Origin of the sequence: Paenibacillus andongensis, from assembly GCF_025369935.1 — a bacterium.
In the GTDB taxonomy this organism is placed as follows: domain Bacteria; phylum Bacillota; class Bacilli; order Paenibacillales; family NBRC-103111; genus Paenibacillus_E; species Paenibacillus_E andongensis.
The window spans coordinates 4,896,341-4,954,011 of the sequence record NZ_CP104467.1 but is presented as its reverse complement, the minus strand read 5'-3'; the positions used below and the strand labels follow the sequence as shown (position 1 = coordinate 4,954,011).

The 57,671-nt window shown below is 46.0% G+C and carries 43 protein-coding genes (2 of these 43 running past the window's edge); 40 read left to right on the top strand and 3 right to left on the bottom strand.

The features are described from left to right. The 6 genes in view from NYR53_RS22575 to NYR53_RS22550 are tightly spaced (at most 25 nt apart) and all read left to right on the top strand, a layout consistent with a single transcriptional unit that may run on beyond the window. A protein-coding gene (locus tag NYR53_RS22575; RefSeq protein ID WP_261301400.1) for an ABC transporter permease crosses the window boundary here: on the top strand, positions 1-329 show its final stretch. 517 nt of this gene lie to the left of the window's left edge; only the last 329 of its 846 coding nucleotides appear in the window; its start codon lies off the left edge, out of view; the stop codon is at positions 327-329. Further along, positions 326-790 carry a hypothetical protein gene (locus NYR53_RS22570; RefSeq protein WP_261301399.1) on the top strand — a complete coding sequence of 155 codons (465 nt, stop codon included), beginning with the start codon at positions 326-328 and terminating at the stop codon, positions 788-790. Before NYR53_RS22575 ends, NYR53_RS22570 begins: the two co-directional genes overlap by 4 nt. Positions 791-794: 4 nt before the next feature. Then, positions 795-1,787: a CehA/McbA family metallohydrolase gene (locus NYR53_RS22565; protein ID WP_261301398.1), complete on the top strand. Its 993-nt coding sequence runs from the start codon at positions 795-797 to the stop codon at positions 1,785-1,787. Positions 1,788-1,804: 17 nt separating this feature from the next. After that, positions 1,805-2,566 (top strand): glycerophosphodiester phosphodiesterase, encoded by a 762-nt coding sequence (locus NYR53_RS22560; RefSeq protein ID WP_261301397.1) that lies wholly within the window; start codon positions 1,805-1,807, stop codon positions 2,564-2,566. Then, complete coding sequence (locus tag NYR53_RS22555; RefSeq protein ID WP_261301396.1) at positions 2,566-3,477, top strand: hypothetical protein; 912 nt, start codon at positions 2,566-2,568, stop codon at positions 3,475-3,477. The genes NYR53_RS22560 and NYR53_RS22555 overlap by 1 nt, the downstream gene beginning before the upstream one ends. A 25-nt stretch (positions 3,478-3,502) precedes the next feature. Then, positions 3,503-4,603 carry an NAD(P)H-dependent flavin oxidoreductase gene (locus NYR53_RS22550; RefSeq protein WP_261301395.1) on the top strand — a complete coding sequence of 367 codons (1,101 nt, stop codon included), beginning with the start codon at positions 3,503-3,505 and terminating at the stop codon, positions 4,601-4,603. A gap of 207 nt (positions 4,604-4,810) precedes the next feature. Here the strand turns inward: NYR53_RS22550 and NYR53_RS22545 are convergent, their stop codons facing one another. After that, the gene (locus NYR53_RS22545; protein WP_437180063.1) at positions 4,811-7,171 is read right to left on the bottom strand and encodes an immune inhibitor A domain-containing protein; all 2,361 of its coding nucleotides are present in this window, start codon (positions 7,169-7,171) and stop codon (positions 4,811-4,813) included. A 309-nt stretch (positions 7,172-7,480) separates the two neighbouring features. On the opposite strand from NYR53_RS22545, the gene nagA reads away from it, so the two are divergent. From nagA to NYR53_RS22485, 12 genes are all read left to right on the top strand, one after another. Further along, complete coding sequence (nagA, locus tag NYR53_RS22540) at positions 7,481-8,629, top strand: N-acetylglucosamine-6-phosphate deacetylase (RefSeq protein WP_261301394.1); 1,149 nt, start codon at positions 7,481-7,483, stop codon at positions 8,627-8,629. 650 nt (positions 8,630-9,279) lie between these two features. Continuing rightward, positions 9,280-10,638 (top strand): ABC transporter substrate-binding protein, encoded by a 1,359-nt coding sequence (locus NYR53_RS22535; RefSeq protein WP_261301393.1) that lies wholly within the window; start codon positions 9,280-9,282, stop codon positions 10,636-10,638. Between the two features lie 109 nt (positions 10,639-10,747). Then, positions 10,748-11,701, top strand: a complete 954-nt coding sequence (locus NYR53_RS22530) for a carbohydrate ABC transporter permease (RefSeq protein ID WP_261301392.1) — start codon at positions 10,748-10,750, stop codon at positions 11,699-11,701. After that, positions 11,698-12,579 (top strand): carbohydrate ABC transporter permease, encoded by an 882-nt coding sequence (locus NYR53_RS22525; RefSeq protein ID WP_261301391.1) that lies wholly within the window; start codon positions 11,698-11,700, stop codon positions 12,577-12,579. Before NYR53_RS22530 ends, NYR53_RS22525 begins: the two co-directional genes overlap by 4 nt. Positions 12,580-12,592: 13 nt before the next feature. Continuing rightward, positions 12,593-15,313, top strand: a complete 2,721-nt coding sequence (locus tag NYR53_RS22520) for an alpha-mannosidase (protein WP_261301390.1) — start codon at positions 12,593-12,595, stop codon at positions 15,311-15,313. A gap of 20 nt (positions 15,314-15,333) precedes the next feature. Further along, positions 15,334-16,251: a class II fructose-bisphosphate aldolase gene (locus NYR53_RS22515; RefSeq protein WP_261301389.1), complete on the top strand. Its 918-nt coding sequence runs from the start codon at positions 15,334-15,336 to the stop codon at positions 16,249-16,251. A 37-nt stretch (positions 16,252-16,288) separates the two neighbouring features. After that, positions 16,289-19,780, top strand: a complete 3,492-nt coding sequence (locus NYR53_RS22510) for a glycoside hydrolase family 38 N-terminal domain-containing protein (RefSeq protein WP_261301388.1) — start codon at positions 16,289-16,291, stop codon at positions 19,778-19,780. A 12-nt stretch (positions 19,781-19,792) separates the two neighbouring features. Further along, positions 19,793-20,002, top strand: coding sequence for a hypothetical protein (locus NYR53_RS22505; protein ID WP_261301387.1), 210 nt, complete (start codon positions 19,793-19,795; stop codon positions 20,000-20,002). Then, positions 19,995-20,720: an MBL fold metallo-hydrolase gene (locus NYR53_RS22500; protein ID WP_261301386.1), complete on the top strand. Its 726-nt coding sequence runs from the start codon at positions 19,995-19,997 to the stop codon at positions 20,718-20,720. The genes NYR53_RS22505 and NYR53_RS22500 overlap by 8 nt, the downstream gene beginning before the upstream one ends. A 34-nt stretch (positions 20,721-20,754) precedes the next feature. After that, positions 20,755-23,190, top strand: a complete 2,436-nt coding sequence (locus tag NYR53_RS22495; protein WP_261301385.1) for an alpha-mannosidase — start codon at positions 20,755-20,757, stop codon at positions 23,188-23,190. A 13-nt stretch (positions 23,191-23,203) separates the two neighbouring features. Next, entirely contained in the window at positions 23,204-25,798 is a 2,595-nt protein-coding gene (locus NYR53_RS22490; RefSeq protein ID WP_261301384.1) for a glycoside hydrolase family 2 protein, read from the top strand. Positions 25,799-25,981: 183 nt separating this feature from the next. Continuing rightward, positions 25,982-26,788 carry a DeoR/GlpR family DNA-binding transcription regulator gene (locus NYR53_RS22485; RefSeq protein WP_261301383.1) on the top strand — a complete coding sequence of 269 codons (807 nt, stop codon included), beginning with the start codon at positions 25,982-25,984 and terminating at the stop codon, positions 26,786-26,788. Between the two features lie 720 nt (positions 26,789-27,508). Here the strand turns inward: NYR53_RS22485 and NYR53_RS22480 are convergent. After that, positions 27,509-28,429, bottom strand: coding sequence for an IS3 family transposase (locus NYR53_RS22480; protein WP_261306485.1), 921 nt, complete (start codon positions 28,427-28,429; stop codon positions 27,509-27,511). 11 nt (positions 28,430-28,440) lie between these two features. Beyond that, positions 28,441-28,761: a helix-turn-helix domain-containing protein gene (locus NYR53_RS22475; RefSeq protein WP_261300830.1), complete on the bottom strand. Its 321-nt coding sequence runs from the start codon at positions 28,759-28,761 to the stop codon at positions 28,441-28,443. A 400-nt stretch (positions 28,762-29,161) separates the two neighbouring features. Here NYR53_RS22475 and NYR53_RS22470 point away from each other — a divergent pair, with 400 nt between their 5' ends. The 22 genes from NYR53_RS22470 to NYR53_RS22365 all read left to right on the top strand — a co-directional run. Further along, positions 29,162-30,160: a LacI family DNA-binding transcriptional regulator gene (locus NYR53_RS22470; RefSeq protein WP_261301382.1), complete on the top strand. Its 999-nt coding sequence runs from the start codon at positions 29,162-29,164 to the stop codon at positions 30,158-30,160. Positions 30,161-30,176: 16 nt separating this feature from the next. Further along, positions 30,177-31,049, top strand: a complete 873-nt coding sequence (locus NYR53_RS22465) for a carbohydrate ABC transporter permease (protein WP_261301381.1) — start codon at positions 30,177-30,179, stop codon at positions 31,047-31,049. A gap of 13 nt (positions 31,050-31,062) precedes the next feature. Continuing rightward, positions 31,063-31,905 (top strand): carbohydrate ABC transporter permease, encoded by an 843-nt coding sequence (locus NYR53_RS22460; protein WP_261301380.1) that lies wholly within the window; start codon positions 31,063-31,065, stop codon positions 31,903-31,905. 103 nt (positions 31,906-32,008) lie between these two features. Next, positions 32,009-33,313: an ABC transporter substrate-binding protein gene (locus NYR53_RS22455; protein WP_261301379.1), complete on the top strand. Its 1,305-nt coding sequence runs from the start codon at positions 32,009-32,011 to the stop codon at positions 33,311-33,313. Between the two features lie 66 nt (positions 33,314-33,379). Continuing rightward, positions 33,380-34,645: an amidohydrolase family protein gene (locus NYR53_RS22450; protein ID WP_261301378.1), complete on the top strand. Its 1,266-nt coding sequence runs from the start codon at positions 33,380-33,382 to the stop codon at positions 34,643-34,645. A gap of 2 nt (positions 34,646-34,647) precedes the next feature. Then, positions 34,648-36,687: a hypothetical protein gene (locus tag NYR53_RS22445; RefSeq protein WP_261301377.1), complete on the top strand. Its 2,040-nt coding sequence runs from the start codon at positions 34,648-34,650 to the stop codon at positions 36,685-36,687. 107 nt (positions 36,688-36,794) lie between these two features. After that, complete coding sequence (locus NYR53_RS22440; RefSeq protein ID WP_261301376.1) at positions 36,795-37,454, top strand: aspartate/glutamate racemase family protein; 660 nt, start codon at positions 36,795-36,797, stop codon at positions 37,452-37,454. Positions 37,455-37,503: 49 nt separating this feature from the next. Then, entirely contained in the window at positions 37,504-38,424 is a 921-nt protein-coding gene (locus NYR53_RS22435; RefSeq protein WP_261301375.1) for a class II fructose-bisphosphate aldolase, read from the top strand. Positions 38,425-38,441: 17 nt separating this feature from the next. Next, on the top strand, positions 38,442-40,874 hold the full coding sequence (locus NYR53_RS22430) for an alpha-mannosidase (RefSeq protein WP_261301374.1): 2,433 nt from the start codon (positions 38,442-38,444) through the stop codon (positions 40,872-40,874). Then, a complete protein-coding gene (locus NYR53_RS22425) occupies positions 40,875-41,537 on the top strand; it encodes a class II aldolase/adducin family protein (RefSeq protein WP_261301373.1) in 663 nt (220 codons plus the stop codon). It abuts the gene before it with no gap. Beyond that, the gene (locus NYR53_RS22420; protein ID WP_261301372.1) at positions 41,534-42,826 is read left to right on the top strand and encodes a four-carbon acid sugar kinase family protein; all 1,293 of its coding nucleotides are present in this window, start codon (positions 41,534-41,536) and stop codon (positions 42,824-42,826) included. The genes NYR53_RS22425 and NYR53_RS22420 overlap by 4 nt, the downstream gene beginning before the upstream one ends. A gap of 24 nt (positions 42,827-42,850) precedes the next feature. Beyond that, positions 42,851-43,483 carry a D-sedoheptulose-7-phosphate isomerase gene (locus NYR53_RS22415; protein WP_261301371.1) on the top strand — a complete coding sequence of 211 codons (633 nt, stop codon included), beginning with the start codon at positions 42,851-42,853 and terminating at the stop codon, positions 43,481-43,483. Further along, entirely contained in the window at positions 43,480-44,451 is a 972-nt protein-coding gene (locus tag NYR53_RS22410; RefSeq protein ID WP_261301370.1) for an ROK family protein, read from the top strand. Before NYR53_RS22415 ends, NYR53_RS22410 begins: the two co-directional genes overlap by 4 nt. 21 nt (positions 44,452-44,472) lie before the next feature. After that, complete coding sequence (locus NYR53_RS22405; protein WP_261301369.1) at positions 44,473-46,620, top strand: Sip1-related alpha-galactosidase; 2,148 nt, start codon at positions 44,473-44,475, stop codon at positions 46,618-46,620. A gap of 134 nt (positions 46,621-46,754) precedes the next feature. Beyond that, positions 46,755-48,254, top strand: coding sequence for an FGGY-family carbohydrate kinase (locus NYR53_RS22400; protein WP_261301368.1), 1,500 nt, complete (start codon positions 46,755-46,757; stop codon positions 48,252-48,254). A 96-nt stretch (positions 48,255-48,350) separates the two neighbouring features. Continuing rightward, positions 48,351-48,956: a hypothetical protein gene (locus NYR53_RS22395; protein WP_261301367.1), complete on the top strand. Its 606-nt coding sequence runs from the start codon at positions 48,351-48,353 to the stop codon at positions 48,954-48,956. A gap of 442 nt (positions 48,957-49,398) precedes the next feature. Beyond that, a complete protein-coding gene (locus NYR53_RS22390; protein ID WP_261301366.1) occupies positions 49,399-50,991 on the top strand; it encodes a type 2 periplasmic-binding domain-containing protein in 1,593 nt (530 codons plus the stop codon). An 86-nt stretch (positions 50,992-51,077) separates the two neighbouring features. Then, positions 51,078-52,037 (top strand): ABC transporter permease, encoded by a 960-nt coding sequence (locus NYR53_RS22385; protein ID WP_261301365.1) that lies wholly within the window; start codon positions 51,078-51,080, stop codon positions 52,035-52,037. Between the two features lie 30 nt (positions 52,038-52,067). Then, positions 52,068-52,955 carry a carbohydrate ABC transporter permease gene (locus NYR53_RS22380; protein ID WP_261301364.1) on the top strand — a complete coding sequence of 296 codons (888 nt, stop codon included), beginning with the start codon at positions 52,068-52,070 and terminating at the stop codon, positions 52,953-52,955. Between the two features lie 133 nt (positions 52,956-53,088). Further along, positions 53,089-54,816: a sensor histidine kinase gene (locus tag NYR53_RS22375; RefSeq protein ID WP_261301363.1), complete on the top strand. Its 1,728-nt coding sequence runs from the start codon at positions 53,089-53,091 to the stop codon at positions 54,814-54,816. Between the two features lie 23 nt (positions 54,817-54,839). Continuing rightward, the gene (locus tag NYR53_RS22370) at positions 54,840-56,447 is read left to right on the top strand and encodes a response regulator (protein ID WP_261301362.1); all 1,608 of its coding nucleotides are present in this window, start codon (positions 54,840-54,842) and stop codon (positions 56,445-56,447) included. A gap of 302 nt (positions 56,448-56,749) precedes the next feature. Beyond that, on the top strand, positions 56,750-57,671 hold the beginning of the coding sequence (locus NYR53_RS22365) for a glycoside hydrolase family 2 TIM barrel-domain containing protein (protein WP_261301361.1). Its footprint extends 1,934 nt past the window's final position; only the first 922 of its 2,856 coding nucleotides appear in the window; its start codon is at positions 56,750-56,752; its stop codon lies beyond the right edge, outside the window.

The window sequence follows — 57,671 nt, the reverse complement described above, 5'->3', positions numbered from 1 at the left end:
TTCCTAATTCGGTCATTGAAAGCGCGAAAGATGTTGGGGCACGTAGATTGCAAATCTTCGTCCGTTTCATTTTGCCGCTTACGTATAAGACTTTGCTCGTAGCCATTACCTTTGTATTCATGGGTGTGATCGGTTCATTTACGGCACCATTTCTGATTGGACCTAACGCTCCACAAATGCTAGGGGTATCCATGGAACAAGTTTTCGGTGTTTTCCAAGAAAAACAACTAGCTGCGGCTATCGCTTTCTTTACGTTCCTACTTTGTTCAGTAATGGGATATTTTTATATCCGCAGTATGATTACGGAAGAGAGCGCGAGGTCACGATGAATCAACTTATTCTGGATGTACAAGGAATTGTACATCCCAATGCCTCCAAAACCCATATTTCGTATCGGTTTCACTTAGGAACACAGGGGGGCAAGCTAAGGATCCATTTTGCTTACGAACCCAAAAATCTAGAAGATAGGGAACAATCGAAAACGATGATTTTCGAGAGTATAGACAAGTATACGGAGCCCAATCAGCAGGAGCGAATACAGGCCAAATGGGAATCCTTCCTTCCGCTGAAAAACTTAATAACCGTATCGGTCGACGACCCTGAACGGCACCGCGGTGCGGGGCATCGGCACGATCCTGAGCAGTTATTAGTTATAAGTAGGCTGGAAGCTTCCCCAGGCTTTGTCAGTGGTAAAATGCTAGCAGGCATGTGGCACGTGACATTAAGCTTGCATGCAATTGTTACAGAAAGCTGCCGTTACACTTTGCAAATTCATCAAGAGGAGGAATAGCGGCATGCCCTGGATTGCTTGCGAATTACACAGTCATACATTTCACAGCGACGGAAGACAAACGCTCATGGAGCTAGCAAGTGGCGCAAAGGCGCTTGGTTTCGAGTGTATTGCGTTGACCGACCACAATACCATGACGGGTTTACATGATAAAGATGTCGTGGAGCAAGAAACCTGTGTTTCGATCATTTCCGGGATGGAATGGACAACCTTTTATGGGCACATGGTTACGATTGGACTGACCCATTTTGTTGATTGGCGCCCGGCGGGCCCAGACGATATCCATAAAGGGATCGCCGATGTTCATAGGAGCGGGGGGATTGTCGGTATGGCACATCCTTATCGCATAGGAAGTCCCATTTGTACGGGCTGCTTCTGGGAATTCAACATCGAGGATTGGAACGATATGGACTATATCGAGGTTTGGTCTGGCACGTTCCCTTCGATTAAAACAGACAATGACCGCGCCTACCGATTGTGGACCGACAAGCTGAATGAAGGCTACCGGATTGCGGCCACATCAGGGCGAGATTGGCACGCACAAGAGCAAACGGATGAACCTGTATCGGTGACGTATCTCGATATCGATGACGGGGAAGGGACTGTTGCTAACCGAGCTGTGCGTGCACTTGCGGCTGGCAAAGCTTTGGTAACCATGGGACCCTTGGTAATGCTAGAAATTCGGACAGATACTGCGGCATACGGTGTCGGGGACGTTGTCCCCCGGCAGGATCAAGGCCAAAGTTATAAGGTCCATGTAAACATAGATTTTCATGTACGGAAAGAGAATTGGGATTTTCAGGAACCCCATTATACGCTAAACTTGATAGGGAATACCGGTGTTCTAAGCGAGCAATTCGTTGCGATAGATCAGCCGAATCACGAGATTGAAATTCCTGGCGATGAACTTCTATGGATTCGAGCTGAGCTAAAAGGTAACGTTCGCGGAGTTCGCACTTTGATCGCCTTTACGAATGCTATATATGTGGATCGATGAAAGGGAGTGTTGGTAGCATGGGTTTTCGATTTCCACTCATAACTGCTCACTGCGGCAGCATGAACACGATTGATCATACGCTCGATTCTGTGCAAACGGGGCTTAGGCTCGGTGCAGACGTAGTTGAGGAAGACGTAAGAGTGACGAAGGACGGCATCCCGGTTTTGGCTCATGATGATGAATGGGTTACCGTTGATGGTTTGAAAATTTCCGTTTCGCAAATGACCTTTGAAGAATTAAAAGAGCTTCAGTTCGTGGTCACTCATGGTGAACAACGTGAAACGATTCGAATTTGCAGACTGGAAGACATGCTGCCGCTTATCCAAGCTTCGGGTAAAGTCGTGAATTTGGATTTGAAAGTGGATGAAAGTATCGAACCTGTCGCTGCCTTGGTAAAGCAATATGGGATGTTAGAGCAAGCTTTTCTATCCGGCTGTGGAATGGATCGTGCGATGCTAGCAGAGCGATTACACCCAGAAATGCGCAAACTGCTGAATACCGACCACGACCTTTTTAAAACACTTCCCTATCGAGATGCTATGGTACAAACCTGCGAGGATGCACTTGCAGCCAACTGTTTCGGCATCAACATCCATTACAGCGTCGTGAGCCAAGAGTTAATGGACTATACCGCATCTCTAGGGCTGCCGGTTTATGTATGGACTGTGAATGAAGAAGATTTAATGATGCAGGTTGCCGATCTTGGCGTAGCCTCCATAACCACGCGAAATGTTACAGCTTTGGTGCAATTGAAGCAAAAGATGCGGGGTGAGCGTTAGTGATTGAAATCTACGCCCATGAATTCAAGCTTGCAAGTGAGACACTTGCGGCCAAAATGCTGAGCGGCGATGTAAAAGCAGGAAGCGCCTATTTCCAGGCCGTCCTTCCTTTATTAGAGCTGCTCCAGCAGGTTTGCCCTGAGCAATCCGAATTCTCTGCCTGGCGGGCGGAATATTTCCATCTCGATGGAAATTTACGGCGCGCGGGCGAACAATATAAGCGAACGCTGGAGTTGGCTCCGCCGCAGCCGCTGGAAGAGCGCGAAATTCGCTTCATTCGCAAGTTTTGCCCGATGTTGCTTACAACGCCGCTCGAGTGTTTTCCTTTAAAAGATGTGGCGGCAGTTCATCATCCGACACTTCCGCTTATTGGCTACCATTTGTTTTGGGAAGACGATTACGATTTCCCGGACGATTACGAGCCATGCGATCATGAAGAAATTTGGGTGGAATACGATCCGCACACGGAAGCCGTTACGAATGTGCTGACCTTTTTTCACAGCAGTGTCATCGAATCACAGGCCGCCGTATTAGAGGCGCAAGAAAATAACGGACGTCCCATTGTGCGGATAGAGTGGGGGAAACATGGTTCTCTTCTCAACGGTTGGGAGGACTTAGTGATCCCGATGAAGGAAGTCACGGCCATGGAGTGGCTGCAGGAGACTTTTGCGCAGTTGAAAGTTGGCGGGCGAGTCCCCGATCATCCCTTGAAGCGGTATTGGCCTAAAGGATTCGAAGGTGACTTTGAAGCCTTTACGAACTTCTCGGTTCCGGTCGATCCGCTGCAATTTCTCGATCAAAAGCCTCTGATTTTCAAATCTCTATGGGTTAATGCTATTATATATACAGAGGGGTTGCTATACAATTTCCATCCGAAAATGGAGTGGCCGCAACGCTTTCTGCGTATTTAAAGATGATCTCTATATGGGGGATACGATGAGAATTCAACTTGACACAGAGCTTTGTCAACTTTTTAATATTCGTTATCCAATCTTCCTTGCTGGCATGGCGGGAGGTCTTGGAACAGTTGAATTGGTGGCAGCTGTCTCTAACGCAGGCGGACTTGGGACACTGGGGGCCGCCTATATGACGCCTAGTGCAATCCACAAGGCTATTCGGGAGATCCGTGAGTTAACTGATGCGCCATTTGGAGTGAATTTATTTTCAATTGAAATGACGGACAAGAATGAAAGACTGAAGGAAGTTCAGCAAGAGCTTAACCAGGTAAGAGACCAGCTTGGAATCGTACAAGCAACTGAGGAGTTCGTTGCTACTCAGGACTATTTTGAGGAACAGTTTGCGGTCGTGTTGGAAGAAAAAGTACCCGTCATTAGCACGGCATTCGGTGTTCTTCCTGAACCTCTAATGCGACAAGCTAAATCGGCCGGCATGCGAATTGTCACCATGGTAACTACGGTTAATGAAGCAATCTTGGCTGAGCAGTCTGGATGTGATGCCATCGTTGCACAAGGAAGCGAAGCGGGCGGACACAGGGGAACATTCGACATTTCGAATCATCCTATGGGGGCAAACATCGGCACATTTGCGCTAGTACCGCAAATCGTTGATCGTGTTCAGATTCCAGTCGTTGCCGCTGGCGGCATAATGGACGGTCGGGGACTTGTCGCCGCCCTCGTACTTGGAGCGCAAGGTGTACAGATGGGGACACGTTTTCTGACTTCGATCGAATCCGGCGCTCATGTCTCCTACCAGGAGGCACTATTGAATAGCACCGAAGAGAGTACAGTCATTACCAAGGTGTTCTCAGGTCGACCAGCTAGAGGGGTATCCAACCAATTCATCAGGCAATGGGATGCGAGCGGCGTAGAGCCATTACCTTTTCCTACGCAAAATACCGCTACACGGGATATTAGGAATGCTGCCGCTAGTCAAAGCAATGCTGACTATATGTCCTTGTGGGCAGGACAAGGTACAAGAATGCTTACGTCCGGACAAAAGGCGGAGCATATTATTGCGGAAACGATTCAACAAGCAATGTCCATATTGTCGATTGAAAGTGAAGGGAATACCAAATAAAATGGGGCTCTCCCAAGAGGTCAAAGTGCATAGAAAAACTAAAAAATGAGGCGGCAAGGTTAATCTTGCCGCCTCATTTATTTATTATTTCTGTCCATTGCTAGGGTAAGTCACCCATTCTCTATTTGGAGGAACGTCGATTCGTTATTTTGGGAAATCTGCGCTTGAAATCGAATGAGAGGAACGAGAGGACAAACATTATTGAGCTTACTTATGAATCCAAACTAAACCAGCAGAATTATCTTTAGCTTCACCGACAACTCGGAACTTCAATCCAAAGTTCGGCACAATACGACCGGCGTCTGGAATTAATGAGTTCATATAGCTATTGGAGTCTGAGAATTCCTCTACACCTTGCATGGATTTATAATTGTACTCGCCTCTGGTTGGGTTATTGATATACCACGAAGGCGTTTTGTCCAGGGAGAAGGCCGCATCTGCAACTTGATAGCGAGTCGTCTGAGCGACGGAATCCTGTCCATCTTTCTTGAATATTAAAGCGTCAGAATGAGAATCGACTACGCCAAGGAATCCTTGTCCTGGATGGATACCGACCCAGTTGTCTAGATAACTGTCATCTGCATACCAAACGACAAGTCCGGTATTATATTTGACACCACGGCTGTAGGCAAGAGCTTTATCGGCTCCAGCGTAGTTTCTCCATTCCAGATAGTAATAGTGCTTCTTATATTCCAAACCGTTCGATACAACAAAGCCGTCCAAGTTAAATTTAGGAGCACCTTCGGCATCGTCTGAGAATACGACTTGACCATTGACGGTTAATTTCGCATTATCCATGGCAAAACCATTCAATGCAAGTCCACCATCCGTGACGTAGTCAAAGTGGAGGGTAACCTTTTTGCCGGCAAAATGGCTTAAATCATAGGACTTGTCTACCCAGGCTCCATTCGTTGTTTCCGCGCGTGCGTCGCCGTTCGTATCATTGTCACCAATGATATCGAGAGTAACTTGTTCATTATAGGTTGATGCTGTAACTGTTAAGTAGTCATACTCAAACTCGACATCATATAAGGTTTTAAAGTCAAATGTAGCCGTTTGTGCTTGGGTTAAATCAAACTCAGGCGTTGAGAGTGTGGTATGAAGGTTATCCCCTTTTGTACTGTAATAATAGTGTGCACCGAATGCGGGTTGAATACCTGGAACGGCTTTATCCGGTAAATTGACTTTAACAATACCTGGGTTTTTCGACTTCGTTACACTTTGATCAATGATGGCAGCCGAACCTAAATTCGTTATGTCGGTTGAATCTATTTCACTTACATTTGCCCAGTTGCCGCCCATTGTTTTCTGGAAAAACTCTTTATTTTGAGGTGAAAAGGAGCTAGGTGTTGTACCGGCAATTTTACCGTTCCAACTACCGCCGCTCATGATGGACCAAGAAGCAACGGGCTCACCTTGTCCGGTATATTGGGTATCGTATTCATCTGGCAGACCTAAGTCATGACCGAATTCGTGAGCAAAAACACCAACGGCACCATCTTCAGGCTGAATGGTATAGTCATAAGCAGCCATACGGCCACCCCAATAGTCGACCCCAGCAGTCGTGCCTGCAATCGGATACACACCATTTAAAGTCCAGCGGTGAGACCAAATGGCATTATCGCCTAATTGTCCGCCGCCAGCTTCTTGCCCTGTTCCTGCATGAATAATCATCAGGTGGTCAATGATCCCGTCGGGTTCGTTTTGGTTGCCATCCCCATCTATATCGTATTGGTCAAATTTGTCATAATCAGCCAGATTAATGCCGGATGCTGCTGCCGCATTCAGAGCATCTTTCACTAGATCACGAGGCCCCTTAGGGCTTAAGTTATCATGACCGCCAGCCGGGTTATCATCTCCGTATTGAGCAGCTTGTCCAGGAACGGTTAACCAATCGGATACGTATCCGTTTACGGTATAACTGCCACCGGATTGCTCTTCATAATACTGTTTAAAGGTTTGGATTTTGGAGCCATCGAATAAGGTGAAATCCGTATTTCCAAACATCAGCTTCTGATAATGATCTCGATTGAAATCGTTTGCAAACATATAACCAGGTTCTTGTTTGACATTGTTATGTTTAAAATCCGAGAATTCAGTCAAAAGAACGAGTACTTTATCTTCACGAACAGGGCCGTTGTATGAATCTTGTTTGGCTGATGGAACGGGAAGGCCATTTGGATTTCCTTTTTTAAAATTTTCCTGGCCTTTGTTCAGTTGGGATAACAGCTTGGTTTTCTGCTTTGCTATAAAATCCTTAGACTTTTTGTCTATTTCATCATGTTGCGTGTCTTCTTTTGATTTAACACTTTTATTGTTTTTAGTGGATACGTATGATTTGACGGCTTTGGCTATTTGTTCAGGCGTAGCACTTTTGCTTAACAGCCCTCTGTCCATTAACCCTTTTGCCAAACGTTCATCGTCTACAATATTAAAATCTACCGGCGGTGCTTCAAGTGCCTCTGAGTAGTTGGATTCTGCTGCGAAGGCAGATGATGTTGTGAAAAGTCCTGCTGTTAAACTCGTTGCTAGTAAAAATCTAGTCATTTTCAAGGTGCTTTTTTTCAAAATGAAACCTCCCGCAAATTAGAGTATGAAACCAATCTATTAATTTAACCAATGGTATATTAAAATTAAATAATAGTTTGACTATTCTAGTAAGTGCTTTTAGTCCTGCACAGTTTGACCCATATATTTCCTATTTCGACTATATTCTTGATTTTTCGCGGGATTGTTTCTATTTTTAACCTTCCATACATTCCATAATATGCTAGACTTTCCTCCCAAATCTGAGATACTATCTTCCTATCGTGACTGTCATTATGGATGAAAGTCGTCCATCCACAAATAAACATTTTTAAGACGGGAGGATTCAACGTGAAAACTTCGAAATGGATTACGAATGTCCGTGTTGTAGCTGAGAAAGGAATCATAGAACAAGGTTCGGTATGTGTAGAAAATGGACGGATTACTACGATTGTAGAAGGTGCCCTCGTTCACTCGGAGGGGCTTGAAATTCTTGATGGGGAGGGTAAGCTGCTTATACCTGGCATGATTGACGTCCATATTCACGGAGCGAAAGGTTATGACATGATGGATGGCACCGTTCGGAGTATCGAAGTTGTATCAGAGACATGCGCTGCTACGGGGTGTACCTCATTCTTGGCTACGTCGGTAAGCTCCAAAATGGAAGATTTACAGCGAATGATTGATAATGTCAAGAAAGTGGCAGGTAAGGAGCGAGGCGCATCGATTGTTGGGATTCATACAGAGGGTCCTTATTTAAATGTGAAACGAAAAGGGATGCAAAATGAAGCCTTTCTTAGACATCCGGATATCACGGAAATGGAGCAGATCGTGGAGCAAGCTGGCTCTTTATTGAAAATGGTCACCATCGCTCCCGAGCTCCCTGGTGGGATGGAGATGGTTTCTTATCTGCAAGAACGCGGAATTATCGTGGCGATTGCTCATTCTGACGCTACCTATGACGAAGCCACTGAGGCTTTTCGTTTGGGGGCAAGCCATATTACACATTGCTTCAACGGCATGCGTCCGATTCACCACCGTGACCCGGGTTTGGTTGTCGCTGCTTTCGAGCAGCCGCATGTTAGCTTGCAAGCGATTGTGGACCATGTACACCTACACCCCGCAATTATACGGCTGATGCATAAGATCAAGGGAGCGGAAGGGATGGTCCTTATCACGGACGCGCTCCATGCGATGGGACTGGGCGACGGGGACTACCAATTCGGCGGCCACGCAGTGAAAGTCGCTGGAGGAGTCGCACAATTGCAGGACGGAACACTCGCTTCCAGTACGGTGACGATGAACGAGGCGTTGAGAAATACAGTAGAGCTGGGCATCTCCCTAGAGGATGCCGTTACTATGGCGTCACGTACACCTGCGGATCTATTGGGTCTACCACAGAAGGGCAGGATCGCCATCGGCGCCGATGCGGACATGGTCTTGATGGATGACCAATTCCAAGTTATATGGACGATGATCGGTGGTAGGATTTACAGTTAGACGAGCTAGCGAATCGGAAATATGAAATCTCCCCATCCAATGGATGCGGGAGTTTTTTTGGTTTTATAGGGTTTGGGGGCAAGTGAGCTTGCCCCTTTTTAGCTTAGTTTGCTTTGTGGATTGTGTTGATTGAGAGTGTGAATGTGTGAGTGTGTATTTTGTGGTTATGGTTTGGTTGCGGTTTTGAATTTTATTTTGATTTTGATAGTAGCACATGTAGCTTCTCTAGGTGAGCAGTGAGAAAACTCTGTATCCATTTCTTGGTTAACTATTTCGAGGAATAAGGGGATATAAGGCGTTTATTCTCTATGCTTACTCATCATTTATGAGGCAAGTTGTTGGAACTACAACAATTTAGCTGGTTTTTTCTCACTAAGGTTGTAGATGTTGTATTTTGTGCAACAATTTAGCCGAGTTCTCATTCATAGGAGTTAGTAGGCAAAAATGTGGCTTCTCGAGGGTTATTGGGGACAAAACACAAAATTTCACTTGTAAGCGCTTGTAAAATGGTTGACAATGCAGTTTTTGTTGGTATTATGAATGTATAGGCTTCAAAAAGCCACATTGCAAGCGCTTTATATTGTGGGATTGTCGATATATACAATGTGGCATTGGTTGTCTAACCATTTTATTAGGGGGAATGAAACCGTATGAAGAGAGCAAATAAATCCATGTTGGTTCTACTCAGCACAGCGCTCAGCACCGGATTAGTGTTGACTGCATGCAGCACGGATAAAACGGCTAGTCCAAGTCCAAGTCCAAGTGCCGGAACTGGTGCAAGTCCAGCTGCAAGTACCGCGGTAGAGAAACCGAAGGGGAAAGTTACACTGGATTTCTGGACTCATTGGGGTTCTACAACACGTCGTCCTATTATTGAGAAAATTATTAGTGATTTTAATGCTTCTCAGGACCGTATTACCGTGAAACATACGTTTTTGCCTTATGGAGATGGTTGGACGAAGGAACTGGCAGCCATTGCTGCAGGTAATCCGCCCGATGTCATCATTCACGATATTAGTCAGGTTGCCCAGCGTGCAAGCAAGAAGCAAGTAACGAACCTTGCTCCGTACTTAGCGAAGGATAACATTAAAGATCGTTTCTTCCCGCACTTATTAAATGCGATGCAATACAAAAACGAAATTTATGCTTTACCATTTGTAACGGACACTCGCGTATTATTCTACAACAAAGCTGTTTTTAAAGAAGCAGGACTCGATCCAGAGAAACCGCCAAAAACATGGGCTGAGTTGGAGGAGTATTCCAAAAAAATCGATAAAATCAACAACGGTAAAATTGAGCGCTTAGGCTTCCACCCCCGCTTGGCAGGAGGTCAAGATGTTTTCCTGAACAATGCTGATGGCGGAAGACCTTGGCTGGACGACAAAGGTATTTATATCAATTCACCAAACCGTGTTGCTGCACTCGAATGGTATAACAGCTGGGATGCCCGTTTAGGTAAAAAGGAAGTTGACGCCTTCAAGGCTAGCTTCGGCAGCAAGACAAATGACCCGCTTATCGCTGGGAAATTAGCTATGAAAATTGATGCGGGCACATTCTGGACTCAAATCCGTGACTTTGCTGCTAAGAAAGAAGACTTTGGTATTGCAGCAGTGCCTGAATACAAAGCAGGCAGCGGAAACTGGAGCGTCGGTGGAGGCTTTACCATTGAAATTCCGTTTGGAGCTAAACATCCAGATGAAAGCTGGGAGTTCATGAAGTATATGACGGATGTTGATGCACAGAAATATTGGGCTCAATTCAACTTCGATAACGTATCCAATATTAAAGCATCTAATGATCCGGAGCTGATCAAGGATCCAGTTTACAAATTTACGGTTGATAACTTGAAAAATACGGTTCTTGCGCCAGTACCTGTAACAGCACCTGATTTTGCTAACTTGATGAATCCACAAATTGATGAGGCGATTCTAGGGAAGCAAAGCCCGAAAGATGCCTTGGATAAAGCTCAGAAAGCGGTTGAAGACTTAGTTAAGCAAAATACAAAGTAAGCTTTAGATCATAAGGGTGGAGTCGTAGTGTATTACTGCTCCATCCTTTTTTCATAAGCAGAAGCATTAAAGGTCAGTCTTCGAAAGAAATAGTTAAGGAGGAACACATGTGAATCCCCAAGTGAATAAGGTTATCCATCCGACAAAGAAAAGAAAGTGGTCTTTGGACAAGAAAGAGGCACTAGAAGGCTATGGTTTCGTTGCTCCGTGGTTTATTGGTTTTCTGATATTTACAGCCGGCCCTCTTTTGTTCTCTTTATACGCTAGCTTTACGAACTATGACATCACTTCCCGTATGGACTTTATTGGTTTCGACAACTATAAACGCATGTTTACGGACGATCCCTTGTTCTGGAAATCACTCAGAAATACCCTTTACTATGTTGCTCTTGCCGTTCCATTAACCACGATGGGCTCTGTGATTCTTGCCGTTTTACTGAATGTGAAAATTCCCGGCATGCGATGGTTTCGGACGATTTACTACCTACCAACTGTCTTGTCCGGTGTAGCTGTTTATATGCTTTGGATGATGCTTCTTAACCCAGATTCAGGTCTCATTAATACAGTGTTAGGCTGGATTGGGATTGAAGGACCGGCTTGGCTGACGGATCCAGCTTGGACGAAGAATGCAATTGTCATGATGAAAATGTGGGCAGTCGGGGGAGGAATGCTGCTGTTTTTAGCGGCGTTGCAAGGTGTATCCGATCATTTGTATGAAGCAGCCGAGATTGATGGGGCATCCAGCATTCGTAAGCTTTGGCATATCACTGTACCCATGATTACGCCTGTTATTTTTTTTGATGTCGTCACAAGCTTAATTGGCGGCTTCCAAATTTTCCAGGAGGGTTATGTTATGGCTGATGACCCTGGCGCTCCGGGATCTCCGGCGAACTCCCTTTTATTTTTCAATCTTCATATGTTCTTGAAAGCTTTTAAAATATTTGATATGGGATACGCCATGGCAATGGCCTGGTTCCTTTTCATCATCGCTATTATCGTTACTATCATTAATATGGTGATGTCGAAGTACTGGGTTCACTACGAAGGAGGAGATTCGCGATGACCGTCGCTGCAGCTGTAAATAAGAAATCATACCATCAAAGCCGCAAGACTAAGCAAAGGATCTCCAAATGGGTCGTAACTCTTATTCTCATTGCCGGCAGTTTGTCTTTTCTCATGCCGTTCTGGTGGATGATTCAAACATCCTTGAAATCATTAACAGAAGTTGTGACCTATCCGCCGACTTGGTTTCCTAAAAAATTCGTTTGGGCCAACTACAAAGAGGCTTGGGAAGCAGGGAATTTTGCAAGATATTCGGCCAATTCGCTGCTAATCGCTTCAACAGCCGTGTTTGCGCATGTAATTTCAAATTCATTCATCGCCTATGGCTTTGCTAAAATCCGCTTTCCCGGGAAAGGGCTTCTGTTCTCCATCATTCTTGGGACGATGATTATTCCGGGATTCGTAACACTCATTCCACAATACATTTTGTTTTCAAAATTGCATTGGGTAGGGACTTACTTGCCCTTAATCATTCCGGGTTTCTTCGGAAGTGCCTTCCACATCTTTCTCATACGTCAATTCTATTTGGGAATTCCCAATGATTTAGTTGAAGCAGCGAAAATTGACGGCGCAAACCACTTGTATATTTGGCGTTCAATTATGCTTCCGCTTGCTAAACCTGCACTGGCTACGGTGGCAATCGGTACTTTTACAGGGGCATGGAACGATTTCCTTGGACCGCTGCTCTATGTAAATGATGAATCAAAGTACACGCTGCAGCTTGGTTTGCAGGCTTTCAAGGTCAGCTCCGGCGTCAGCCAATGGCACTTACTGATGGCGGGTTCGGTTATGGTGATGATTCCGGTCATCGCAATATTCTTCATTTTCCAAAGATACTTTATCGAGGGTATGAACATCAGTGCCGGTACGAAAGGGTAAGGAGGACAATAACTTGGAACGCAAATATCGTGTTTTTATGTACCATCATACCCATTGGGATCGGGAGTGGTGGGCGACGATGCAGGATTTCCGCTTCCGCTTGGTAGAGCTTATCGATGAACTGCTGGATACGTTGGATAACGATCCGGAGTTCCGGTGCTTTTTGCTCGATGGTCAAACGATCGTTCTGAAGGATTATTTGGAGATTCGGGCGGAAAATCAAGAGCGTCTTCTGCGATATATCCATGAAAACCGTATTCAATGCGGTCCATGGTATATCCTGCCGGATGAGTTTCTCGTGAGCGGTGAGGCGCATGTGCGTAATTTGATGCTAGGTGCTCGTATGTCTGAGAAGCTCGGCTATACGAACTTGGATGTCGGTTATATTCCGGATACATTTGGTCATATCTCGCAGATGCCGCAGATTCTTCAAGGCTTCGGGATTGACAATGCGATGGTTTGGAGAGGACTAGGCGGAAGTTCACCCGACTTTAAACAAGAATTTCTGTGGGAAGCTCCAGATGGCACGCAAGTGTTCACATACTGGTTCCCAGATGGCTATTATATGGTGGATTTTCTCCACTTTGACAATCCGAACAAGACTTATGACGAAACTTACGGCAGAGTTCGTAAATCCTTGGAACGCTGGGCACCACGGGCAACAACGGATTGCTTATTAATGCCCTATGGCGGTGATCACAGGCTTATTGATGCGCGATTGCCGCGATTATTGAAGCAGGTGGGCGAAGATTTGAAAGAAATTGCGGAGCTGCATTGGGGGACAACGAAGGATTTCATCGAAGCCGTTCGCAGTCAGAATCCTTCATTACAAGTCATACATGGCGAGCTTCGTCACTTTGGCGCAGATTTACCTCATGTATTGCCCGGTGTATTGTCCGCACGCCTATATTTGAAACGACATAATTTCATCGGACAGTTGGCTTTAGAACGCTATGCAGAACCTTTCTCAGCGCTTGCCTGGCTAAGTGGTCGCAAGTATGAATCAACCCTGCTGTGGACCGCATGGGAACTTCTTGTTCAGAATCACCCGCACGACAGTATTTGTGGCTGCAGCATTGACGAAGTACATCGGGAGATGCTGCCTAGGTTCGCGCAATCCAAGCAAATCGCGGACATTTTGACGGAGAAAAGTATCCAACACATCAACAATCAAATTGATACTAGCGATTTGGAAGATGGAGATTTGGCGATTGTTATTCATAATTCACTGAGCTGGACGCGTGACGACACGGCTGCTGTCTGGATGGATCGCAAGTTAATGATTCATCCAAGAACTTATAGGATGGAGGATTCGGAAGGAAACGAGGTTCCTTTTCAGGTGAAGGAAATCAGCGGCATGAAGCCTATGACGGATAAACATTTTTATACGGAAATAAGCTTTTCAGCTGTAGATCTGCCCGGTTTTGGCTATAAGACCTATTCTTTGCGTAAAAGGGAAACAGCTAGCGACCCCAAACAGGTGTATTTCAATACCCTGCTGCCATCTGCCAAGTTGAAGGGCAGCGAAGCCGTAACGGATTTGCAGATCGGACTCAATATCTTGGAAAATGCTTATCTGCGTGTTGAAGTTAATCAGCATAACGGCACACTGCACATTACTGACAAACAAAGCGGCCTTATTTATGAAGGTTTAGGCGCCTTTGAAAGCGGAGGGGATGCCGGAGATACCTATAACTATGCAGCTCCTTTGATGGATCGTGTGCTGCGTACGTCACAAACTCCTGTTAGCGTGCACGTTTCCTCAGATGAAGTTGGTTATGCAAGAGGTACACTTCGAGTGGACATCGATTGGTCTTTGCCGAAGCAGCTTAGCGGTGATCGATTAAGTAGAGAAGCTGCCTACACAGATTATCGGATTACGAATTTTGTGACGCTTACAGCAGGATCCGCAAGAGTCGATGTGCGCACGGTTTGGAACAATCAAGCGGAAGACCATCGATTACGAGTGTTGTTTCCGCTTGGTGAGAGGTTCAAGGTTTCACATGCTGAAGGGCATTTCGATGTTGTCGCAAGAGAGGCTGCTGCCTTGGATTACGGCAATGGTTGGCCGGAAACGTATGTACAGCAAAAGCCTCAGCAAGGTTTTGTCAGCGTAAATAGCAGAGATAAAGGGATGACCATAGCCAATAAAGGGTTGACTGAGTATGACATGCTGGCCGATGAGCAGGGTACGCTGGCTATCACTTTATTAAGGGCTGTAGGCTGGTTGTCCCGAGAGGATACGCTAGTTAGGATCGGCGGCGCTGGTCCTGAAACACCTGTACCCGATGCGCAAAGTCTTGGGTTCAATGAAGCGGAGTATGCAATCATGGTCCATCAAGGAGATTGGCAGGAATCCCATATATCTCCGAGGGTTCATGAATATTTAACAGCTAGTTATGGATCGGTAACGGGGAAACATGAGGGTGTTTTGGCAAAGCAAGATGGTTGGCTGGAGGTTGAGGGAGATCATACACTCATGCTCAGCGCCTGCAAAAAAGCGGAGAAGTCAGATAGCCTTATATTGCGCTTCTGGAATGCAGCTAAAAAAGCAACCTCGGCAAAAGTGAAAATGAAGATAAAGCCTGATCGGGTATGCTGCGTGAAATTAAATGAACAGCCGATGGATACGAATGATCTCAACATGGATGCCGATGGAGCATTCACGATTCATGCGAAAGGTGCCGAAATCATTACGCTCGAAATCAGCTTTCAATCAGCAAACACCAAATAGATAAAAAAGGAGAGATCACCATGAACACTGAATTAAGACCCAAAAACGTTATTACGCTCAAACAAGCCCTAGAGGTAGCCGAAAAATACGGATTTGCAATTGGCTCGTTTTCCCCTCGCTATACACCGATGATTACGCCCGTTTTGAGGGCTGCCGAGAAGATGAAATCTCCGGCCATCGTTCAGATATCTCATAAAGAACTAATCCGATATGGGATTACACCAAAGGAATTTGCCGATGAATTTTATGAGAAAGTGGTGTCGGAAGGAATAACCGTGCCCCTAGTCCTGCATCTGGATCATACCAAGGAATTGGAGACTATCGCTCTTGCGATTGACGCCGGCTTCACCTCGGTCATGATTGACGCCTCTGAGAAAAATTTAGAGGACAATATTAGCACTTCCAAAGAGGTCGCTGATTATGCCCATGCGAAAGGTGTTTCCGTTGAAGCGGAGCTCGGTATGATCGGAACGACAGATTTCGTGGAAACGGATAAAGACGAGGAGCTGTATACCGATCCTCAGGAAGCGAAACGTTTCGTGAATGAAACGAATATTGATGCATTGGCGGTTTCCTGCGGGACAGCCCATGGCGTATATATGGTCAGACAGCCTAAGATCGACGTCGCTCGATTGCAAGAGATCCGTTCCCTTACGCCCGTACATCTTGTACTGCATGGCGGTTCCGGTGTACCTGCCGAAATGATGGAAGGAGCCATTCGCCTTCCAAGCGGCGGTGTGAGTAAAGTGAATATCGCAACGGATTTGGAGCTATCTTTCCTAGGGGCATTGGGACGGGAAGAGAGACTGACGAATGAAGAATGCAAAGCATTGGAGTCTTCTCTTTTGGAAAAGGGGAGAGCCGCTGTTGAAAGCACGGTCATCGATAAAATGATTCATTTCTTAGGAAGCAAAGCGAAGGCAGATCATTTTGTTTAAGTGATTAAGTGATAAATGGCTGAGGATGGGAGCTTATATGGATAAAAAGGTGATTTGGAGCATCGGATCGACGGAAAGCGGTGCAGAAGATCTTTTTGATAATTATAAAGATCCTAATCGACTCGGGGATATTGTATGGGATGCTGACGCCAAATGTAGTGCAGAACGGGGCACGAAATGGCCGATGTTTCATCCCAGTGAAGCAGACCCCGATAGTGGATACAAGCTGCATCCGTATACGATTCATTTTAATATGGAGGAACAGCTTGCCGAGGACTATGTTCTAGCCATTGACTATTTAGTGATTGCGCCAAGAGTTTCCTATCTAGAAATCAAGGTGAATGGCATTTCCGGCTTTGCCTATGTTCGTCCTGCCCCGTCTCAATCCGGAGAAATTGCCTTACAGTCCGGTCTTCATACGACGATTTATGCCGACGGCAGGGCAGAGGTTATCGTACCTGGTCATTTGCTCCTACGTGGGAAGAACACCATCGAGCTAACCTGTCATGATGGCGGGGAGACGATGGTTATCGAGCGGATCGAGGCGATTAAACGCTTGGACCGCATGGCGAATGGAGCAGGGTTACTTTATCAAAAGCTTGCTTTTTCACCAGTTGAGAGAAGGAAAGATGCCGTGTTGAATCACGTAGAGGTTCAATCTACAGTGCTTTATAAGCGGTCAGCTTCAGAGGAGCTCGTGAATGTTTGCTACTTATATCTGGAACTTGCCGCCAGCCTGACCAATGGTGACTTCACTTTGCAAATAAGTGGATCGAACGGTAGGAAAGAGTATGGATTCGGAATGTCCGCCGTTGCTTTGGGTCACGTTCAATTCACGTTTGAATGTTTTGACGGGGAAGGTCCGGTTACGTACCTCTTAGAAGGCGAGATGGATGGGAAGCCCGTAAAATGGGAAGGCAGTTTTACTCGAAGAAGGAAGTGGAAGGTGTACATAACACCTCACGCGCATACGGACATTGGCTACACCCACCGACAATGGGAGGTAGCCGAGCGGCTTTGCCGCAATGTGGACACCGCTTTGGATCTCATTGAGAAAGAAGCTGAATCCTCAGAACCAGCCTTTACTTATCATTTGGATGCAGGCTGGGTGCTGGAAACGTACGCAGCCACTCGGGATGACCGAAGAAACAAGCAGCTAGTTAAGGCCTTACAAGCAGGGAAAATTAGCCTAGCAGGCAATTATGCCGATTTGTTGACGCAAATTGCAGGGCTTGAGGATTTAATTCGCAATCATGAATTTGTAAATGATTTACTTCAGCCGGCAGGGATGAGACCGAAAGTTAACGCCGTTGTGGATGTAGCTTCGTTAACGAGCTCCCTTCCTGCGATCATGGAAGGCAGCGGGATCAAGTATTTGATTCATGCGAATAATCAGGATCGCGGGCCGTTTCGTTTGAATGGCGGGCTGCACAAGCTATCCCCCTTTTATTGGGAAGGCCCCCAGGGAGGCCGGGTTCTTTGCTGGCTAGCCAAAATGTACTGCGAGCTGCGCAAAGTATGCGGCAGTCCGCCAATGGTGACATCCGCTGAACGTGGCCTTGATATGTGGTTGCAAGAATATGAAAGAGAAGATTATGCGCCTGATGCTGTTCTATTATACGGGCAGGAAGCCGACAATACAGATTTAGATCCACAGCCGGTTGACTTTGTTAAGGAGTGGAATCGAGTTTACGCTTTTCCGAAATTAATTGCATCGGATGTCAGTGACTTTTTCGAATATGTGGAAAATGGGTACGGTTCTAAGCTGCATACCGTCAAAGGAGACGGAGGCGCTTATTGGGAGGATGGTGCTGGATCATCGATTGCGCCCACTATCCAAACAAGGAAAGCGCAAGCGATGCTGCCCTCTGCTGAAAGGCTGGAAGCACTCGCTGTTATTCACAATGAGGGATGGTCATATCCGCTTAAGCAATATGATAAGGCATGGCGGGAGCTGCTGCTATATGTCGAACATACCTGGGGCGCCTTCTTAAGCGCAACGGAGCCGGAAGCGCTGCTGCAACAGGATCAATGGGCTGTTAAACAGCATATGGCCGATAGCGCCTATCAATGGGCGAATCGATTACTTCATACTTCGGCAACGAGGCACAGTTTGAATTGGAACAACAACGGACGAGAGGTTGTCGTGTATAATCCGCACAGCTGGTCCTTCAGCGGGAAGGTGCAGGTCGAAATCGCTCCGCAGGAAATCGTCTTGCATCCGGTGACGCTAGCAGAGCTCCCGATGCGTTACATCAAAGTTCTTGCCTCGCAAGCAATTGTCGAGTTGTGGGTTGATGATCTACCGGGGCTCAGCTATCAGCGGTTTCTTTTGCAGGTTAGGGAAACTGGTAGCGTTATTGATAAGCCTGCAGACCCTGCAAACCAAGTGGCATCAACGCTCAGTATGTATACGATGGAAAATGATACTTATCGGATAACGATCGATTTGAATCGCGGGTGTGTATCGAGCTGGGTCGATAAGACACTTGATCAGGAGCTTGCTGATGCGTCCAGTCCTTGGGGGTTTGGTCAATTATTGTATGCGGAGGGCGGGGAAGGCACAAGGCTGATGAGCAATCAGGCCGACTTGCCGGATGGTAATCCGCAGGTGTTGAGTAATTTTACATTCATCGAAATGACATCGGACACATATTCGTATGAGCAATCCGTCAAGCTGCGAGGCACAGTGCCTTACGGTGAACTGGAGATGGAATGGACGCTGCATGATCGCGCCAAGCAAGTGGAAGTGAGCTACAGCTATACGAAGGAAGAGAGGCTGAATAAGGAAGCCGTCTATATTGCATTTCCGTGCAATTTGCCGGATGCGCAGGTCCTTTCGGATTCTCAGCTTGGTTGGGTAGATTGGGATAAGGACCAGCTTCCCGGGGGCTGTAAAGAATGGATTCCTTTGCAAACAGGCATCATTGTCCAGAAGGAATATGCCGCCGTTCACATCGCTTCTCCAGATATTCCATTGTTCTGTGTAGGGAATATTGTGCAAGGGAAGTGGCCTAAGGAGATGAAGTTGAGCGGAGGAACCGTACTCTCCTATGTCTTAAATAATTACTGGCATACCAATTATAAAGGCTCACAGGGTGGAACGATCCGCTTCCGCTATGTCTTATCCAGCGGTAAGACGCAGCCTTTGGATCAGGCCTACCGCAAGGGATGGCAAACGAGACAAAGCATGTACGCGCAGCGGATGAGCTTTCAGGATTTCCGTGAAGTGGCGGAGCCCTATTCAAGGGAGTCTGGTGGCACATTGGCAGAGCTGAGCACTGATCAAGCGGTTATTACCACTTGGAAAAAGGCTAGACGCGCTAACGGTTTTATTGTAAGACTGCAGGAAATTGCAGGATGTGTGCAATCGCCAACTCTGTTCATTCCTGGGAAACGGATTGCGGCAGCTTGGCTCACAGACCTGCTCGAGAATGAACGCAGTGAGCTGCCGATTGAATCCGACGGTTCCATTCGAATCCCGATTCAACCATGGGGATTATCTACGGTGCGGATTGAAATGGTGTGAAGCTTCCATATATTGGATCGAACGAGGGGAAATGGAACGACAGAGGGCTCGGACATGATCAAAGGGAACGAGGATTCGTTAATTAGTGAAGTAACTGTTTTTTCGAACGTAAGGGGAACATGGATGCGTTATTTTGCCTTTTTTGCGCATGAAGTTGAACAATTGACACCTGAGGCCAAGTCTCTGGTTATTTTTAATAAAGGTGGAACCTCAAATGACTAAAGCTGTTAAACTCGCAGAAGATTTCTATGTTGTTTCTGGCGACAAGTTGACTCATCCGTGGGATGCGAGTGCTTATTTGATTACTGGCAAAGAACCTCTGCTAATTGACTGTGGAGGCGCAGATGGATATCCGGCGTTAAAGCGCAACTTAGGAGAACTTGGGGTGCAGCCGCAAGAGATTACAAAAGTAATAGCTACTCATGGTCATTGGGATCATGTATCTGGCTTTGCACAGCTGGCACAGGAAAGCAGCGCTGAGTTGTGGATTCATGAGGCAGATCTGGAGCAGGTGGAGCAAGGCGATCCCGAACGAACAGCAGCGTTTATTTACAATAAGCCTTTTCCTGCTTTGCAGGTTCATCGGAAGCTGATGGATGGGGAAACGCTGCAAGTAGGCAGGTTCAACTTAGAAATCATTCATACGCCCGGTCATTCACCTGGAAGTGTTTCCCTTCTCCTAACGGATGGCATTCATAAAATTTTAGTTGCCGGGGATACCTTGTGGGGTGGCTACCATCCCCGAATCGGTTCCAATATAGACGCATGGGGACACTCGCTGGATAAGCTGTTGACCTATGATTTTGACTTGATGACCTTCGGTCATTTGCCTCCGACGTTGGTTTACGATGCCAAAACGAAAGTAGCCGAGGCACGGAAGCAGCTGGGTGTTTATTTTAACCCATGGTTCAAGCCTTTGTACGAGACTTTCCAATATTAAGTTCACGCCAAAATCAGTTAAGGTAGGGGAAATTATGAAGCAGAAGAAACTTTACATGATCGGGAATGCCCATCTGGATCCAGTTTGGCTTTGGCAGTGGCAGGAAGGCTTTCAGGAAACGAAAGCAACCTTCCGATCGGCTCTCGATCGAATGAAGGAATATGATGATTTTATTTTCACCTCGAGCTCTGCTGCAAACTATGAATGGGTCGAAAATAACGACAAAAAAATGTTTGAAGAAATTAAGGAACGCGTAAGAGAAGGGCGCTGGCAAATCGTTGGCGGCTGGTGGGTGCAGCCGGATTGCAACATTCCCGGTGGGGAATCGTTCGTCCGCCAAGGCTTATATGGCCAACGTTATTTCAAGGAGAAATTAGGCGTAACCGCGAAAGTGGGTTATAACGTTGATAGCTTTGGACATCACGGCATGCTGCCGCAAATTTTGCTCAAAAGCGGGATGCCTTATTATATTTTTATGCGTCCTATGCCGAATGAGAAAGGCTTGCCGGGCCGTCTATTTCACTGGGAATCGGATGATGGCAGCCGTGTGCTTACTTACCGGATTCCCTTTGAGTACTGCACATGGGGCAAGGACCTTGAGAAGCATGTTCGCCGTTGTATGGAAGAGCTGAAGGATCCATTTGGCAACTTAATGGTCTTCTACGGGGTTGGTAACCATGGGGGAGGTCCGACGAAAGAGAACATCGACAGTATCAAGCGGATGAATGGGCAGCCTGAATTTCCGACGATGGAGATGGCTGCGCCGAATGAATTTTTCGCCGATATGGAAGCTATGCAGCTGCCAATTCCAGTCGTCCACGACGATCTTCAGCATCATGCCAGTGGTTGTTATGCCGTTCATTCGGGCATTAAGCATTGGAATCGGCAAGCTGAGAATAAACTCATTGCTGCAGAAAAATGGTCTTCATTGGCTGAATTAATCACAGGGCAAGCCTATCCAACAGATTTTCATCGTGCATGGAAAAATGTTTTGTTTAACCAATTCCATGATATCCTTGCCGGAACTAGTCTTGAATCGGCTTATGAAGATGCTCGAAACATGCACGGAGAAGCGATGACGATTGCCGAGCGTGGTTTGAACTATGCAATTCAATCGATTTCCTGGAAAATCGGTATTGAACAGGAAGATGGCATGAAGCCAATCGTTGTGTTTAATCCACATTCTTGGGAAAGCACTGTTAATATCGAGTTAGAAATTGGCGGCATCAAGGATACGACGATATTGGTAGATGAGAACGGCAAGCAGGTTCACTTCCAATTGGTGCAATCTCAGGCAACGGCTGGCGGCAGATACCGTCTTAGCTTTATTGCCCAGCTGCCCTCCATGGGGTATCGGGTGTATAAGGTGCTCACAGCTTCGCTGGAACCCAAATTGGCATTACAATCTATCAAAGCGAACGACTATGCATTGGAAAATGATAGATTCCGCCTGGAATTCGATCCGAAGACGGGCTTTATCTCCAGCCTAATGGATAAGAAATTAAATTACGAAGTGTTCCGCGGACCCGCGGCGAGACCAGTTGTTATCGAAGATAAGTCTGATACTTGGAGTCATAATGTTCTTCATTTTAGCAATAAGGTTGGCGATTTCATGGCGACGAGCGTTCAGCGCGTCGAGCATGGCCCAGTTAAATCAGTCATCCGAGTCACAAGTGTTTATGGCAGCTCCAAGATCGTGCAGGATTTCACCATGTATAAACAATTGAACTATATCGATGTCAAAGTGACAGTGGACTGGCGTGAGCAGTTTAAGATGTTAAAATTGGTATTCCCAATTCATTTAGTATTTACGAAACAGACATATGAGATCCCATACGGCTTTAAGGAACGGGAGCATAATGGTGAAGAGGAGCCAGGCCAAAGCTGGGTAGATTACGGCGGTATTTTGCGTGACATCGGTGAGTACGGAGGGACTTCCTATGGTGTTTCCCTTATGAACGATGCGAAATACAGCTATAGCATAATGAATAAAGAGCTGGCGATGACGGTGATTCGCAGCCCAATTTATGCCCATCATGATCCTGTGGTTCCCGAGCCTCAGGGGAACTATTCCTTCATCGATCAAGGCATTCAGACGTTTAATTACAGACTGCTGCCGCATCAAGGCAGCTGGGAGCAAGCTGGAACGGTCAAGCATGCACTGGAGCTCAATCAGCGTCCGATCACGATTATCGAAACTTATCATGAGGGAGAGCTTCCACAGAAAGATTCCTATTTGACAGTAGATAAGGACAACATCATCGTCAGTGTAGTGAAAAAAGCCGAAGAAGGCAGCGATCTGATTATCCGCGCTTACGAGACAACGAGAGAAACGACCGAAGCGACCATTCGTTTACCTCACTTTAATCGGGAAATTACAGCTACATTTGGTCCTTGTGAAATTAAAACCTTCCGTGTTCCTGCCGACCCGAGTCTATCGGTGATGGAGACGGATTTAATTGAGTGGTAAGGCGGTGTCTGGGATGGCTGTAAAGCAAATTAGTTTAAACGGAAGCGATTGGCTTTTCAAAGATTTTTTGGGTGAGGACTGGATATGGCGAAATGCAGAAAAACCAGACTCCAAGGATCGTCGTTGGTGGAGGAAAGGGACGGTTCCAGGAACAGTCCTCTATGATCTTTGGCAAAATGGCGAGGTTTCGGACCCCTACTTTGAGCGTAATAGTCTTTTGGCGGAATGGGTGCCTGAACGAGCGTGGATTTATAAAAAAACGTTCGACATTGATGCTTCATTGTTTGGTCAACGTGTCCAGCTTCATTTTAAAGGTGTTGATTTTGAAGCTCAGTTCTTCCTGAATGGTGCTAAAATTGGTCATCACAAAGGCATGTTTACGGCAGCCGTATTTGATGTTACGGCCATCCTTCATTATGGCGGGTCGAATTTATTGTCTGTTGTGATTGAAAAAGCGCCGGATGAACAGCCGCAGGTTAGCAAAACGAGCTATGTTCGCGAGCACAAAAGCCGGATGACATATTGGTGGGATTTCTGTCCGCGGATGATACATCAAGGGATATGGGACGATGTGTATTTGGATGTCACTGGTCCGATACGTATCGAGGATGTCTATGTGAGATCAACACTTTCCAATGATTTTGGACTAGCAAACCTTACGATAGAATCGACGATTTCCTCTGAGAAACAAGCGGAGGTCCGCATGGAGACCTGCATTTTTTCGGGTGATGAGCATATAAGTTCTGTCGTATCCGACCACTTGGTATGTGAGGGGGGAAATAAGTTTAGCTCCACTGTAGAACTTAACGATCCTCGTCTATGGCAGCCGAACGGTTCGGGAGAAGCCCATTTGTATCAAGTCCGAATTAACGTAATAGAAAGGTTAAATGAGCCTGAGGGGCAAGCTGGCTATCAGCACAGTTCAGTCAAAGAAACAACTTTTGGCATTCGATCAGTTGAATGTCAGCGGAATGAAACACCGGATCCAACGGCAAGGCCGTATGTACTAGTGGTCAATGGGCATAAAACGTACATCAAAGGCTGGAACTGGGTGCCTATGGATGTCATGTATGGTAGAGAGCAGCCGGCTAAACTAGAAAGACTGTTAACGTTGGCGAAACAAGCGGGAGTTAATATGCTGCGAGTATGGGGTGGAGGTCTGATTGAGAAGGATGCCTTCTATGAGCTTTGCAATCGTTACGGCATCATGGTTTGGCAGGAATTCATCCAATCCAGCTCTGGGATTGCGAACAAACCGAGTGAAGATGAGAATTTTATCGCGATGATGGTGCAGGAAGCCGAACAGATCATTCCGAGAAAGAGAAATCATCCTTCTCTCATTCTGTGGTGCGGAGGCAATGAGCTGCAGGATAGAGACGATCGGCCGCTTGACGATGCGGAACCGGTTTTGGGAGCCCTTAGACAAGTGGTTGAAACTCTTCATCCAGATGCACTTTGGCTTCCTACATCGCCTACCGGTCGATGCTTTTCGAATACGCTGGACAACATCGAGCGGGATCCAACTGGACTGCACGATGTGCATGGTCCTTGGGAGTTTCAGGGATTGTCACAACAGTACGAGCTCTATAACAAAGGAACCTCTCTGCTTCATAGTGAGTTCGGCGTAGAGGGTATGACGCATTTAAAAACGCTGAACCATACGATTTCGGATGTTAACCAATGGCCAGCAACTCGGGATAATCCGGTTTATTTTCACCGTGGTTCATGGTGGATTAATGAACCTATGATTCAGTTCTCCTTTGGAAATGAGCTTCATCGTCCTGAGGAGCTGATACGCGCAAGTCAGTTTCTGCAAGCAGAAGGACTCAGGTATGCGGTAGAATCCAATCTTCGACGGATGTGGCAAAATAGCGGAACACTCCCGTGGCAGTTCAATGAGCCATTCCCGAATGCTTATTGCACTTCAGCGCTTGATTACTTTACGAACCCTAAGCCGGTTTATTACGCGATGGCTGGAGCCTATCAACCTATACAAGTTTCGGCCAGCTTTGCAATGATTGCATGGGAAGGTCAGGAAACTTTTAAAGCGGATGTATGGGTTGCTCAGTCAGATAGGATCGAACGGGGAGAGTTAACCTCACAATGGTGTTTAGTTGGCGAAAGCGGACACGTCTATTCGGAAGCCGAATGGCAAGGAAAAGTGGTGCCTAATGCTGCCACCAGACTCGGGGCGTTTGAACTGTCCCTCAAGCAGCTGCAAGAGGATGTGTTCTTTTTCCGCATTAATTTGGTAAACGCCGCGAAGGAAGTCATTAGCAGTAATTGCTATCCTTTTAGCGCTACAGCTAATTTGGTGCCGATGTTAGCACTACCCCAAACCAGCATACAGGTGGAGAAAACGATTTCGGAGGACGGGGCATGCTGGCAACTTCAACTTACTAATGCAGGCACACGGGCAGCCTTTCTTGTCCATCTGGAGGATACTCGTCCGGTAACAGTAGATGGCTACGTTTATTATACGGATAATGATTTCTCCTTACTTCCAGGCGAAAATAAGACGATTAACGTCCGGTGGAGCTCCATTCCTGAAGCAGACAAGAAACTGAACATATCTGCTTGGAACAGTCAAGTTCAGCACATTTTATAACTTATAGGACTTAATAGCCTCTCTTCTACTGAGGGCTTTTACGAGGATCGCTCTTGACAACCCTTCTAAGAAAAGCGATATTAGAATTTGCATATCTACATTGAGAAATCCCCAATCAGAAATCCCTTTCTGATTCGGAAACTAATAGTGTAAAGTATTCGAGGATTAGAGGGGGATCAAATTATGATTGCTATACATCGCAGAACCAAAATAAAAGAAATTCTCTTCCAAGAACGCAGTGTTAAAGTAGCGGATTTGGTGAAGGAATTCAATGTCTCGGAAGAAACCATTCGTCGCGATCTGAACCAATTGGAGCAGGAAGGCATCATTCAAAAAAATTACGGCGGCGCCATTTTGATAGAAGAATTGCAAAATAATTCACAAATTATCCCTCCAGTCGAGCAGCGGAGATTCCAATTTTACGAGGAGAAAGATGCGATCGGGAAAATGGCCGCTTCGCTGGTGGAAGGCAATCAAATCGTCATATTAGACGCTGGCTCAACAACTTGGTGCGTGGCTCGTCATCTACGTAATGTGCCGAAGCTAATGGTGGTTACGAACGGAACGGATGTAGCGGAGGAAAGCAGTCATAATGAAGATGCTTCCGTCTTCGTTATTGGCGGCAAGCTAATTAAGAAATCGATGAGTCTTGTTGGTCCCCAAGCGGAATTAGAGCTGCAAAAATATAATGCCGATTTCTCCTTTCTGGGCGCCTCAGGTATATCCATGCGTAAAGGGTTTACAAGCTCTGATCTCTACGAAGCTGAAGTAAAACGGGCCATGATATCAGCAGGACAAAAGATTGTCATTGTTGCCGATCACAGCAAATTCGAGCGACAGGGACTGATCTCTTTTTCCAACTTTCAAGATGTTGATATTCTGGTTACTAGCGACCTAGTAGAACCGAGTATTCTTGATGAAATCCGCCAGTGCGGCGTGCAGGTGATTGTTTGTCCTGTAAAGGAATTGATCCTAAATGAAGATGAATGAGAGTTATCGTAATAGGTAGGAATAGTGGGTGGTCCGAAAGAAGCCTTATTGGCATCTAGGGCGCCCACTTTTATTATAGAATGCTACCTTTTGGATGGAAGTATTCGTCCAATTGCTTATTCCGGCATTTTCAGCTTCTCAGATTCTTTCGGCTCGCAAAGCTCTCCCGTAAGCGCGATTTTCGCGCTTATTGCTCGGGCGCTCGTGAATAAGCGCGATTTTCGCGCTTATTTGTTCAGATTTGCTTGTTTTGGGTTTGAGCGAGCTTAATGAGAGGAAACAATTGTGGTTGTTGTAAGCCTGCAATTGTACATTCTTTTTTTCTTCCAATTGCTCCTGTTCGTACATTCCTGCAATAGTGCAGGCTTTTACGGTCTTATTTTAATTTCGGGATGGAAAAGATAAAATTCCTGCAGAATAGCAGGCTTTTTCTCTATTCAAATGATTTTAGCAAAAATACCTGCACTTTCGCAGTTATTGTGGGCCTCTGAATAGTCATTCCCCTCGAACGTTGGTAAAGCCCTAAGGGGACTCAGCGGCTATACGCAAAAGCACCTTATACACCGGCGAACAGCAAAAGTCCCTTACAAAGGAACCTGGAACCCACACCCCTCCCTATGCACGAAAGAATATCGGTTTTATACCGGCTAGGCCCCCTAAAACCGGAGTCTTGCCCACCAAAAATGATTCATGCGTAGAATACCGCGTTTTTTCAAGGTATTACATCGCTTTATGAAAGGCAGAAGTGTCATCCAGCGTCTTGACCCATGCTGAAAACATCTTCGGAGGTTTTCGGTTTAAACTACCATGCATCCTGCGATTATTGTAGAAGTCCATGTAACGATCGAGTGCATCATAAGCCTCTTCAAAGGTCATGAAGTCTCTTATGCCGAACAAGTGACGTTCAAGTAGACTGTGAAACGACTCAATGTAAGCATTCATATTCGGCGTCCTTGGCGGAATGCGTTCATGGACGACGTCAAGGCACTCACACATATCTCCAAACAGTTTGCTTACGAATTGCGGGCCGTTATCTGTACGGATTACAGGCATCTCTTCGCCAGGGTTTAGCCGGCTCTGCATCGCATAACAAAGCGTCTGGACCGCATGCTTGGCCTCACATACCGGACCTCTGTACTGTTTAACGACGACACGGTCAAACACATCAATGATGCTGAGCATATAAAAGAAGCGCTCCTGTCCAATGACGTATCCGTATTTGATATCCATTTGCCATAATTGGTTGGAGCCTGTTACGACTCGGTTCTTTGCCAGTCTACGAGGATGCGTCTGTATGCGCTGGCGTGGCTTTTGAAGAATGCCTAGCTCTTTGCATAAGCGATACGATTTCTTTTTGTCCAGTCTCACGTTATGTTGGTCACGAATACATTGTGCAAGAAGCTTGTAGCCATAGACATGTTCTTCGCCCTCTATGAGCTCAAGCAGCCACGCATTGATTTGTTTGTCACACACTTGTTCACCCGTAAACGTATGTGAGTATCCAGGCACAGGGCGCCCTCTCCGGCTTTCTTTGGAACATTCAGATAGCGGGGTGGTAGCTCTCTTCTTACGATCGTAATAGGTGGACTCTGAAAGGCCAAGGATACGCAGAACCAACGCTACTGGTTCACCCCGCTTAATAAATGGTTCTGCTACTTCGAATTTCTCGGATAAGCGGGGTCTTTCTTTTTTAGCAATTCGCGCAGGATCTCAAGCTCTAGCTCTTTCTCGCCAAGTACTTTAACGGCTTTTTCATAGCGTTGTTCTACATCTTGTAGACGCTGCAATTCTTGCAGATGCTCGTCAGCCACTGGGATTTCTTCCGGAGGAATAGAGTCACGGTGATCTCTGATCCACAAACGGATGGTTTCAGGATGGATGTCATACATGCGGGCTAATACCCCCACCTTAATACCAGCCAACGCTTCCTTAACAATTTTAAGCCGTGCTTCTTCTTTCAGCCTTTTCCCCATACTGAATCATCTCCTTGTCCCTAGTTTAAATTATTGGGTGGGAGGACTCCAGTTTATTTAGGGGGCCTAGGAGATACCACAATGGATACACTTGAAACATATGAATCTGAACATCATTAAGGGTTTGTTTATTTGTTAAATTAAGTGTTGACAATTTCATGTGTAAGCGATAACATGTAAATGTGGAAATCGCCATAATTGAAAGTGGGAACGATCCCAAATAAGCATGGAAAACTTGATACGCAGGTTCGTTTTTTTTGAATACAAAATGGGAACGTTCTCAAAAAGTGAGAATTCCTATCGAGCAAGCAAAAAAATAATTTTTAATCCTAAAATTGGGAACGTTCCCGAAAACAAAAAATTTAAATCGCTTTTGCTCAAATATAGAGGGGGGCAGCCGATGAATCCAACGATTCATGACGTCGCTAGAGTAGCGAACACATCCAAAAGTACAGTATCACGTTATTTAAATGGTCAAAAGGTAAAGAAAGCAACAGAAGAAGCCTTAGAGAGGGCGATTATCACCCTAAATTACCATCGGAATGAAAATGCCCGAAGATTAGTCATGAGTCGGACGAATACGATCGGTATTGTAGTTGATAACATTTCGAACATCTTCTACTCGGGCATTATTAGAGGGATTGAAGCCGTAGCCAATAAGAAAGGCTATAACTGTATATTCTATAGTGGAACTTCAAATGCCAAACAAGAAGCGTCCTTTCTCCATCTACTTTTCGAGGGACAGGTTGACGGTATTATCCTTCTTAGCTTCCAGAAGCGGGATCTACTTGAATTGGAGCGCATGCTGGATGTTCCGTATCCGCTTGCATTAATTGGTGATCATGGGGAAATGGATGGCTTATTCTCTGTTGATATCGACAACGCATCTGGGGTTGCTGATCTGGTTACCTATCTACATGAGTTGGGACATCGTCACGTAGCCTATATTTCTGGTCCAGCGTATATGGGTCCTATCAAGTACAGGTTGAAAGGCTTGCAGCAGAAGATGGAGGAATTGCAAATGGAATTCCGGCCGGAGTGGGTCGTCACGTCGGATTGGACGAATCAAGGCGGATACGAGGCCATGAAAGAACTGCTTAAAGAAGAAGGCTATACGGCAGTCATTGCCTCTAGTGATGAAACAGCGATCGGTGCGCTTCGCGCCTTACAGGAGCAAGGGATTCAAGTGCCTAACCAAATGTCGATCGTCGGATTTGACGATATCACCTTGTCGAGCTGGGTGTCCCCGCCATTGACAACGGTTCGCCAGCCTCTGCAACAGGTAGGGATGAAGGCAGCGGAAGGCTTGTTTGCCCAAATAGAGGGAGAAGCCGTAGAGAGAACGTCTCATTTATTTAAACCGACACTGGTGACTCGTCAATCTTGTACCAAACTTTAGAAATGAGTTGAGACCGATGATTTCAAAAATCAATAAGTCGAATTACGGATATCTATTTGTTGCTCCATTTTTTATAGGGTTTGGCATCTTTGGTTTGATTCCGATTCTATATACGTTTTATTTAAGCTTTACCAAGTGGGATGGATTTACGGATCCCGTTTATGTCGGCTTGGCCAACTATTCACGTCTTTTACATGATACTTACTTCTATCAAACGATAGGAAGCACCTTGATTATTTGGGTCATGTCCATTGTTCCACAACTGATCATTGCCCTCGTGCTTGCGATTATTTTGAATGAGAAGTTTATTCGCGGCAAGCATTTTTTCCGGGCTGTATACTATTTTCCTCATATCATTACACCAATTACGCTTGGCGTCATGTTCAGCTTAATGTTCGACTGGCAGACTGGTTCTGTTAATAAAGTGCTGATGGATTTAGGAATCGTTAGCGAGCCAGTGAACTGGTTCAGCAGTCCATGGTGGTCGAGAACGATTGTATCGGGCGTCATTTGCTGGCAATATTTTGGATTTAATTTGATCGTGTTTGTCGCGGGACTGCAATCTATTTCAGAAGAAGTGTACGAAGCGGCGAAGATGGACGGCGCGAATAAATGGAAAAGCACGCTGTATATTACGCTCCCTATGCTGCGTCCCGTCTTTCTGTTCACCTTAATTACCTCCGTAATTGGTGGTCTGCAATTGTTTGATGCACCCCTGATGCTCGGAGATGGTCCTAATAATACGACCCGAACCATGGTCATGTACCTCTATCAAACCGCATTCAAAAATTTCGATTACAGCTATGGAGCAACAGTCGCATATGGTATTTTCGTTGTTGTCATGATCCTGACGGCGATTACAGCGAAAGCTTCAAAGCTTAATGAATAGGAGGTGACGACCCTTGATTAAGAAAGCGTTTCAAATCGATTGGTTTATTTTGAAAATCATCATCTATGTGGTGTTAATTGCGATAGCTTTGACTTGCTTGCTGCCTTTTTACAGTATGATCATTACTTCCACGCACAATAACTCAGACATTGCCCGGAAGCTGCTCATCGTGCCTGGGGACCAGTTCTTCGTGAACTATCATAGGCTGATTGAAACCGTTCACATCTGGCGTGGTTTAGGAAATACGTTATTCATCACCATAACGGCGACGCTCATTAATGTGTATTTTGCTGCGTTAGCTGGCTATGGATTCTCGAAATACAACTTTCGTTACAAGGGTGTATTATTCATGATTACACTTGGGACCATGATGATTCCTGGACAATTGGGGATTATCGGATTTTATAAATTAATGGATGTTTTCCATATGTTGAACACGTATTATCCGCTCTTGCTAACGTCAGTCTATAACGCATTTGGTATTTTTCTAGTCAAACAGTTCGCTGACACATCGGTACCAACCGAAATTATCGAATCCGGAAGAATCGACGGGTATGGTGAAATGCAGCTTTTCCATCGCATCATTTTACCGTTAATGAGCCCTGCACTTGCCACGTTAGCGATCTTCGCTTTCATTGGAAAATGGAATGACTTTTTAGTTCCCATGATTATTTTGTTCGATGCCGACATGCAAACCTTGCCAGTCATGATTGCGAGTGTTAAATCGCAGTTTTCGTCCGACTTTGGCGCTCAATACGTAGGAATTGTGATATCGGTCGTTCCGATCTTGGTATTCTTCTCTTTTATGTCCAAGCGAATTATTAACGGGGTTGCGGCTGGGGCCGTGAAGGGTTGATGCGTAGATATTGAGAGGAGTGATGCGTGCTAATATTTTATCGTCATTTTAACCAGTAAAACATCACTTATACTTGAAAAATAACGCTAAGGGGCGATATATCTTGAAAGCACAAAAATGGGCTTCTATTTTAATGACAACGGTACTTGCGACAGGTGTTTTAACGGCTTGTGGTTCTAAATCAACTAACAATAACTCAGCGACGAATAGTCCTGCGGCATCGGTTGCACCGGTAGATTCGGCCAAGCTGTCTGGAACGCTATCCCTATGGACTTTCTTTGATGGAACTAAAGGCATTGCAACAGCATTTGAGAAGAAATATCCGAATGTCAAAGTTGACGTTAAAGTATTCCCTGGCGATCAATATCAAATCAAACTGTTGTCAGCGCTGCAATCCGGCAAAGATGTACCTGACGTACTCGACCTTGAAAGAAGTTATGTTGGTAAATTCATAGAATCTCCATTTTTGATGGATTTAGCACCAATTGGCGCTGCTGATTTAGTGAAAAACTACATTCCATATGTCTCAGAGCTTGGTAAATCGTCGGATGGCAAAATCAAAGCAATTTCCGACCAATCCTCTCCAGGCGGCTTCTGGTATTTGAAGGAAAATGCCAAAAAATTCCTCGGTACGGATGATTCAAACCAAATCAGCGAAATGGTGAACAGCTACGATAAAATCATTGAGCTTGGTAAAAAAGTGGCGAAGCAGAGCGATGGCAAGGTTCATTTAATCGCGAATACAGGGGACTTGAATGACATTGTTAGTTACAATACACAGCCTTTCTATGTAAATGGCAAATTAAATATCGATCCAAGATGGGAAAAAATATTTAATTACCAAAAAGAAATTCGCACGAACAACGTAGATGCCAAATTACCATTCATGTCAGCGGGTTGGGGTAATGCACTCAATGACGGAAGTGTTGTGTTAGTCGAAATGCCAGCTTGGGCAACGTTCATGATCGGTAACAAAGATAACAAGGCTGTAGGCAAGTTTGGCGTTGCCAAAACACCAGAAGGTTTCTATAATGGCGGAACTTTCCGAGCTATTTATAATAAAACGACCAACAAAGATCTCGCAGCAGAGTTTATCAAATTCTCTGCAAGCGCCGAATGGCAGAACGCCGATCTACTTGCGAGAGGGAACTTGCCAGCGCTTCAAAGTGTTTACGATGCCAATGTGGATAAGTACACAGCGCCACTAACTGGCGATCAAAAAGTGCTTCAGCCTTACTATGCAATGATGAAGTCAATGCCTGTGATTAAGTCCGACAAATACAGCGATTCGATTCTTAGCCTTTGGAGAAAAACAGCAAGTCAAGGGATTACAGACAATAAGAGCTATGCGGATGTTGTAACAGCTTTCCAAAAAGAAGTGAAAGCAGCGTTCCCCGAGCTTCAGTAATTGAAAATAAAAAGCGGCTGTTTCGTGAAGAAACAGCCGCGTATTTAGAAGGAGAGAGACCAGCTAATGAGCATTCTTCATGATTATGTAAACCGAATCCGCATCATTGACGGTCATGAACACCTGGCAACACCGCAAATTCGAAAAAAAGAAAACCATGATTTGTTTTCCTTGCTGCATTATTTGGACTCTGATTTTTACAGCGCAGGCATGAAAATGGGTGCATTAGGAAGACAAAGTTCCTTAGATGTGGAACAAAAAGCTTCCATGTTTATGGATTACTGGCATAAAACGAAAAATACAACGTATGCACGGATGTTTCGAACAGCCATGGAAGATTTATATGAACTCAGCGAGTGGAACGTGAAAGGCCTACTAGAGGCGAATGAAAAAGTAACACAAGCAACGCACAATCCTAACTGGTATGAGCATGTGATGGCTGAAAAGTCCGGAATTGATCTTGCCTTTACACTGATCCAAACAACGAAGCTTACGTACGAGCGTTTTCGTCCCATCATGTTTATGGATTTTACATTCAAACTACGAACACGGAAGGATATCACTACTGTTGAGAGAATGTCTGGCGTTACGGTCTATCATCTGCGCCAATATTTGGAGGCAGTGGATACCTTATTGCATAAATATGTTCAGGAGGGCATGGTCGCGACAAAGTTTGGGCATGCCTACTGGCGCTCCCTATCGTGCGGTAAACCAACCTTCTATGAAGCGGAGCTGGCTTTCAATCGTCTGCTGGGCTGTACACTTGAAGAGTCGCTCTCTCAAGCAGAAGCACAGGCGCTGCAGGATTATTTGATCCATTTCATCATCCAGCGTTCGATTGCCTATGATCTACCGATTCAAATTCATACCGGTCATCATGAAGTAAGTGTTTCTTCCAACGGTAACACGTTAACGAATTCGAATGTGGAGTTGCTGATTCCGCTGCTGCTGGAATACACGGAAGCAAGGTTTGTTCTGCTCCACAGCGGATACCCCTATTACTTGCCATATATAAGCATTGTAAAAAACTTCCCGAATGTCTATGCAGATTTTACTTGGGTGTACATCATTTCGCCAACGGCGGCTAAACAAATTATGCATCAGGTGATTGAAATGGTCCCGATGACGAAAATTCAAGGCTTTGGCGGCGATTATAACTATATCGAAGGGACTTATGCCCATCAGAAGCTGGCCCGCAAGGTGGTGGCGGATGTATTGACGGAGAAGGTAGCAGATGGCGCACTTGACGAATCTGATGCCATGACCTTTGCTGATCGGATATTTCGAACGAATATAATCGAATTATATAAGCTGAAGGATTTGGAGGAATAGCGATGCGGTGGAGGTTATCAGAAAACGGCTTAGAGCATACAGTAAAGGCATTTGAGATTACTACGTCTGAATCCAATCAGCAAGCAAGTCTTCGGTTTTCCAAGTTGTTATCGGCTAGTGGCAGGAACGGGGAGCAGGAAATCGTGCCCGTCGATGAAATAACCTCAACATCTGAGGGACTGCAGGCTTCTGGGGAATCGGAAAGCTTTCAAGTACGATCTAGCTGGAAACAGCTGAGCGATATTTGTGATTATTTCGAAGTATCCATGGATGTGGAGTACAAGGGCAAGCAAGCTACTGCGTACAATTTGCAGTTTGGCTGCAGCCTTGAAGGCGCGGGCAAACCAGATTGGATGATTCCCGGCGCTTTTTATAAAGAGAATCGATTCGAAAAAAATCTGCGGCCCTACCCTCGCTATGATTTTAAAGGTGGCGACGCTCAGCAAATGGTGTCCGATTATTGGTCATTTCGCTCAGACCGAGCAGCTCTTCCTGCTGTGTTCGCATGGAATGACGGCATGTGCGGAGCGCTTTGTACGGATGAAATGTCTCCGCTTGGACTTAGTGGTCTAGGCTTTCGAGGCAATGCAGCTGGGACGGAAATTTGGCTTAACTTCCCCTACAAGGAGGAGCCCGTTACGTTCGTAGGGAATGCGTTGCCAGCCCCAGCCGATTTGCATATGCATACGTTCCAGCCTGATGAGAAAGTAAAGCTTCACTTCTATGTTTACGCAAGCTCTTCTGATGCGCACAGTTACAATCCTTTCGTTCGTCAAATGTATGCCATACATCGTCAAGAAAATGGGCTAAATCCATGGATGGGCTTGGAGCAAGCTGCAGAACTAACGGCACATGGCTTATACGAATGGCACTTTGATAAAGAGAACGACATTCTTAGAGAAACGGCTGCTTTCGACCGCGAGTTTAACAACAATGTCAAAGGAATGGGCGATCGTCCGCACATGCACGTCAGTTGGGTAAGCGGTGTGCCTTATGCTTACGCCTTGCTGACTTATGGCAGGGAAAAAGAGATTTCATCTTATACGGAAGCTGGTATCCGAGTCTTAAATAAAATCGCAACAGGGCTCGCGCCAAGCGGAACGTTCTGGGCTTCATGGGAGCTTGGGAGAGGTTGGACGGCGGGCTGGAATCCGAAAAAGTCGTGGCTGCAGGCACGAACTATATCTGAAGCAACGTTGTTCCTTGTTCGGGCGCTTGCTTTTGAGAGAGTAGCAGGTGTCATGCATCCTGAGTGGGAGCATGCTGTTCTGTCCAATCTTCGATTCGCGGTGGCACATCAGCGCTCCGATGGGAACTTCGGCTCGTACTATGATTGTGAGACTGGCGAAGTACAAGAGTGGGATGGCGCAGGCGGTATGCTGTGGATTGCAGCGCTATTGGAGGGTGCTGCTTATTTTGAAGACGAAGGCTTCTCAGCTGCTGCGGTTCAGGGAGGAGGCTATTACGAACGCTTCATCCGCGACGAGTATATTTATGGCGCTCCAGAGGACGTCCACTTAACACCGACTTCGGAAGATGCTTACAACGCTGTCGTGTCCTACGTTCTGTTATATGAGTTCAATCGTCAGCCAATCTGGTTGGAGCTTGCTTCTAGTGCCGCGGATTGGATGATGACCTTCCGTTGGACTTACAATTTACAATTTCCTAAGCATTCTCTACTGGCACAGTACGATTACTGTTCGCGCGGTGCGGATCAGGCCTCAACATCTAATCAACATTTACACAACTATGGACTTTTTGCTGTACCGGAGATGCTTAGACTATGGACTTATACAGGAGACCGATATTATCTAGATCGTACACGAGATCATATTTCTTGCTTCCTGCAGTTTATCGCGCGTGAAGATGGCGACTTCAATGCTTACAAAGGTATGGTAACGGAACGCTTCTACAATACGAATTGCTTCCAGCCAAAGGGCATGATGCTGACGCTTTCCCATTCTTGGTGTATTGGACTTATTTTATATGCGGCTCAGGCATCTCTGCCTTATGAAAATGAATTAGATTTATACGACCGATAATTGAAGTGGACCAAGGTAAAGTAGGCGGCGTTGCAGCTTATGTAACTTTTGGGAACGTGCCCAAAATGCCAGATAATGTGTAGCAAACATGCAAAGGAGCGATTTCAATGACAAAGAAGCTAGCAATTATCCATACTACGCCTGTAACAGTTGAAAGTTTAAAAGCATTAGCAGATGAGCTTCTGCCTGGGGTTGAAGTGATGAATTGGGTGGATGATTCCATATTGCCGCAGCTTGTAACGAATGGCGGGCAAATCAATGAAATTGAAGAGCGTTTCCTTCAGTACGCTCAAATTGCCGAGAAAGCTGGTGCTTCCTGCATCTTGTCCGCTTGCTCATCCATTGGTGAGCTTGTTGCCCGCGTACAGCCGAAGCTCCATATTCCTATCATACGAATTGACGACGCAATGGCGGATTTAGCGGTAAATTCAGCGGAGAAGGTTGGGGTTGCGGCAACGCTCGAAACGACATTACAACCGACTAAACGAATGCTCATCAGCAAAGCAGAGCAAGTTGGCAAGGCGGTACACATTGAGACAGTCGTCGCAAAGTCTGCTTATCAGAAGCTTATCGCTGGAGATAAGGATGGGCATGATGAAGAACTCGCATCTGTACTTCGCAATCTTGCATCCACCACGGATGTAGTTGTGCTTGCGCAGGCTTCAATGGCTCGCGTGATTTCACAATTTGCTCCAGAGGAACAAATGCATTTTCTCACCAGCCCGCGATTAGGTATGCTGCGGGTTAAACAAGTCATGGAACAATGATAACGTTTCTTCATTTACTAGAAGCTTTATATAAAAGGAGACATACTTGATGACAAACTCAACACCAATTGCACCGGTAATCACATTAAAACAAGCACTTGAGATTTCTGAAGCGAACCATTTTGCGATTGGCTCTTTCTCGCCGCGTTATACACCTATGATTGCAGCCGTTCTGAAGGCGGGCCAAATCGCGAACTCACCGTTGATTGTTCAAATTTCACATAAAGAATTGATTCGTTATGGGATTACAGCAGCTGAATTTGGAGAAGAATTTTACCGTCAAGTAAAGGAGCAGCAAATCACAGTTCCTGTCGTACTGCATTTGGATCACACGAAGGAATTAGAAACCATTAAAGAAGCGATTGCAGCAGGCTTTACGTCGGTCATGATTGATGCATCGGAGAAGCCTTTTGCCGAAAATGCGGGAATTAGCAAGGAAGTTGTGGAATATGCACACACGAAAGGCGTTTCCGTTGAAGCTGAGCTGGGAATGATTGGCACAACAGATTTCGTAGAAACGGATAAAGATGAAGAATTATATACCAATCCACAGGAAGCGGCTGAGTTTGTCGCGATTACCGGTGTTGATGCGTTAGCTGTGTCTTGCGGTACTGCACATGGCGTATATGTCGTGAAGCAGCCGAAAATCGACTATGAGCGCTTGATGGAAATTCGCAGATTGACCCCTGTTCATCTTGTCTTGCACGGCGGTTCGGGCGTACCTCCTGAAATGATGCGCAGAGCCTACCAATTGCCGGGCGGCGGTGTTAGCAAAGTGAATATCGCAACAGATTTGGAGCTTTCCCTGCTCAAAGCACTTGGACGTGAAGAGCGGATGACTAATGAAGAATGTAAGAACTTAACGCCAGATATGCTGCAAGTCGGACGTGATGCCGTTACGCAAACGGTGATGGAAAAGATGAAGCATTTTTTGAATAGCGCTGGTCAAGCAGATGTTTTTAACAAATAGATCGGGGGATTCTCTCAATGAAAGATAACAAACTTTATATGATAGGAAACGCTCATCTGGATCCGGTTTGGCTATGGCAATGGCAGGAAGGATTTCAAGAGGCGAAGGCGACATTCCGTTCTGCTCTAGATCGGATGACAGAATCCGAAGATTTTATTTTCACTTCCAGCTCTGCTGCGATGTACGAGTGGATTGAAAATAACGAGCCTAAGATGTTCGCGGAAATCAAAAAACGCGTGCAGGAAGGACGCTGGAATATTGTCGGCGGTTGGTGGATTCAACCTGACTGCAACATTCCGAATGGGGAATCCTTCGTCCGTCAAGGGCTCTACGGTCAACATTATTTCAAAGAGAAGTTCGGGGTGACAGCTAAAGTTGGCTATAACGTAGACAGCTTTGGGCATAACGGAATGCTGCCGCAAATTCTGAAGAAGAGCGGGATGGATTATTACGTGATGATGCGTCCGATGCCAAATGAAAAAGGGCTGCCAAGCCGACTGTTCATGTGGGAATCGGATGATGGCTCACAAGTCATGACTTTCCGCATCATGTATGAATATTTGTCTTGGGGCAAAGATTTGGAAAACCATGTCCGCCGCTGCTTGGGCGAATTCAAAGAACCGCTTAACGAATTGATGCTGTTCTACGGCGTTGGCAATCATGGTGGCGGTCCAACGAAAGAAAATATCGAGAGCATTCGCCGCATGAACGAGGATCCATCGCTGCCTAAGCTGGAGTTTGCAACGCCGGACGCGTATTTCAAAGAGATGGAGAGCAAGAACTTAAAGCTGCCGGTCGTTCATGATGATTTGCAGCACCATGCTAGCGGCTGCTACGCGGCGCATTCAGGCATCAAGCATTGGAATCGCAAAGCAGAGAATCGATTAATGGCTGCAGAGAAGTACTCGGTGCTTGCTTCATGGATCACGGGTCAACCTTATCCTGCGGAGTTCAAGCAAGCTTGGAAAAATGTGCTCTTTAATCAGTTCCACGACATATTAGCAGGAACCAGCTTGGAGTCTGCCTATGAAGATGCGATGTATTTGTATGGGGAAGCCATGGCTATCGCGGATCGTTCCCTTAATTATGCGGTTCAATCTTTGTCATGGAACATCAACATTGAGCAGGATGTAACTATGAAGCCGATTGTCGTTTTTAACCCTCATGCATGGGAAAGCCGTGTAAACGTTGAGCTTGAAGTAGGAGGCATCAAACCAACGACTGTTTTGCTTGATGACAAAGGGAATCCGGTACCTTTCCAAACGGTGCAATCGCAAGCGTCTGCAAACGGCCGTTTCCGTCTTAGCTTTATGGCTGAGCTGCCTTCCATGGGATATCGGGTATATAAATTGGTGGCTGATTCAGCCTCACAAAAGCCAGTTGGCGAGCCCATTCAAGCAAGCGACTTAGTTATGGAAAATAAACGTTTCCGCTTGGAGTTCGATAAAGAAACAGGCTATATCAAGAGCCTGCACGATAAGATTGTTGATCATGAAGTGTTTAAGGGAGATGGAGCCAAGCCCATCGTCTTGGATGATAATTCGGATACTTGGAGCCATGATGTGCTGCATTTTAACCAAAAGGCGGGTACGTTCAAAGCGAAAAAAGTGTTCCGTGTCGAGCATGGTCCCGTTAAATCGGTCATCCGTGTTGTCAGTGAATATGGCAGCTCAAAGCTAGTCCAAGATTTCACCATGTATGCGGACCGTGATCAAATCGATGTACAGGTAATGGTAGATTGGCGAGAATCCTTCAAAATGTTGAAGCTGGTTTTCCCAGTGAATGTCATCTTTAGCAAGCAAACCTATGAAATACCATACGGTACGATTGAACGTGAACATAACGGCGAAGAAGAGCCAGGTTTAACCTGGATTGATTACTCGGGTGTGACGCGAAAAGGCAACATTATGTACGGACTCAGCCTTATGAATGATGCCAAATACAGCTACAGCATTCATAACCAAGACATGGCGTTGACTGTACTGAGAAGTCCTATTTATGCGCACCACGTGCCTTATGAGCCAGACCCGAATGGTGAGTACTCCTTTATTGATCAGGGCATTCAGCGTTTTTCCTATTCGTTGCTGCCGCATGAAGGGACATGGGAGCAGGCCGGTACGGTGAAGCGTGCAGCAGAACTTAACTGCAAGCCGATTGCTGTTATTGAATCGTTCCATGCAGGGGAGCTTGCGCAATCCGATTCCTATGTGAATGTAAGCCGTGACAATATCGTTGTTAGTGCGATAAAGAAAGCGGAAGATAACGAAGATCTCATTATTCGTGTCTATGAAACGAATAAATCCGCTACGTCAGCCGAGATTGAGCTGCCTAGATGGAAGCGTGTCATTAAGGCGGATTTTAAACCATGCGAGATCAAAACCTTCCGCGTGCCGAAAAATCCGGAATTGCCGATCAAAGAAACCAATATGCTGGAATGGGATGTGGAGTAGATGGAGGCATCGGTTTGGCAGCAGCTGCAGGAAGCCGGGCGTTACATGCTGAATAACGGCTTGGCTTGGGGGAACGCAGGCAATATCAGTGCGCGAACCAAAGCTGACCACTATTTGATTACAGCAAGCGGTACAGACCTAGGGGAACTCAGCGAAGATGACTTCGTTGAGTGTTCTTTATCGGAGGGTGGCTCATCGTCCTCAGTGGCAGGGAAAAAGCCATCCAAAGAAGTGCCCATGCACCAAGCGATTTATGAATCTCGTCCTGATGTAGGGGCCGTGCTTCACGCATCCCCTTTTTATAGCACGATGCTTGCTTGCTCGGGAGAACATCTGCCATCCGAATGGTTTGTTGAAACGATGTATTATTTGGAACGCATAGAACGCGTTCCTTATTTTCATCCAGGCTCACGTGAGCTTGGTGATGCGGTACGGGAGAAGGCATGCGAAGCGAATGTGCTTTTCCTCGAAAATCATGGTGTGCTTGTCTATGATACGAGCGTGAAGGAAGCACGCATGGCCATGCACACGCTTGAGATGGCGTGCCAGATGTATGTGATGGCCAAGAGCTCGGGGATTTCCCTACGCAAGCTGCCAGAAGACGTGGTTCAAAGCTTCTTGAACGAGTCGGGCTATAGGCCGAGAAGGAGGTTCTCCGATTGATTGGTATTATCGCAGACGATATTACAGGGGCTAATGATATCGGCATCATGTACGCTAAGGCAAACATCAGCACGCATGTCTACCCGATGGAGGCGTGGACGGGGAGAGATCAGAGCTATGGCGGCTATCCGGAAGTGCTTGTTCTCGATACGCACTCCCGATTAGATACGCCAGATGATGCTTACACGAAGGTGTACCAGATGACGAAGCGGCTTCAGGAAGCTGGGTGCGAACGTTTTATCAATAAAACGTGTTCTGTATTCCGCGGTAACATCGGAGCCGAATTCGATGCCATGCTGGATGCACTTGAGGCATCTTTTGGCATTGTCGTGCTTGGTTTTCCGAAAAATGGGCGAACTACGTTGAATGGCATTCATTATGTACATGGTAAAAAACTGGAAGAATCCGAATTTCGAAACGATCCCGTGCATCCGATGCGCAGTTCCAATTTGGTAGATATTTTACAATCACAAACGGACCGCAGAGTAGGACTAATTCCCATTCATATTGTAGAACAAGGTGCTTCTGTGTTAGAGGAGCAAATTGCAGTGATGAAGCATTCAGGCTTCACCTATATCATCCTCGATGTGCGTGATCAGCAGACTCTGAAGATAATTGCGCAAGCGGTTCATGCGGAGCCGATTATTTGCGGAAGCTCAGCTTTGGCAGAGGAATTGGCGTTGTTAGAAAAGCCGAATGCCGTGCAAACGGGTGCTGCGAAAAAGCTGCCATCGCTTGGACGATCAGCTGTTTTGTGCGCCGCAGGCAGCTTAATGCCGCAAACAGCTGCGCAAATTGCCTATGCCAAAAAGCAGGGCCTGACAGCGTTAGAGCTCGATTCACTGCTCTTGTTTAGCCCTGCTGAGAAAGAGGCGCATTGCAAGCAATTGGTTGAACAGGCGTCGAGGCTTCTGAAGGACGATCAGGACGTACTCATTCACGCCTCGAATAGTCCGCTCAAAGTGGCGGCGACGAAAGTAAAAGGTGTTGAACTCGGCTACGGCAATACGGAAGTGTCCGTTATCGTTTCGAATGCGCTTTCGGGCGTCATACAATCGGTCGTCAATGAGACAGGGCAGCAACGTCTGCTCATCGCTGGAGGGGAAACGTCCGCTGCTGTCTGCGATAAACTGGGCATTGGCGGACTTAGCATTTGGCAAGAAATTGAGCCGGGATTGCCATCCTGTTTAACACTCCAAACGCCGCAGCGGTTTTTGGTGTTGAAATCAGGCAGCTTTGGCAGCGAGCCCTTTTTCATAGAAGCGATTGAACACTTGAAACAAACATAACTCGTGTGAGGAGGAGATAGACGTATGAGTCAAACGTTGGAGCAGCTTTTCGTGAAATATCCAGACTTGGTACCCTGTCGTTCATCGATCCAAGATGCATTTGAAGCTATGAAGCTGTCGTTTGAAAAGGGAGGCAAAATGCTGCTTGCCGGTAATGGTGGAAGTGCAGCTGATTGTGAACACGTTGTGGGCGAGTTGATGAAAGGATTTATGTCGCCGCGAAAGCTTCTCAAGGAACAGAGGGATAAGCTGATGCTTCATGGTGAGGCACAAGGAACGTATTTGGCCGATCATTTGCAAGGTGCGCTGCCGGCCATCTCGCTTGTCAGCCATACCGCGTTTGCAACAGCTTTCAATAACGATGTGGCGGCAGACATGGTTTTCGCGCAGCAGGTATACGGCTATGGCAAGCCGGAGGATACACTTGTTGTATTCAGTACATCGGGTAACTCGGCTAATATTGTACACGCGGTGCAGGTTGCCAAAGCAGTTGGTGTCTACACCATTGGTTTGACTGGGGAAGGCGGAGGCTGCTTAAAAGAACTTTGCGATGTGACGATTCGCGTGCCTTATCGTTCAACGCCAGACATTCAGGAACGCCATCTTCCAATTTACCATGTGCTATGCATGTTGTTGGAGGAGGCATTTTTCGTATGAGTCTTCTTCTAGGTGGCATTGATATCGGAGGTACGAAGTGCGCTGCGGTACTAGGCATTACGGCTGGAGAGACCGTTAACATCTTGGATAAAATAAGCTTTCCTACTCCGGCAACGCCGAATGAAGCACTTTTGCAGCTTGGTGATGCGCTGGAGCGATTGGTGCAGAGGAACCCTGGAGGTAAGCTGCAAGCTATCGGCATTAGCTGCGGCGGTCCTTTAAGCAGTAAAGATGGCCTCGTGCTATCGCCGCCTAATTTACCTGGCTGGGACCGTATTGATGTGCTAACTCCTTTTCGAGAACGGTTCCATGCAGCTGTCGGATTGCAAAATGACGCTAACGCCTGTGCGTTAGCTGAATGGAAATGGGGAGCCGGACGAGGTTCCCAGAATATGATCTTCTTGACCTTTGGAACTGGAATGGGGGCGGGTCTTATTCTAAATGGCCGCTTATATGGAGGTGCGAACGATATGGCCGGCGAGGTTGGGCATATCCGTTTAGCTGAGGATGGACCTCTAGGCTATGGTAAACAAGGCTCGTTTGAAGGGTTTTGCAGCGGAGGCGGTATTGCCAGGCTAGCAGTAGGGATGACGGAAGACTGGTTCACAACAGGGGGATCCACAATTCTTCCTATTGCTAAGGATCAGCTCCAAGAGCTCACAGCGAAAGATGTATTCGAAGCCGCGCATGCTGGCGATGATCTGGCGATGCTGGTCATCCGCAAGGTAAGTAGTCAGCTGGGCAGGGGACTTTCGATCCTGATTGATATCCTCAATCCGGATACCATTGTCATCGGGAGTATTTATGAACGGCAGGAGTCCATGCTTGCCCCTATGGTTATGGAGGAACTAAAGCGTGAGGCACTGCCGATTTCACTAGGCGTTTGCGGAATTGTTCCTTCGGGTTTAAAGGATAATGTCGGAGATGCCGCCAGCTTATCTGTAGCGTTGCATGCATTTGAACAATAACGGTTATAAGGAGGCCCCCCAGTGTTTCAATTAAATGAAATCGAACTTCAGTATGTCAGTTCAAGCGGCTTGCAGGATGTTCTGGGTCGTATTGGTGTTATCGTGACGCCGGATTCGGGTCCGGCATTCCAACTTCTGCGTCGAGCAAGTGAAGAGACTGCGGGAACAGATTATCTCGGTGATTACACAGAAATGAAAGTAACTTATTTGAATGAAGCAGACACTGCTGTTGTTCATTTAAGGTTCCGCTGTTACGAATCCTTTGTACTAACATCGGTGCAGGGCGAATTGAAAAATGCCAATGATTTTGGCAAGCAGATCTGCTTTGCCGCTCAGAATGGCATCATCATTCATGCACAAGGAATGACGAATATAGATGGCTTAATGGCCAATTATCAGCATAAGGACTGGTGGACACGGCCTCATTTTGACCAAAACTGGTCGACATTGCCTGAACGGACACAATCGCTGCTTTGGCGTAAGGAATCGGCATTCTATCATTTGTTACCGGTATGCGGACCTGTGTTTCGAACGGATGTGTGCGGAGCAGAAGACGGATTGCAAATTCGCGTTTCCTCGCATCAAGGAGGAAGAACGCGCTGTGAGTCCTTATCATTTGTACTAGGCACGGGGACTGATCCTTATCAGCTTGTAGAGCGACATGTGGAAGCTGCGCTCCATATCCTTGATTACCCGACGCTCCCTCGCGCACGTAAACCTTATCCTGAAATTCTCGACTCTCTAGGCTGGTGCAGCTGGGATGCGTTCTACCATCAGGTCAATGAAGAAGGTCTGTTGGTAAAAGCGGAAGAAATACAGGCCGCTAACTTGCCGGTGCAATGGGTGATGATTGACGATGGATGGTCACAGACACTCGATAAAAAATTGTCCTCATTTGAAGCGGATGAAGAAAAATTCCCCCAAGGTCTTGCAGGAACCGTCCGTCAGCTCAAAGAAAAGTATGGCATTCGTTGGGTCGGGGTTTGGCATACTATTGCAGGCTATTGGGGTGGCATTCATCCGGATTCGTCAATCGCTAAACAGTATAGTGACTACCTCTACAGCAACGCCAAAGAGAGCTTAATACCCTATCCGGATGCAGGCCGTGGATTTGGTTTCTGGCATGCTTGGCATTCCTTCTTGGAGCGTCAAGGAATTGATTTTGTAAAAGTAGACAGCCAAAGCGCCGTCTTGAACTTCACGAAGCATGAGTGGGCGATCGGTGAGGCTGCCGCTGCAGCTCATGAGGCGCTGGAAGCATCTGCGGCATTGCATTTTAACCATACGATCATTAACTGCATGGGGATGGCTGCGGAAAATATGTGGCACCGTCCTAAGTCCTCTGTGTCTCGCAACAGTGATGATTTCGTTCCCCAAGATCAATTTGGTTTCGCTGAACATGCCTTGCAAAATGCTTATAATTCCTACTATCACGGTGCTTTTTATTATGGCGACTGGGATATGTACTGGACTAAGAATCATGATGATATTCAAAATGCTGTGCTGCGTTCGGTTAGCGGTGGACCGATTTACTTCAGTGATGCACCCGGCAACACCGATGCTTCAAAAATATGGCCATTAATTTATAACAACGGAAAAATCATTCGCTGTGAGCAAACACCGAACCCTACAGCTGATTGCTTGTTCCTTGATCCTACGAAGGAAACCGTACCGCTCAAGCTATGGAATATCGCCAAGTCATCCGGTGTCGTTGCTGCATTCCATATTGGTAAGTATACGGATTCAGTCAAAGGCACGGTCGGCCCGTCCGACGTTCCTGGTTTGAAAGGCGATGAGTTTGTTCTCTATGAACATTTCTCTGGTGAAATGAAGATCATGCGTCAGGGCGAACAGCATGCTTTCGAGCTGAAGCCTGGTCAATGTGCGATTTATCTGATCATTCCGTCAGATGGTGCTGTGACGCCAATTGGATTAACAGACAAATATATCGCAACAGATGCGGTTAGCCATGTGAAATTGGAAGGTTCTACATTAGCAATTCAGCTCAAAGAAGGCGGTGCGTTCCGGTTCGTGTCGGAGAATAGTCGTGTATCCGCGCAGTTGAATGGCAAGGTGCTTCCAGTTTTACTTGTCAGTGAACATTTGTATGAAGTAGACGTTCCGATGTTGGATGAAAAGCTGAACATTGTTCTTTCCGTATCGGAATAACACGTGCATGTGGAGGCGAGAAGACATGGACATGGCGTGGGTCATGAGGGAAGGTACGCTGTGACGCGGCTCCTACCATCGGATTGTGACCGCGGGAACTTTCTCAGGATGAGGTGGCTACTTTGTTTTTAGCTTTGGATATAGGCACAACGAACATTAAAGCAGGGGTAGCTGATGAAAATGGAAACCTGCTGGCTACGGCAATTAGGGCTAACCGGAAGCACCAGCATGCACTGGGATACGTTTACTATGATCCGCAGCATTTGTGGAGCACGGTAGTTGAGCTTATCAATGAAGTGGTAGCCGGAGCGGCCGCAACATCCATTCGTTCAGTGGGTATCACTAGTATGGCTGAAAGCGGGCTGCTTGTGGATCGCCAAACGGGCGCAGCCAGAACGGTGATTATTCCTTGGTTTGAGACATGTGCCTTATCCTATGAGGCGCGGATAAAAAATGAAATTGACGCTTACGAGCAGTTTTGCCAAAGCGGACTGCATCCATCATTCAAGCAAGGGCTGTCAAAACTGCTTTGGATACAGGCAACACAGCCCGAGGCGCTTGAAGGCAGTGTTTGGCTATCTGTTTCCGCCTTTGTTGCCTTTCTACTTACTGGAAGGTTTGCCGAAGAGGAAACACTTGCTGCCCGAACCTTCGTGTATCGGATGGATAAGCGGGCTTGGAATCTGTCACTCATCCAACATTTTGGGCTGGATGAAAGTCATTTTCCAGCTGTAGTTGCCACGGGGACTTCCATTGGAACCGTGCTCCCAGATGTTAGAAGGAAGCTTGGCTTAGGTGGTGATACAGCTGTTTGTCTTGCAGGGCACGATCATGTATGTGCATCCTTGACGATAGGTCAGCCAGAGGTTGGGCATGTCTATAATTCCATGGGCACTGCGGAAACGTTGGTTGGGCACTTCGGCATAAGGGCACTTGGGGAAGCCGATTATCATTCTGGACTTGCCTTTGGACGCCATCCTTTGCCGGATCATATGTTTTGGATAGGCGGTCACTCGGCTTCCGGGGGCTCAGTTGAATGGCTACGGGATCTTTTGGATAAAGGAGATTTGTCCTACTCCGAAATTCTGGAGCTGTTAGATCAGGTAACCCCTGCCCCGACAGGTATCCTTTACTACCCTTACTTGTCTGGTTGCGGTGCGCCTTTTCCGAATGCGGTAGCAAAGGCTGGCTGGTTTGGACTAACAACGCGACATAGTCGAGGCGATATGTTCAAGGCCATTTTGGAAGGCAACGCTTATCAGATGGAATGGCTGCGGCTGGAAGCCGAGAAAGTGGGAAGAGAGCCTATCAACAAACTCATTGTTGTAGGTGGGGGCGCCAAGAATAAACACTGGCTGCAAATAAAAGCTGACGTCTCGGGCATCGAACTGCAGCATCCGAATTTGTCGGAAGCAACCCTACTTGGCGCTGCATTAATAGCGGGTGTCGGTTCTGGTGTTTACGCTTCTTTCGAGGAGGCTATACATGCTCTTCCAGCACAAGAAAAGCAAGTTTACGTTCCTGATCCTTTGAGACACGAGCAGTATCGGTCCTTGTTTGAGAATGGGTTCTTGCGCTTTCGTCCGATGCTCCTAGAGTATGACATGTGGCTAAATCAGCAGTCCCAAAGCTAACCTTAACAGGCTAGCTTTTTTTTGCGTAACAATGCTATTCTGGAACAAATAGATTTCAAAGGGAGAATAAGGAAATGAGAAAACGGAGGTTAATCTTTGAGAAAAAGTGTTGGAATCATCAGCTTTGTTATTTTACTCATTTTGAGTTATATCGTTGTCGCGCCCTATCAATATAGCATGACAGCCCTGCAGTTTTACGTGGTAACCACAGCTTGCATACTGCTTTCAGGCCTGTATATCTTTCTATTTTCCCAAAGAATTACAATTGAAAAAGGTGTAGGTATTGTATTTCTCCTGTCCATCATCATCTTTTCGCTGGTAGAAATTCAACACCAAATCTCCAATTTAAGAATCAAGCAAATGATTGAACCTTATGTGCATAACGCACCATTAAAAATAATAGAAAATGATACATCTCAATCGGCTTCTCTACCCGGTGATCCTAGTAAGAATGAATTAAGCGAAGCTCAAGGATCTAGAACTATATTTCTAGAAAAAGCGATAACTCTTGGGAAAAAAGTGGATAGATATACGTTTGTGTTTAAACGTCCTCTTTTTATGAATCGTGTCGATCTGTCTCAAAAATCTTGTATCGATGGCTTCATTTTGTGTAATTATTATTATGTAGGCACTGCTATTATCGACGCAGATAACGATGAGTTGATCGCATTTTCAGTCATGAATAAAGGGGTAGGGAAGTGAAATTCCATCGAAATCGGAAGCCATCATCCTTGTTGTTCATAAGAGGTTGCCGAACGGACTGACGCATAGGTACCTTCAAAATGCAACTGAACAACTCTGAAAATAGAAATATTGGAATCAGGAGCAAGGTGGTGTCGAAAAAAACAGAAAAAACACCACACTGAAACGAAAAACTTGGAGAATACAATTGAATGATGGCAAGAAATGACAAAGCGTATTACAATTTTATTAGGGACGATAATTAGAATGCGGTCCATAGGGCTGCATTTTTTTTTGTGTAAATTAAAGAGTCATTTCTGTATTATGACCACTATTTCTTGAAATAGTCTGCTAGTTTCGCTAGTTCGGCGGACCTATAATGAAGTCAAGTAAACGCCATCATTTAGCTTTTACAGGGGGTAAATGTTTACGGACAGTATATAAACAGGAGGGTGTTAATCGAATGAAAAAATTGGTAGTGATAGGACTGGCAACAATGTTTGCGCTTACAGCATGTTCGGACAACAAACCAACTTCAACAACAGAAACTCCAAAGGCAACAGGAAACGCTAAACCGGCCAAGCTATCGCTTAACTGGTCCGTCATGAGTGGACTGATGGGGAATGTGACACTGCCTTCCGCTGACAAAGATTTCGTCAAAAAAGCGATTGAAGAGAAATTTAACGTGGACTTGAAAATCGATTATATGGTGACAGGCAAAGAATATCATGACAAGCTGAATGCGACCTTGGCGGGCGGAAGCGCTCCTGATCTATTCATCGCCGGTGGTGCCGAGTCCCAGAAGTACATTAACGACGGTATAACTGCTAATCTGAGCACATTCGTTACGAAAGAAACGATGCCTAATTATTTCAAGTGGGTAACGAAAGAAGAAGTAGATGCTTATCAACTCAAGCAGGGTGAGTTCACTCGCGGTATGGTGCCTTTCTCACGTAACACCTATGCTTCCTGGTATATTCGCCAAGACTGGCTCGATAAACTGGGGTTGAAGTCACCCAAGAATTATGATGAACTGACCAACGTATTAACCCAGTTCACGAAAGCTGATCCAGACGGCAACGGCAAACAAGATACTTACGGGTTTACGGCAGCAGGCAGCGGACAAAATCTTCCTTTCGACTTCCCGCAATGGTTGAACAACGGTTTTGTAGCTGACTTCATGATCGTCGACAACAGCTATGTTGATAATCGGACGGATCTTAAAGTACAAGGTGTTATCGATCAAGTGGTAGATTGGAACAAAGCTGGAATCGTAGATCCGGATTGGTTCCTGAACAAACCGCCAGCTCATTTTGATAAAGCTGCTCAAGGCAGAGTCGGCATGTTCTTCACGGCAGGCGACAAAACAGTGGCGCTGGACAGTGTGGCAACAAGCGTACAAAACCGTACGAAAGCTCTAGATCCAAAAGCCAATTGGCAGCCGATCTATCCGCTCGACAAGCCGATCATGTGGAAATACAACGTTCCTACAGACACGTTCTTGATAAGCAAAACTACAGCCGATAAGAGTCCGGACAAAGTGAAGCGTTCCTTGGAAATCGTCAACTGGCTTACTGGTGAAGAAGGCTTCTTATTGACCCACTTCGGGCAAGAAGGTAAGCACTACACGAAATCTGGCAACAAAATTACTTTAAATGTTACTGCTTTCGAAGCTGATATCGCCAAAGCAGGCAACTGGCTGAATGTGTATGCGGCATTTACACCGGAAGATCCTAATGTACTTGGATTAGAACTGATTGATTCCCGTGTTTCCGAGCATGACCGTGCAATTCTGAAAACGGTCGAAGGCTTCCCGAAACATAACGCATTGCCTCCAGTAAGCTTAGTTCCTCCTGCTGGCATCAACATCGGGGATTTCCGCAAAGAAATGAGCAAATTCCATGCCAAAGCAGTTCTTGAAGACAAGAGTGGTAAAAATTGGCCGCAATACCGTGAAGAACTGATGACTAAGTTCAAAGGTAGAGAAATTTTCACCGAGTATACCAAACAATTGAACTCCGTTATGAAAGATAAGAAACTTAACGATTTTAAATAAACGTGTCGAGGCATCGAGGGGAACCCTGAGTTGTTCATGGGTTTCCTTCTGCCTTCCAACAGAGATACGGCTAGGAGGATACGGCGATGGCGGAAACCACAACTGCAATGAAAGAGAAACCTACAGCTATACGCCCTGTGAGGCAAGGTAAACTAAGAAGCATTTACCACAGCAGATGGTTCTACCTCATGATGATACCCGGACTGGTCTATTATATTTTGTTTCATTATGCTCCTATGGCAGGAACGTTGATTGCTTTTCAAAACTATAACTTAATGAAGGGCATTTGGGGAAGTCCTTTTGTCGGCTTCGATAATTTTCGAGTTATTTTTGATAATCCTGAATTTTTGCAAATTATGAGAAACACGCTGTTAATCAGTGTTTACAAAATTGTGGGCAACATGGTGCCTGATGTTATCCTTGCTCTAATGCTGAATGAAGTCAGGGTGCTTTGGTTCAAACGAGCGGTACAAACCATTACTTACGGGCCTTATTTTCTATCCTGGGTTATCGTGTATGGATTAGCTTTTTCTTTCCTTGCTCCAGGCTCCGGTTTGATCAGTACGTTTGTACGCGATATGGGTTGGGGACAAATTGATTTATTAACGAACAAGGATTTCTTTAGACCAATGCTGGTGCTTTCTGAAATTTGGAAAAATACCGGATTCGGAGCCATTATCTATTTGGCGGCTTTGGCATCCATCAACCAGGAACTTTATGAAGCTGCCGTCGTGGATGGTGCAGGACGTTGGCGTCAGCTCTGGCATATAACGCTGCCTGGTATCCGTGATGTATTCGTGCTCATGTTGATTATTAGAATCGGCGGCATACTGGATGCAGGCTTCGATCAGGTTTTCATCTTCTTGAATGCTCGGGTGTATGATGTCGGGGATATTGTGGATACATGGGTTTATCGATATGGCTTTGAGCGTCTTGAGTTTGGCGTTGCAGCAGCTATGGGTGTTTTCAAATCCTTAGTAGGACTCATTTTGGTTATAGGTGCAAACAAAGTGGCCAAGAAAGTCGGGGGTTCCGGCATATGGTAGATTGCATTTTGGAAAAGGAGGGGGATTACGATGTCATTCGTACTCCAGAAATCAAAAGGGGATAAGGTTGCTGATACGGCTATAAATACCGTTCTGGCCCTGTTTGCCCTCGTTACGCTGTTTCCGCTGTACTATGTCGTTGTCGTATCGTTGACGCCTTATATTGAAGTCATGAAGAATGGCGGTTTCGTAATTTGGCCGGAACATTTAACTTTTCAAGCGTATAAAGAAATATTCGGAAGCGCGCGTATTCCCCAGGCGTTGAAAATTACCGTATTCATTACGATTGTAGGCACGACTTTGAATCTGGTAGTCACCACGCTGTTGGCGTACCCCCTATCCAAGAAGTCTGTTCCTGGCCGTAATTTCATCCTGATGGCGCTCGTATTCACAATGATTTTTAGCGGCGGTATAATCCCGCTTTACATTATGGTTCGCAGTCTCGGATTATACGATTCGGTCTGGGCGCTCGTTATTCCAGGAATGGTCTCCACGTTTAACTTACTGATTGTCAAAACGTACTTTGAAAACCTCCCGTCAGAAGTAGAGGAGGCAGCCAAAGTGGACGGATGCGGAGATATACAGACACTATTTCGCATTGTACTTCCACTATCGGCGCCTATTATGGCTACGATTGGTTTGTTCTACGGAGTTACGCATTGGAACGAATATTTCAAAGGTATCTTTTATATTTCCGACAAAACGCTTATGCCCATGCAGGTCGTGCTGAGAAGCATGATTCAAGCGCCGAATGTTAGCTCTGAGCTTTCGATTAATTCATTGGCTCTCGACGCGCTGCCTCCGGAAACGATCAAGATGGCCGTAGTTGTTGTAGCGACTTTACCTCTGCTGATCATTTATCCGTTCCTGCAAAAATATTTTGTCAAAGGTGCATTGTTAGGCTCCGTTAAGGGGTAATGGTGAGCTCACGAGTAAACAGTAAAGATTTAGGTACAAAGAAGTATTGACCATGCTATAATATTTATAAAGTCACAAGCCCTCGATATCGGGGGCTTTGCTGTATCCTCATAGGATAGGGGAGCGATCTTGCATGATTCGTCGGATAACAGGAAAAAGCTTCACTTCCAGCGTCAGCACCAAGCTGTTTATCCTCACTTTTTTGTCCGTAATTGTACTTTTTCTGGTGATTGGTGTATTTGGATATCAGCGGCTTTTCGAGCCGATCAGGCAAAATAACGAAGAAGTGCTGCAGGGCTCCGTCGTGCAGGTTGAAAATTATATTAAAACACTAATGAATTCGATACAAAGTCAACTGATCTTTCTCTCCAATCCGGTTCTCTACAATAAAATGGATGAAGCCGATTACACGGAACTGATCGATAATATCATGACGTACCATCAAGATCAGATCCATAGTATATATCTGATCGAATTTGACAAAGTGAAGATGAGCTCCCCCTACGGATATCGATTTTACATCACTCCCGAGCGGATTGATGAAATTAAAACTCAGACAAGCAAAACGGGCTTCTGGTGGAGTTCCCCCTATTCAATCAATGAGCGCCCCGTTATTACGGTTTCTAAGCAGATCGACAGTAACCGCGTCGTTGCGCTGGATTTGAATTTGAGTGCATTAACCGGTCCGCAGATCATTCAAGGCGAGCAACGGCGAATTTACCTGTTTACGGGCCAAGGTGATTATTTGTCAACGAACACGTATCTCGCCTATCCGAAGACGTTTCAGGATCACTTGGAAATGAAGGAAGCCTTGCAAGCCTTAACCCTGACAAGCGGGACGGCCTACAACACCGTTCATACTTCTTTCGGAAGCTATACGGTCCTAAGCAGTAATCAAAATCGCTGGGACTGGTTTGTTTTCTCCGTCATTGAGGAATCGCAGGCGTTTCCATTGCTGGACTCGCTCAAGAAACAGCTGGTGCTAGTGCTGCTAATCGCCATTATTCTGGCGGTGATCGTTTCCGTGTGGATTACGAACTACATCCGCAAGCCCGTAACAGCCATAACCCGACAATTCAAGGCTGCTGCGCGCGGCGAATTGGAAGCTCGGATCAAACTGAAGCGCAACGATGAGTTTACGCATATTGCCGACGGTTTCAACAGTATGATGGGCAATATCAAGTCCTTATTTGATGACTTGCGGGAAGCGGAAGAGAAGAAGCGTCATCATGAGCTGAAGGTGCTGCAATCGCAGATTCACCCCCATTTTCTTAATAATACACTTAATGCGATATACTGCTTGGGGGAAACAGGACGAACAGTTGAAATGTGCGAGATGATTCGCTCGTTGATGGGGCTGCTGCAGTATTCAACGGACAAGGTCGGAGATATTGTGACGGTTGAGGATGAACTTCGGCAATTGGAAAACTATGTTCAGATTATGAACCTTAGGTATGGGGATGTGTTCGAGATGGACATCGCCGTCCCGGAGATCTACTTTAACACGGCAATCCCGAAGTTAACGTTGATTACATTGGTGGAGAACAGTATTTTCTATGGGCTCACTAAAAAAGAAGTTAATCATATCATTGTCTCAGGGAAAAACACGGAGACCGATAGTTTACTCCTTGAGGTTTCGGATACAGGACCAGGGATTGATCCGGAGAAGCTTGTCTTACTGACGGAAGATACGGGGACGCCTAATCCTTATAAAGGTTTGAACAATTTGGGGCTGCGCAATGTGCAAGAACGCCTTCTCATGACATTCGGATATCCATATGGTCTGCGTTTTCATAATGAGCCGGATGAGGGGCTAACAGTGACGATTCGTCTCCCGGTAGGAGAACTTCGAGAGAAATAAATGTTGCGGAAGGGGAAAGTGCCATGCTGAAGCTGCTGATGGTGGATGACGAACAATGGGTACGTGAACGCTTTTCCGAACGGATTCCTTGGTCGGATGCGGGGTTTACGTTTATAGGAGCCGCATCGGGAGCCGAAGAAGCGATCCGTATGATAGAAAGGGATACGCCTCATCTGCTGCTGACAGATATCACGATGCCGAATATGAGCGGATTGGAATTAGCTGCCTATGTGCGCAAAAGGTGGCCTCGAATCCGAATTGTGATCCTAACGGCTTATGGCGAGTTTGAATACGCGCGCCAAGCGATCGAGCTGGGTGTAGATAACTATTTGATTAAGCTGGCGCAGACGCCCGAGCAAATTCTCGATGCTTGCCGCAAGGTGGCTGAAGAGATTGAGCAGGAGATGGATGTGGATCAAAAGTTGGAGATGCGCCGTAAGTTGGAATGGGAAAAGGAATGGACGAGAAAGCGTCAGTGGACGGAGCGATTGGTGGATGACGATGGAAGTATCCATGCCCGTACGATTCCGGAAGAGTGGTTCGAAGGGGTAGCCCAAGCCAGCTATATGGCAGGACTGACCATAGGCTGGAGAGTCCCTGCGGGGTCCAAGCAAGCTAATCTAACGGAGGAGGAGCTTATTCAGCTCCAAAGACAAGTAGGCGAAGTATTGGAGCAGAGACTGGACCAGCGCATACTCGGTGAAGGCAACCAGATGGTGATGCTGCCGATACGGCAAAGCCGCTTGTGCCTGCTGATCGGATCCAAACAGTTACTGGAAAGCTTCAAGATGAACCAGCTAGCACTGGCACTGCTTGAGGCTTTAAGAGATTTCGCTCCTATAAAGAGTTTCATTCATGTCGGTCCTGTACGGGAACTAAGCAAGCAACCTTTAACGGTCAAGCAGGTTGCCGACGGGTTACGCGAAGGACTTGATGGACTTGCTGCTTATTTCTATAAGCCGGATTCGTCTATTGTAGGCAAGCATGCGTCAACATTTCGGCGATTCGATGAAGAGCAGATCCGCGAGTGGATTGCTGCTGTGGTCAGAGCGATGCTGCGGGAGGATGCCGAAGCGTTCCAGGATAGCGTGTCTGTCATAACCAAGCTTTATAATCCCCCGGTTCATCCGGAGGATCTGCTGCGTATGACACGACAAATGTTTCACCCTGGGTTTGTCAATCTCCCAGCCTCGGTTCTTGAGCGTTTAAGTGGGATCGATCGCTTGGAAACGTGGACGGATTACTGCGCATGGTGGGAAAAAATGATTCACGCCGTAAATGAATGGATGAACAATCGCTTTCATCCGTCAGCGTCGGTGCGCAAAGAAGTTCAACTGATGATTCGCTATATTCGCGAGCATTATAAAGAGGATGTGCAGGTGGCCGAGCTTGCTAAGATTGTTCAATTGCATCCTTCTTATGCAGGTCAGATGTTCAAACAAGAGGTCGGAGAGAACTTCTCGGATTATTTGAACCGAGTACGTATGGAAAAGGCGAGCGAGCTGTTGGAACGGACGACGATGAAAATTTATGAAGTTTCCGGGGCTGTAGGCATCTCTGACTACCGTTATTTCTGCAAATTGTTCAAGAGTCACACAGGATTTACGCCTACACAATATAAAAATAAATAAGATTGAAGGATACGAGCCGTCATGTTGAGTTTTTCATGACGGTTTACAGCAGTCAACGATGAAGTCCTGTTTCCAATGTACTTTGAAGCGGGACTTTGTCTTCATAAGAATCTATAGGGTTTGGGGTAAGCGAGCTTACCCCTTATTTTTTCGTGCGATACAGATTAAGCTCGTTTTCCGAGCTTATTTGTCATGTATCCGTATGTATCCTCACCTCATATAAAGACTCTTTAAAGACTTGTCTTTAAAGAAACTACTCTTTAAAATTAACGAATAGACATGTAAGTAGAGAGGAGTATGACATGAATACAATAGACGAATTAGGTATCATCCATGTACTTAAAAAAGGCGTTCATCGCAATAAATTAAGCTTTAATCAGGATTGGCGTTTTTTTAGGGGGGATATACGAGGTTCAGAAGCGGCTAATTTTGATGACTCCGCATGGGAGATTGTTCACCTTCCTCACACTGTGAGGGTAGAACCTGCCCACTGCAGTGGAGGTTTGAACTATTTGGGCATCTCCTGGTATCGGAGACACTTTTATGTGGATAAGACTTATAACGGTCAAAAAATATTTGTAGAATTCGAAGGTGCGAAGCATTCAGCAGATGTATGGTTGAACGGGAAACATCTTTTGACACATTACGGCGGTTACCTGCCATTTACAATAGATATTACGGATTATGTTACGGCTGATGGAGAAACGGATCATGTGATTGTGGTGAAGCTAGACAACTCCGATATGCCGGATGTTCCACCAGGTAAACCTCAGGGTGAATTGGATTTTTGCTATTATGGCGGACTCTATCGGAATGTATGGCTGCATACGACGGATAAATTGCATATCACAGATGCTATTTATGCGAATCAACAAGCAGGTGGCGGCCTATTCATCACGTACTCTGATGTAAGTTCACTTAAAGCTCAAGTAAATATACAAACACATATTAGTAATGAATATGATATCGCCAAAGCTTGTTCAGTGTCCCACTATTTAGTAAATGACAATAATGAAGTAGTTAGTAAGGCAACATCCAGTTTACACAACATTGATCAACAGAAGGATCATACATTTACTCAGAGCGTTACAGTATCAGAGCCCAAGCTTTGGCACCCGGATCATCCCTACCTATATACGGTATACACGGTTGTTTATGATAATGATGTAGTTGTAGATGCTTATGAATCAAGAATAGGAATTCGCCACATCCGATTTGATGGGG

What these genes read in the sequence shown, in the direction of transcription:
- NYR53_RS22425 (WP_261301373.1), top strand. Translation starts at nt 40,875, where the DNA reads ATGGAGGCATCGGTTTGGCAGCAGCTGCAGGAAGCCGGGCGTTACATG.
- NYR53_RS22470 (WP_261301382.1), top strand. Translation starts at nt 29,162, where the DNA reads ATGAATCCAACGATTCATGACGTCGCTAGAGTAGCGAACACATCCAAA.
- NYR53_RS22445 (WP_261301377.1), top strand. Translation starts at nt 34,648, where the DNA reads ATGCGGTGGAGGTTATCAGAAAACGGCTTAGAGCATACAGTAAAGGCA.
- NYR53_RS22380 (WP_261301364.1), top strand. Translation starts at nt 52,068, where the DNA reads ATGTCATTCGTACTCCAGAAATCAAAAGGGGATAAGGTTGCTGATACG.
- NYR53_RS22435 (WP_261301375.1), top strand. Translation starts at nt 37,504, where the DNA reads ATGACAAACTCAACACCAATTGCACCGGTAATCACATTAAAACAAGCA.
- NYR53_RS22440 (WP_261301376.1), top strand. Translation starts at nt 36,795, where the DNA reads ATGACAAAGAAGCTAGCAATTATCCATACTACGCCTGTAACAGTTGAA.
- NYR53_RS22500 (WP_261301386.1), top strand. Translation starts at nt 19,995, where the DNA reads ATGACTAAAGCTGTTAAACTCGCAGAAGATTTCTATGTTGTTTCTGGC.
- NYR53_RS22565 (WP_261301398.1), top strand. Translation starts at nt 795, where the DNA reads ATGCCCTGGATTGCTTGCGAATTACACAGTCATACATTTCACAGCGAC.
- NYR53_RS22410 (WP_261301370.1), top strand. Translation starts at nt 43,480, where the DNA reads ATGAGTCTTCTTCTAGGTGGCATTGATATCGGAGGTACGAAGTGCGCT.
- NYR53_RS22390 (WP_261301366.1), top strand. Translation starts at nt 49,399, where the DNA reads ATGAAAAAATTGGTAGTGATAGGACTGGCAACAATGTTTGCGCTTACA.
- NYR53_RS22560 (WP_261301397.1), top strand. Translation starts at nt 1,805, where the DNA reads ATGGGTTTTCGATTTCCACTCATAACTGCTCACTGCGGCAGCATGAAC.
- NYR53_RS22450 (WP_261301378.1), top strand. Translation starts at nt 33,380, where the DNA reads ATGAGCATTCTTCATGATTATGTAAACCGAATCCGCATCATTGACGGT.
- NYR53_RS22465 (WP_261301381.1), top strand. Translation starts at nt 30,177, where the DNA reads ATGATTTCAAAAATCAATAAGTCGAATTACGGATATCTATTTGTTGCT.
- NYR53_RS22510 (WP_261301388.1), top strand. Translation starts at nt 16,289, where the DNA reads ATGGATAAAAAGGTGATTTGGAGCATCGGATCGACGGAAAGCGGTGCA.
- NYR53_RS22385 (WP_261301365.1), top strand. Translation starts at nt 51,078, where the DNA reads ATGGCGGAAACCACAACTGCAATGAAAGAGAAACCTACAGCTATACGC.
- NYR53_RS22490 (WP_261301384.1), top strand. Translation starts at nt 23,204, where the DNA reads ATGGCTGTAAAGCAAATTAGTTTAAACGGAAGCGATTGGCTTTTCAAA.
- NYR53_RS22375 (WP_261301363.1), top strand. Translation starts at nt 53,089, where the DNA reads ATGATTCGTCGGATAACAGGAAAAAGCTTCACTTCCAGCGTCAGCACC.
- NYR53_RS22495 (WP_261301385.1), top strand. Translation starts at nt 20,755, where the DNA reads ATGAAGCAGAAGAAACTTTACATGATCGGGAATGCCCATCTGGATCCA.
- NYR53_RS22485 (WP_261301383.1), top strand. Translation starts at nt 25,982, where the DNA reads ATGATTGCTATACATCGCAGAACCAAAATAAAAGAAATTCTCTTCCAA.
- NYR53_RS22570 (WP_261301399.1), top strand. Translation starts at nt 326, where the DNA reads ATGAATCAACTTATTCTGGATGTACAAGGAATTGTACATCCCAATGCC.
- NYR53_RS22535 (WP_261301393.1), top strand. Translation starts at nt 9,280, where the DNA reads ATGAAGAGAGCAAATAAATCCATGTTGGTTCTACTCAGCACAGCGCTC.
- NYR53_RS22370 (WP_261301362.1), top strand. Translation starts at nt 54,840, where the DNA reads ATGCTGAAGCTGCTGATGGTGGATGACGAACAATGGGTACGTGAACGC.
- NYR53_RS22415 (WP_261301371.1), top strand. Translation starts at nt 42,851, where the DNA reads ATGAGTCAAACGTTGGAGCAGCTTTTCGTGAAATATCCAGACTTGGTA.
- NYR53_RS22515 (WP_261301389.1), top strand. Translation starts at nt 15,334, where the DNA reads ATGAACACTGAATTAAGACCCAAAAACGTTATTACGCTCAAACAAGCC.
- NYR53_RS22550 (WP_261301395.1), top strand. Translation starts at nt 3,503, where the DNA reads ATGAGAATTCAACTTGACACAGAGCTTTGTCAACTTTTTAATATTCGT.
- NYR53_RS22475 (WP_261300830.1), bottom strand. Translation starts at nt 28,761, where the DNA reads ATGGGGAAAAGGCTGAAAGAAGAAGCACGGCTTAAAATTGTTAAGGAA.
- NYR53_RS22430 (WP_261301374.1), top strand. Translation starts at nt 38,442, where the DNA reads ATGAAAGATAACAAACTTTATATGATAGGAAACGCTCATCTGGATCCG.
- NYR53_RS22525 (WP_261301391.1), top strand. Translation starts at nt 11,698, where the DNA reads ATGACCGTCGCTGCAGCTGTAAATAAGAAATCATACCATCAAAGCCGC.